The 55,739-nt window shown below is 68.8% G+C and carries 48 protein-coding genes, 1 pseudogene and 1 riboswitch (1 of these 50 running past the window's edge); of the genes and pseudogenes, 23 read left to right on the forward strand and 26 right to left on the reverse strand.

Annotation, left to right across the window (positions count from 1 at the left end; genetic code table 11):
- A protein-coding gene (locus PFX98_RS05165) for an LPS-assembly protein LptD (RefSeq protein WP_285234102.1) crosses the window boundary here: on the reverse strand, positions 1–1,936 show its 5' portion. 401 nt of this gene lie to the left of the window's left edge; only the first 1,936 of its 2,337 coding nucleotides appear in the window; it begins with the start codon at positions 1,934–1,936; its stop codon lies off the left edge, out of view.
- Positions 1,937–2,122: 186 nt separating this feature from the next.
- Here PFX98_RS05165 and PFX98_RS05170 point away from each other — a divergent pair, with 186 nt between their 5' ends.
- Positions 2,123–3,163 (forward strand): aminoglycoside phosphotransferase family protein, encoded by a 1,041-nt coding sequence (locus PFX98_RS05170; RefSeq protein ID WP_285234103.1) that lies wholly within the window; start codon positions 2,123–2,125, stop codon positions 3,161–3,163.
- Here PFX98_RS05170 and PFX98_RS05175 read toward each other — a convergent pair.
- From PFX98_RS05175 to PFX98_RS05185, 3 genes are all read right to left on the reverse strand, one after another.
- The gene (locus PFX98_RS05175; protein WP_285234104.1) at positions 3,160–4,113 is read right to left on the reverse strand and encodes a LysR family transcriptional regulator; all 954 of its coding nucleotides are present in this window, start codon (positions 4,111–4,113) and stop codon (positions 3,160–3,162) included. The genes PFX98_RS05170 and PFX98_RS05175 overlap by 4 nt on opposite strands.
- Before the next feature lie 68 nt (positions 4,114–4,181).
- Positions 4,182–5,657, reverse strand: a complete 1,476-nt coding sequence (locus tag PFX98_RS05180; protein ID WP_285234105.1) for a M20 family metallopeptidase — start codon at positions 5,655–5,657, stop codon at positions 4,182–4,184.
- A gap of 43 nt (positions 5,658–5,700) precedes the next feature.
- On the reverse strand, positions 5,701–6,564 hold the full coding sequence (locus tag PFX98_RS05185; protein ID WP_285234106.1) for an alpha/beta hydrolase: 864 nt from the start codon (positions 6,562–6,564) through the stop codon (positions 5,701–5,703).
- A 131-nt stretch (positions 6,565–6,695) separates the two neighbouring features.
- On the opposite strand from PFX98_RS05185, the gene PFX98_RS05190 reads away from it, so the two are divergent.
- Positions 6,696–7,532 carry an enoyl-CoA hydratase-related protein gene (locus PFX98_RS05190; RefSeq protein WP_285234107.1) on the forward strand — a complete coding sequence of 279 codons (837 nt, stop codon included), beginning with the start codon at positions 6,696–6,698 and terminating at the stop codon, positions 7,530–7,532.
- Here the strand turns inward: PFX98_RS05190 and PFX98_RS05195 are convergent.
- The 3 genes from PFX98_RS05195 to PFX98_RS05205 are packed head-to-tail and all read right to left on the reverse strand — an operon-like array spanning position 7,529 to position 9,983.
- Complete coding sequence (locus PFX98_RS05195) at positions 7,529–8,740, reverse strand: HAMP domain-containing sensor histidine kinase (protein ID WP_285234108.1); 1,212 nt, start codon at positions 8,738–8,740, stop codon at positions 7,529–7,531. The two genes, PFX98_RS05190 and PFX98_RS05195, sit on opposite strands and share 4 nt — an antisense overlap.
- The gene (locus tag PFX98_RS05200; protein ID WP_285234109.1) at positions 8,740–9,456 is read right to left on the reverse strand and encodes a response regulator transcription factor; all 717 of its coding nucleotides are present in this window, start codon (positions 9,454–9,456) and stop codon (positions 8,740–8,742) included. Before PFX98_RS05200 ends, PFX98_RS05195 begins: the two co-directional genes overlap by 1 nt.
- Positions 9,457–9,461: 5 nt before the next feature.
- Positions 9,462–9,983: a Spy/CpxP family protein refolding chaperone gene (locus PFX98_RS05205; protein ID WP_285234110.1), complete on the reverse strand. Its 522-nt coding sequence runs from the start codon at positions 9,981–9,983 to the stop codon at positions 9,462–9,464.
- A 179-nt stretch (positions 9,984–10,162) separates the two neighbouring features.
- On the opposite strand from PFX98_RS05205, the gene PFX98_RS05210 reads away from it, so the two are divergent.
- Positions 10,163–11,125 (forward strand): M14 family metallopeptidase, encoded by a 963-nt coding sequence (locus PFX98_RS05210; protein ID WP_285234111.1) that lies wholly within the window; start codon positions 10,163–10,165, stop codon positions 11,123–11,125.
- On the opposite strand, the gene PFX98_RS05215 is transcribed toward PFX98_RS05210, so the two are convergent.
- The 4 genes from PFX98_RS05215 to PFX98_RS05230 form a co-directional block, all read right to left on the reverse strand.
- On the reverse strand, positions 11,126–11,494 hold the full coding sequence (locus tag PFX98_RS05215; protein ID WP_285234112.1) for a VOC family protein: 369 nt from the start codon (positions 11,492–11,494) through the stop codon (positions 11,126–11,128). It lies immediately after the preceding gene.
- Between the two features lie 21 nt (positions 11,495–11,515).
- Positions 11,516–12,100, reverse strand: coding sequence for a methionine biosynthesis protein MetW (metW, locus tag PFX98_RS05220; protein WP_285234113.1), 585 nt, complete (start codon positions 12,098–12,100; stop codon positions 11,516–11,518).
- Positions 12,097–13,230, reverse strand: coding sequence for a homoserine O-succinyltransferase MetX (gene metX / locus PFX98_RS05225; RefSeq protein ID WP_285234114.1), 1,134 nt, complete (start codon positions 13,228–13,230; stop codon positions 12,097–12,099). Before metX ends, metW begins: the two co-directional genes overlap by 4 nt.
- 60 nt (positions 13,231–13,290) lie before the next feature.
- Positions 13,291–13,365, reverse strand: a riboswitch (SAM riboswitch).
- Between the two features lie 17 nt (positions 13,366–13,382).
- Positions 13,383–14,951, reverse strand: a complete 1,569-nt coding sequence (locus PFX98_RS05230) for a methyl-accepting chemotaxis protein (RefSeq protein WP_285234115.1) — start codon at positions 14,949–14,951, stop codon at positions 13,383–13,385.
- A gap of 122 nt (positions 14,952–15,073) precedes the next feature.
- Between PFX98_RS05230 and PFX98_RS05235 the strand changes: the two genes are divergently transcribed.
- The 4 genes and pseudogenes from PFX98_RS05235 (at position 15,074) to PFX98_RS05250 (ending at position 18,557) form a co-directional block, all read left to right on the forward strand.
- Positions 15,074–15,697: a TetR/AcrR family transcriptional regulator gene (locus PFX98_RS05235; RefSeq protein ID WP_285234116.1), complete on the forward strand. Its 624-nt coding sequence runs from the start codon at positions 15,074–15,076 to the stop codon at positions 15,695–15,697.
- A 3-nt stretch (positions 15,698–15,700) separates the two neighbouring features.
- Positions 15,701–16,666: an HlyD family secretion protein gene (locus PFX98_RS05240; RefSeq protein ID WP_285234117.1), complete on the forward strand. Its 966-nt coding sequence runs from the start codon at positions 15,701–15,703 to the stop codon at positions 16,664–16,666.
- Positions 16,663–17,385: pseudogene (locus tag PFX98_RS05245) on the forward strand (ABC transporter ATP-binding protein); the annotation flags it as partial. The gene PFX98_RS05240 and the pseudogene PFX98_RS05245, both read left to right, overlap by 4 nt.
- Positions 17,386–17,423: 38 nt before the next feature.
- Positions 17,424–18,557 carry an ABC transporter permease gene (locus PFX98_RS05250; RefSeq protein WP_285234118.1) on the forward strand — a complete coding sequence of 378 codons (1,134 nt, stop codon included), beginning with the start codon at positions 17,424–17,426 and terminating at the stop codon, positions 18,555–18,557.
- Here PFX98_RS05250 and sppA read toward each other — a convergent pair.
- Positions 18,554–20,416, reverse strand: coding sequence for a signal peptide peptidase SppA (sppA, locus tag PFX98_RS05255; protein WP_285234119.1), 1,863 nt, complete (start codon positions 20,414–20,416; stop codon positions 18,554–18,556). The genes PFX98_RS05250 and sppA overlap by 4 nt on opposite strands.
- Before the next feature lie 324 nt (positions 20,417–20,740).
- Between sppA and PFX98_RS05260 the strand changes: the two genes are divergently transcribed.
- The 4 genes from PFX98_RS05260 (at position 20,741) to PFX98_RS05275 (ending at position 26,623) form a co-directional block, all read left to right on the forward strand.
- A complete protein-coding gene (locus tag PFX98_RS05260; protein WP_285234120.1) occupies positions 20,741–22,894 on the forward strand; it encodes an MHFG family PEP-CTERM protein in 2,154 nt (717 codons plus the stop codon).
- A gap of 299 nt (positions 22,895–23,193) precedes the next feature.
- The gene (locus PFX98_RS05265) at positions 23,194–24,975 is read left to right on the forward strand and encodes a S8 family serine peptidase (RefSeq protein ID WP_285234121.1); all 1,782 of its coding nucleotides are present in this window, start codon (positions 23,194–23,196) and stop codon (positions 24,973–24,975) included.
- Positions 24,976–25,123: 148 nt separating this feature from the next.
- Positions 25,124–25,834, forward strand: coding sequence for a cistern family PEP-CTERM protein (locus tag PFX98_RS05270; protein ID WP_285234122.1), 711 nt, complete (start codon positions 25,124–25,126; stop codon positions 25,832–25,834).
- 141 nt (positions 25,835–25,975) lie between these two features.
- The gene (locus PFX98_RS05275; RefSeq protein WP_285234123.1) at positions 25,976–26,623 is read left to right on the forward strand and encodes a response regulator; all 648 of its coding nucleotides are present in this window, start codon (positions 25,976–25,978) and stop codon (positions 26,621–26,623) included.
- A 12-nt stretch (positions 26,624–26,635) separates the two neighbouring features.
- Here the strand turns inward: PFX98_RS05275 and PFX98_RS05280 are convergent, their stop codons facing one another.
- A complete protein-coding gene (locus PFX98_RS05280; RefSeq protein ID WP_285234124.1) occupies positions 26,636–27,277 on the reverse strand; it encodes a glutathione S-transferase C-terminal domain-containing protein in 642 nt (213 codons plus the stop codon).
- A gap of 190 nt (positions 27,278–27,467) precedes the next feature.
- On the opposite strand from PFX98_RS05280, the gene PFX98_RS05285 reads away from it, so the two are divergent.
- Positions 27,468–28,652: a YjgN family protein gene (locus PFX98_RS05285; RefSeq protein WP_285234125.1), complete on the forward strand. Its 1,185-nt coding sequence runs from the start codon at positions 27,468–27,470 to the stop codon at positions 28,650–28,652.
- Between the two features lie 2 nt (positions 28,653–28,654).
- Complete coding sequence (locus PFX98_RS05290) at positions 28,655–29,674, forward strand: M48 family metallopeptidase (protein WP_285234126.1); 1,020 nt, start codon at positions 28,655–28,657, stop codon at positions 29,672–29,674.
- Between the two features lie 58 nt (positions 29,675–29,732).
- Here the strand turns inward: PFX98_RS05290 and PFX98_RS05295 are convergent, their stop codons facing one another.
- Both PFX98_RS05295 and PFX98_RS05300 read right to left on the reverse strand, forming a co-directional pair.
- Positions 29,733–30,359, reverse strand: coding sequence for a CHRD domain-containing protein (locus tag PFX98_RS05295; RefSeq protein ID WP_285234127.1), 627 nt, complete (start codon positions 30,357–30,359; stop codon positions 29,733–29,735).
- A gap of 113 nt (positions 30,360–30,472) precedes the next feature.
- Positions 30,473–31,741: an amidohydrolase family protein gene (locus tag PFX98_RS05300; protein ID WP_425334665.1), complete on the reverse strand. Its 1,269-nt coding sequence runs from the start codon at positions 31,739–31,741 to the stop codon at positions 30,473–30,475.
- Between the two features lie 76 nt (positions 31,742–31,817).
- Here PFX98_RS05300 and PFX98_RS05305 point away from each other — a divergent pair, with 76 nt between their 5' ends.
- From PFX98_RS05305 to PFX98_RS05325, 4 genes are all read left to right on the forward strand, one after another.
- Positions 31,818–32,210 carry a BlaI/MecI/CopY family transcriptional regulator gene (locus PFX98_RS05305; RefSeq protein WP_285234128.1) on the forward strand — a complete coding sequence of 131 codons (393 nt, stop codon included), beginning with the start codon at positions 31,818–31,820 and terminating at the stop codon, positions 32,208–32,210.
- The gene (locus tag PFX98_RS24655; protein WP_342399173.1) at positions 32,207–33,988 is read left to right on the forward strand and encodes a M56 family metallopeptidase; all 1,782 of its coding nucleotides are present in this window, start codon (positions 32,207–32,209) and stop codon (positions 33,986–33,988) included. Before PFX98_RS05305 ends, PFX98_RS24655 begins: the two co-directional genes overlap by 4 nt.
- A 64-nt stretch (positions 33,989–34,052) precedes the next feature.
- On the forward strand, positions 34,053–34,928 hold the full coding sequence (locus tag PFX98_RS05320; protein ID WP_285234129.1) for an alpha/beta hydrolase: 876 nt from the start codon (positions 34,053–34,055) through the stop codon (positions 34,926–34,928).
- Positions 34,929–34,974: 46 nt separating this feature from the next.
- On the forward strand, positions 34,975–35,523 hold the full coding sequence (locus PFX98_RS05325) for a GNAT family N-acetyltransferase (RefSeq protein ID WP_285234130.1): 549 nt from the start codon (positions 34,975–34,977) through the stop codon (positions 35,521–35,523).
- Here the strand turns inward: PFX98_RS05325 and PFX98_RS05330 are convergent.
- Both PFX98_RS05330 and PFX98_RS05335 read right to left on the reverse strand, forming a co-directional pair.
- The gene (locus tag PFX98_RS05330; protein ID WP_285234131.1) at positions 35,498–36,241 is read right to left on the reverse strand and encodes a substrate-binding periplasmic protein; all 744 of its coding nucleotides are present in this window, start codon (positions 36,239–36,241) and stop codon (positions 35,498–35,500) included. The genes PFX98_RS05325 and PFX98_RS05330 overlap by 26 nt on opposite strands.
- Before the next feature lie 64 nt (positions 36,242–36,305).
- Positions 36,306–36,779 (reverse strand): GNAT family N-acetyltransferase, encoded by a 474-nt coding sequence (locus PFX98_RS05335; protein WP_285234132.1) that lies wholly within the window; start codon positions 36,777–36,779, stop codon positions 36,306–36,308.
- A 156-nt stretch (positions 36,780–36,935) separates the two neighbouring features.
- Between PFX98_RS05335 and purB the strand changes: the two genes are divergently transcribed.
- Positions 36,936–38,303, forward strand: a complete 1,368-nt coding sequence (gene purB, locus PFX98_RS05340) for an adenylosuccinate lyase (RefSeq protein WP_285234133.1) — start codon at positions 36,936–36,938, stop codon at positions 38,301–38,303.
- 19 nt (positions 38,304–38,322) lie between these two features.
- On the opposite strand, the gene PFX98_RS05345 is transcribed toward purB, so the two are convergent.
- Positions 38,323–38,985: a YciI family protein gene (locus tag PFX98_RS05345; protein ID WP_285234134.1), complete on the reverse strand. Its 663-nt coding sequence runs from the start codon at positions 38,983–38,985 to the stop codon at positions 38,323–38,325.
- A gap of 84 nt (positions 38,986–39,069) precedes the next feature.
- Between PFX98_RS05345 and PFX98_RS05350 the strand changes: the two genes are divergently transcribed.
- Both PFX98_RS05350 and PFX98_RS05355 read left to right on the forward strand, forming a co-directional pair.
- Positions 39,070–40,020: an AraC family transcriptional regulator gene (locus PFX98_RS05350; RefSeq protein WP_285234135.1), complete on the forward strand. Its 951-nt coding sequence runs from the start codon at positions 39,070–39,072 to the stop codon at positions 40,018–40,020.
- Between the two features lie 106 nt (positions 40,021–40,126).
- The gene (locus PFX98_RS05355) at positions 40,127–42,349 is read left to right on the forward strand and encodes a sensor domain-containing protein (RefSeq protein ID WP_285234136.1); all 2,223 of its coding nucleotides are present in this window, start codon (positions 40,127–40,129) and stop codon (positions 42,347–42,349) included.
- On the opposite strand, the gene PFX98_RS05360 is transcribed toward PFX98_RS05355, so the two are convergent.
- From PFX98_RS05360 to PFX98_RS05395, 8 genes are all read right to left on the reverse strand, one after another.
- Positions 42,322–43,710 (reverse strand): sigma-54-dependent transcriptional regulator, encoded by a 1,389-nt coding sequence (locus PFX98_RS05360; protein ID WP_285234137.1) that lies wholly within the window; start codon positions 43,708–43,710, stop codon positions 42,322–42,324. The two genes, PFX98_RS05355 and PFX98_RS05360, sit on opposite strands and share 28 nt — an antisense overlap.
- Positions 43,679–45,487 carry a sensor histidine kinase gene (locus PFX98_RS05365; RefSeq protein ID WP_285234138.1) on the reverse strand — a complete coding sequence of 603 codons (1,809 nt, stop codon included), beginning with the start codon at positions 45,485–45,487 and terminating at the stop codon, positions 43,679–43,681. Before PFX98_RS05365 ends, PFX98_RS05360 begins: the two co-directional genes overlap by 32 nt.
- Positions 45,488–45,503: 16 nt before the next feature.
- Positions 45,504–46,238, reverse strand: coding sequence for an amino acid ABC transporter ATP-binding protein (locus PFX98_RS05370; RefSeq protein WP_285234139.1), 735 nt, complete (start codon positions 46,236–46,238; stop codon positions 45,504–45,506).
- A gap of 11 nt (positions 46,239–46,249) precedes the next feature.
- Positions 46,250–46,915: an amino acid ABC transporter permease gene (locus PFX98_RS05375; protein ID WP_285234140.1), complete on the reverse strand. Its 666-nt coding sequence runs from the start codon at positions 46,913–46,915 to the stop codon at positions 46,250–46,252.
- Positions 46,912–47,655 (reverse strand): amino acid ABC transporter permease, encoded by a 744-nt coding sequence (locus tag PFX98_RS05380; protein WP_285234141.1) that lies wholly within the window; start codon positions 47,653–47,655, stop codon positions 46,912–46,914. The genes PFX98_RS05375 and PFX98_RS05380 overlap by 4 nt, the downstream gene beginning before the upstream one ends.
- A 42-nt stretch (positions 47,656–47,697) precedes the next feature.
- Complete coding sequence (locus PFX98_RS05385) at positions 47,698–48,588, reverse strand: amino acid ABC transporter substrate-binding protein (protein ID WP_285234142.1); 891 nt, start codon at positions 48,586–48,588, stop codon at positions 47,698–47,700.
- Positions 48,589–48,636: 48 nt separating this feature from the next.
- Positions 48,637–49,566: a transporter substrate-binding domain-containing protein gene (locus PFX98_RS05390; protein ID WP_285234143.1), complete on the reverse strand. Its 930-nt coding sequence runs from the start codon at positions 49,564–49,566 to the stop codon at positions 48,637–48,639.
- A 182-nt stretch (positions 49,567–49,748) separates the two neighbouring features.
- Positions 49,749–50,681: a GNAT family N-acetyltransferase gene (locus PFX98_RS05395; RefSeq protein ID WP_285234144.1), complete on the reverse strand. Its 933-nt coding sequence runs from the start codon at positions 50,679–50,681 to the stop codon at positions 49,749–49,751.
- A gap of 67 nt (positions 50,682–50,748) precedes the next feature.
- Here PFX98_RS05395 and pyrF point away from each other — a divergent pair, with 67 nt between their 5' ends.
- The 3 genes from pyrF (at position 50,749) to ypfH (ending at position 55,733) form a co-directional block, all read left to right on the forward strand.
- Positions 50,749–51,573, forward strand: a complete 825-nt coding sequence (gene pyrF / locus PFX98_RS05400; RefSeq protein WP_285234145.1) for an orotidine-5'-phosphate decarboxylase — start codon at positions 50,749–50,751, stop codon at positions 51,571–51,573.
- Between the two features lie 127 nt (positions 51,574–51,700).
- On the forward strand, positions 51,701–54,991 hold the full coding sequence (locus PFX98_RS05405) for a PAS domain-containing hybrid sensor histidine kinase/response regulator (RefSeq protein WP_285234146.1): 3,291 nt from the start codon (positions 51,701–51,703) through the stop codon (positions 54,989–54,991).
- Between the two features lie 22 nt (positions 54,992–55,013).
- On the forward strand, positions 55,014–55,733 hold the full coding sequence (gene ypfH, locus PFX98_RS05410) for an esterase (protein WP_285234147.1): 720 nt from the start codon (positions 55,014–55,016) through the stop codon (positions 55,731–55,733).
- Positions 55,734–55,739: the final 6 nt, after the last annotated feature.

Genomic DNA, 55,739 nt, shown 5'->3' on the forward strand with positions numbered 1-55,739 from the left:
TGAGGGTGCGGAACGGGCCGGGGGAGTAGCGCGTGCGCAGCACCGAGCGCACCGCCCGGCCGTTGTCGGCATTGAACTGCATGGCCGCATCCAGCCACCAGGCGCGGCTCAGATGGGCCGAGCCCAGCAGCAGCACGTCGGAGAAGCGCTGGCCGGCCGGCTCGCCGCCATCGGCGGTGATGCGCTGGTCGCGGAACAGGAAGCGCTGCACCAGGCCCAGGCGCAGCAACTCCTCGCCCTGGCCGGTGTCGACCCAGCGCGAGGTCGCGCCCAGGGTCAGCTGGCGCGCATCGGCAACCCGGTCCACACCCGAGAACGGGTTCTCGGCGTAGATCGAATCGAAATTGAAGTCCTTCGCCGCGGCGTCGAAATTGGGCACCGCCGTCTGGTCGCGGTAGGGCGTGTTGACGTAGAGCGCGCGCGGCTCCAGGGTCTGGGTCAGGCTGCGGCCGAACAGCTGGGTCGGGCGCTCGAACACCCAGCCATGGTCGATGCTGAAGGTCGGGATGCTGCGCCCGATCGAGCGCGCACCGTTGCTGAGCGGCTGGTCGACGCGGTAGCTGGCGGCGTTCAGCGACAGCCTGGGGATCAGCCACCAGGCCGCGGTGCCCAGCGGCAGGCTCAGGTGCGCCAGCAGATGGGCGCGCTCACCGGTCTGCTGCGACTGGCTGGCCAGGGCCTGGGCCGGCAGGTCGAAGCGGTTGTACTCGAGCTCCAGCCCGCCCTCCAGGCGCGCACGCCGGCCCCAGGGCAGATAGCCGGCCAGCACCAGATCGTCGGCCTGGCTGTTGAGGCGCACGCCGATCTGGGGCGAGCGCTGGTAGGGCGCCTCAAAGCGCGTGAGCGTGTCCAGGCCCTGCAGCGGCTGCCAGCGCTGCACCCTTGCATAGGCCTGGCCCTCGCCCCAGCCATAGGCAAAGTCGCGCTGCAGCTGCAGATCGGTGGCGAGCAAGCGCTTGGTGAGGCTGTTGACGCGCCGCGGCAGATCCTTCCAATACTCGTCGTCCGAGACCCGCTCGGAGCTCAGCCGGAACTGCAGCCCCGCGCCCAACTGGCCCTCGCCCGCCAGGCGCAGATCCCAGCGCTGGCGCCCGGCTTCGCGGTCGTGCGGCAGCCAGGCGAAGTTGATGCTGCCGCCATGGCTGGGCTCCAGATAGCGGAACTCGCTGTCCACCCCGGGGCCGCGCCGCGTCATCACAAAAGGCAGGAAGGTGGCATCGCGCTGCGGCGCGATATTCCAGTAGTAAGGCAGGCCCAGCTCGAGGCCGCTGCGGTTGTCGAGGTTGATGTCGGGCGGCAGCCAGCCCGACTTGCGCTGGTCGCCCACCGGGAAGCTCAAGGCCGGCGCGGCCAGGATGGGCACGCCGTAGAAGCGCAGCACCGCGCCCTTGGCCAGGCCCTCGTTGTTCTCGAAGTCCATGCTGAGGCTGTCCATGCGCAGCTCCCAGGCTCGCGCCTGGCCGCTCTCGTCGGCCGGGCAGCTGCTGTAGGTCGCCGCCTCGGCGCGCACGCGCTGGGCGTCGAGGAACTGGATGCGCTTGGCGTGGCCGCTGCCGCCGGTCTGCGAGAAGAAATAGCTGGGGTCCAGCATCTCGCCCTCGAAGCGCTGCACGAACAGCTGCAGGCTGGGGCCGCGCACCAGCGAACCCTGGTGGCGCAGCTCCACCTGCCCTTGCGCGCGGGCGAGATCCTGCACCTGGTCGTAGCTGATGCGGTCCGAACTCAGCAGCAGCTCGCCATAGCGCAGCTCGGCGGCGCCCTCGGCCACCGAGGTCTGCGAGATGTGGCTGCTCAGCTGGCGCGCGCTCAGCACCATGGCGGGCCGCGTGAGGCCGCGCGCCACCGGCAGCAGCTGGCGGATCGGCCGCAGGCTCAGGCCCTGTTCATCCAGGCCCTGTGCCTGCGTCAGCCCGGCCGCCAGCAGGCCGAGGCACATGAGGCTCAGGCGAGGCAGGGGCGAGGCAGATGGGCGGGCGGATTGGGGGCGCAGCACGGGTGTGGGACGTCTTCAGGGGGCATCCTCGCGCCGGTGGCGGACGGGACGGTTTGTAGAATTCATTATCCATGAGCCCCGGCGTGAGCCGTGCTCGGCCCTTCACTGCCTCTTCAGCCTCTTTTCTTCATGCACCCCAAGTTCTGGCCCGACCCCGCCCGCCACGAGCGCTTCTGCCGCTGGCTGCAGCCCCTGGTCGAGGCCCATGGCCTGTTGCCGGACACGCTGGCCGAGGCCGGCAGCGATGCCAGCACGCGGCGCTACTTCCGCATCCGGCGCGCCGCCGGTGGCGAGTTGCTGGTGATGGACGCGCCGCCGCCCGGCAACGATGTGCGCCCCTATCTGGCGCTGGCCGCGCACATGGCCGAATGCGGCCTGCGCGTGCCCGAGGTGCTGGCGGCCGACGCGGCCGAGGGCTTTGCCCTCATCACCGACTTGGGGCCCCAGACCTATCTGCAAGCCCTGCAGGGCGCCAGCGCGGCCGAGGCCGACCGCCTGATGCGCGCCGCCATCGGCAGCCTGGTGCAATGGCAGCAGCGCGGCGATGCCAGCCGGCTGCCCGTCTATGACGAGGCCTTTGTGCGCCGCGAGCTGCAGATCTTCGTCGACTGGTGCGTGCAGGCCGAGTTCGGCAAGCAATGGTCGGCCACCCAGCTCAAGTGGTGGGACCATGTCAGCCAGCAGCTGGTGAACAACGCCCTCGCCCAGCCGCAGCTGGCCATGCACCGCGACTACATGGTGCGCAACCTGATGGTGGCGGAGGGCGCGCCGGGCATCCTGGACTTCCAGGACGCGGTGCGCGGCCCGATCGCCTACGACATGGCCTCGCTGCTGCGTGATGCCTTCATCTCCTGGGACGAAGAGCGCGAGCTCGATTGGGCGATCCGCTACTGGGAGCAGGCACGCAAGGCCGGGCTGCCGATCGACGCCGACTTCGGCGAGTTCTGGAAGGCGCTGGAATGGAGCGGCCTGCAGCGCCACCTCAAGATGATGGGCATCTTCTGCCGCCTCAAGCACCGCGACGGCAAGCCCGCCTATGCCGAGGATCTGCCGCGCCTGTTCGCCTATGCCACCAAGGTGTCGACGCGCTATATCGAGTTCTCGCCGCTGACCCATTTGCTGGAGGACCTGCGCGGCGGGCTCACGCAGACCGGCTTCAGCCTGCGCTAGGGTGAGGGGCAGCCCGCGGCCGCCAGCCAGGGGTCGCGGTCCTCGCCGCCGAACACGCTGAGCAGGAAGTCGAGGAAGGCGCGCGTGCGCGCCGGCACGAACTTGCGCGTGGGCATGGCCGCCCAGATCGTGAAGCTGAACAGCCGCCATTCGGGCAGCACGCGCTCCAGCGCCCCTTCCAGCAGGGCGTCGGCAATCACGAAGGACGGCAGGCCGGCAATGCCCAGCCCATGCAGGGTGGCCGAATAGTTGGTGTCGATCGAGGCGGTGCTCAGCACCGGCCGGTTCGGCACCCCGGTGAAGGAGTCCTGCACCGTGTCGTCGTCGTGGCCACCGCGCAGGAACACGATGCCGCGCTGCAGCTCCGACATCGGCGGCAGCATCGCGTCATGCCCTTTCAGATCGCGCGGATGCTGGGGCCGGCCATGGCTTTCCAGGTACTCGGGTGCGGCGCACATGATGACCTCGGTGCGCGCCAGGCGGCGCGCCACATAGTCGCCCTCGAGCGGATGGCGCGAACTCAGGATGGTGATGTCGAAGGCCTCGTCCAGCGTGTCCACCGGGCCGGGCGAATGCAGCTCCAGCGTGATGTGCGGGTACTGCTGGTGAAAGCGCGCCAGGTGCTTGGCGAGCTGATGCACGGCGATCGCCGGCGGCACCAGCACGCGCAGATGGCCACGCGGCTCGTTGGTGGAGGCCGAGGCCAGGGCTTCGGCCTCTTCCACTTCGGCCAGGATGCGGCGGGCGCGCTCCAGATAGGCCTCGCCCACCTCGGTCAGCGCCAGCCGGCGGGTGGTGCGGTTGATCAGGCGTGCGCCCAGGTGCTCCTCCAGCTCGGCCACCAGGCGCGTCACCACCGCGGGCGCCAGATCGAGCGAACGTGCGGCGCCGGCAAAGCTGCCGTCGTCGATGACGCGCACGAACACGCGCAAGGCCTTGAGCTGATCCATGCTGGCTCCCCCGCCAAAAACAAAGCCCGGACAGAGCCGGGCTTGGAACGTCTGTGCCGTGCAGCTTATCAGGGGTGGGCAGCCATCACCTGGGCCACCGCGGCGGTCAGGCGCTTGCCATAGGGCACGTGCAGGAACTCGTTGGGGCCATGGGCATTGCTCTTGGGGCCCAGCACGCCGCAAACCATCATCTGCGCGCTCGGGAAGCCCTTCTGCAGCATGCTCATCAGCGGGATCGTGCCGCCCTGGCCGATATAGCCCACCGGCGCGCCGAAATGCGTCACGCTGGCAGCGTTGACCGCCTGCGACAGCCAGGGGCTCAGCTCGGGCGTGTTCCAGCCGGTGGCACCATAGGCACCCGCGCGGCCATCGGGCACGAAGGTGACCTTGGCGTTGTAGGGCGCGTTGTCCTCCAGCAGGGCCTTCAGGCGCAGCGCCGCCTCGTTGCCATCCACCAGCGGCGGCAGGCGCAGCGAGAGCTTGAAGGCGGTGTAGGGGCGCAGCACATTGCCGGCGTTCTTGAGCTCGGGGAAGCCGTCCACACCCACCACCGACAGGGTCGGCTTCCAGGTGCGGTTGAGCAGCACCTGCACCGGATCGGTGGTGACCGGCAGCACCGAGCCACCATCGGCACCGCAGGCCCAGGGCAGGCGCTTGTAGACCTCTTCACCCAGGATGGCGGCGGTGGCCTTGGCCTGCTCCAGGCGCACGCCCGGGATCTCGCAATGGAAGCTCTCGGGCAGCAGATTGCCGGTCTTGGAGTCTTCCAGGCGGTCCAGCACCTGGCGCAGGATGCGGAAGCTGGAAGGCACCACGCCCGAGCCGTCGCCGCTGTGGATGCCTTCGGTCAGCACCTCCACCTTCAGCACGCCCGACACCATGCCGCGCAGCGAGGTGGTGAGCCAGAGCTGCTCGTAATTGCCGGCGCCCGAATCCAGGCACACCACCAGCGAGACCTTGCCCAGGCGCTCCTTCAGCAGCTCGATATAGGCGGGCAGATCGTAGGAGCCGCTCTCCTCGCAGGTCTCGATGATGCCGACGCAGCGCGGGCGCGGGATGCCCTGCTTGTCCAGCGCCATGATGGCGGTAAGCGAGGCGTAGACCGCGTAGCCGTCGTCGGCGCCGCCGCGGCCATAAAGCTTGCCGTCCTCGTACTTGGGCGTCCAGGGCCCCAGGTCGGCGCGCCAGCCATTGAACTCGGGCTGCTTGTCGAGGTGGCCGTAGAGCACGATGGTCTCGTCCGAGCCGGCCTTGGTGGCGGGCACCTCGAAGAAGATCACCGGCGTGCGACCGGGCAGGCGGATCACCTCGAGCGTGAGGCCGGCGACCTTCTTGCTCTCCACCCAGCTGGCGGCGTCGCGCAACACCTTCTCGATGTGGCCGTTGGCGGCCCAGTCGGCGTCGAACATCGGGCTCTTGGCCGGGATGGCGATGTACTGGGTCAGTGCCGGGACGATCTCCTCGTCCCACATGCGGGCGGCGTAGTCACCCAGGGCGCTGGCCTCATCGGCCTGCAGCGGCAGCAACGGATCACGTGCGTTCATCTCATGTCTCCTCGCGAGGGGTAACTCGCCTGAAGCAGAGATTCTAGAACTTGGACTCCAGCCAGGTCTGCAGGCGCTCGAACACCTGCTCCTTCTCGGGCTCATTGAAGATCTCGTGGTAGAGGGCCGGGAAGACATGGCCCTGCACCACCGCCGGCGGTGCGGCGGCCACGAAATCGGCGCTGCCCTCGGGCGAGACGCAGCGATCGCTGCCGGCCCACAGCACCAGAGTCGGCAGGGTCCAGGCCTCGGCCTGGTCGCGCACCAGCTCGCCGCCATCGACGATGCTGCGCGCCAGCGTCGGCGTGATGTGCTTGTGCACCAGCGGGTCCTGCACATAGGCCTGCACCACCGCGGCATCGCGCGAGATCCAGCTGGGCTTGAGCCCGTTGCCGGCGGCCAGGTGCGGCAGCAGCGGCAGGGCCACCGTCAGCAGCAGCTTCTGGAACGCGGACATGCCGGGGTCCAGCGCCGGCGAGCTCAGCACCAGGGCGTCGAGCGGGCGGAACCAGGTCGGCAGGCTGCCGGCCGCGGTGCCCAGCAGGCCACCGGCGGCAAAGCGCGCCGCCACCATGCCGCCCATGCTGTGGCCCAGCATCACCAGCGGGCCACGGCCCAGCACCTCGTCGCCACGAGTCTGGTCGATCACCAGGGCCAGATCGTGCATCAGGCTGAGTTCGTCGGGCACGTCGCCGCGCGCGCCGCCCGAGGCGCCATGGCCACGCTGGTCGTAGCCCACCACATGCCAGCCCCATTGATTCAGGCGCGCCGCCACCTGCTCGTAGCGGCCGATATGCTCACCCAGGCCATGCACGATCAGCACCGTGCCGCGCGCGGGATCGATGCCGGGTTTGGTCCATTGGCGCCAATGCAGGGGCAGGCCGTCGTGGGTCGTCAGGGGTCGCATGGCTGGCAGTGTAGGGACGCCACCCCGGCCGCCACCCCGGGGCTTCCCCCAGGCGCGGGAAACCCTGTCCCGGATTGGATAGACAGCTCTAGACCGCAGGGCCTAGGCTGCGCTCCGGACAAGGAGACCCCATGAGCAACAACGAATTCTTCACCCTGAGCCAGCCGGAGCCGGGCCTGGCGCATCTGCAGTTCAACCAGCCCGAGCGCATGAACACCATGAGCCCGCGCTTCTTCCCGGCGCTGCGCGACGCGGTGCGCGCGCTCGACGACGCGGGCGAGACGCGCGTGCTGGTGATCTCATCCACCGGCAAGCATTTCAGCGCCGGCATGGCGCTGGACACCTTCGCCGGCCAGGGCGCGATGCTGGACACCGGCAGCGCGCGCACGCGCCTGAGCTTCCAGGCCTCGCTGCGCCGCCTGATGGCTTGCTTCAGCGTCCTCGACGAGGTGCGCTTCCCGGTGCTGTGCGCCGTGCAGGGCGGCTGCATCGGCGGCGCGCTGGACCTGGCCGCCGCCTGCGACATGCGTTATTGCACGGCCGACGCCTTCTTCACCATCCAGGAGACGGTGATCGGCATGGCGGCCGACCTGGGCGTGCTGCAGCGCCTGCAAAAACTCATGCCCCAGGGCGCGGCGCGCGAGATGGCCTATACCGGCGAGCGCCTGCCGGCCGAGCGCGCGCTGGCCCTGGGCCTGGTGAACGCGGTGCTGCCCGACCAGGCCGCGCTGCTGGAGCATGTGCTGGGCCTGGCGCGCAATATCGCCGCCAAGTCGCCGCTGGCGGTGGCCGGCAGCAAGGCGGCGCTGAACCATGCGCGCGACCATGGCGTGGACGCCTCGCTGGCGCATATGGCGGTGCTGCAGAGCGCCATCTTCGACACCGAGGAAATGGGCCGCGCAATCATGGCCTGGAAGATGAAGCAGCCGGCCGGCTTTGCGCCGCTGGCCGAGATCGCCCAGGTCTAGGGCCGGTGCAGCGGCAGGCGGATCACGAAGGCCTGGCCCTCGCAGACCGCCGATCCACCATGGCGCTGCGCAATCTGGCGCACCAGCGCCAGCCCCAGGCCCGAGCCCGTGGCGCGCGTGTCGCCGCGGTAGAAGGGTTCGAACACCGCCTCGCGCTGCGCCTCGGGCACGCCCGGGCCGGCGTCGCTGACGCGGATGACGGCTTCGCCGCCACTCGCGCTGAGCTGCACCCGCGTGGGCGGCTGGCCATGCCGCTCGGCGTTCTCCAGCAGATTGCGCAAGAGGCGCCGCAGCAGGCGCGCATCCGCGCGCAGTGGCAGGCTTGCGCCTTCGAGCCGCACCTCGGTGCGCGCGGCGGCCAGCTCGGCCGCCAGCGCCAGCAGGTCGAGTTCCTCCAGCTGCAGCGGCTCGTTCACCGCGTCCAGCCGGCTGGCCAGCAGGATCTCGTCGATCAGGCGGTCCAGCTCGGCAATGTCCTGCTCCAGGCCGGCACGGCGGCGCGGCTCCACCGCGTCCTTCACCAGCTCCAGCGCCAGCTGGATGCGCGTGAGCGGCGTGCGCAGCTCGTGCGATGCATGCGCCAGCAAGGCCTTGTGCGCACCCACCAGCTGCTCGATGCGCGCGGCCGCGTCATTGAAACGTTGGGCCAGGCGCGCCACCTCGTCGCGCCCCTCCACCGCCACGCGCGCCGAGAGCTCGCCCGCCCCCAGCCGCTCCACCCCCTGCTGCAGGCGTTCGAGCCGGCGCGTCAGCTGGCGCACGATGGGAAAGGCCAGCAGGCCCACCAGCAGCGCAAGCAGCAGCATCACGCCATGCAGGCCCAGGCCCAGGGCGGGCGGGCCGAGGGCCCAACGCAGGCGCACCAGCAGCACGCGCCCATCGGGCAGCGGCAGGCGGTAGCGCCCCCAGCGCCGGCCCGGCGGCGCCTGGCCGACCTGGGCCAGGGTCTGGCCCTGCGCGTCATAGAGCGTGGCATGCTCGCTCACACCCTCGGCCAGGCGCTGCAGGCCGGCCTGCTGCTCGGCCGGCGGCGCCGCGGCCGCGGGCAGGGCGTTCTGCACCAGCCGGCCCATCAGCTGCAGGGCCACGTCCATGGGCCCGCCCTCGCGGTGCCACAGCGCCACGCTCACCAGGGCCAGCACGATCAGGCAGGCCAGCAGCGCCAGGTAGAAGCGCAGATAGAGCCGGGGCAACAGGCGATTCAGCATCAGTCTTGCTGCCTGGCGAACACATAGCCGCTGCCGCGCACGGTGATGATGCGGCGCGGCTGCTTGGGATCGGTCTCGATGGCGGCACGCAGGCGCGACATGTGCAGGTCGATGCTGCGGTCGCTGGCCTCCAGTTTTTCGCCCGTCATCAGGTCCAGCAGGCGTTCGCGCGAGAGCACGCGGCCGGCGTTCTGGGCCAGCGCCAGCAGCAGGCTGAACTGGCTGGCCGAGAGCTCGCACACCGCGCCGTCCAGGTAGGCGGCGCGCGCCGCCGGGTCGATCTCCAGGCGGCCGAAGCGCAGCGGCTGGTCGGCCGGCAGCAGGCCGCCGTGGCGGCGCCGCAGGATGGCGCGCAAGCGCGCCAGCAGCTCGCGCGGCACGAAGGGCTTGGCGAGGTAATCGTCGGCACCGATCTCCAGCCCGACCACGCGGTCGAAGGCATCGCCGCGTGCGGTGAGCATCAGCACCGGCACGTCGGAGCGCGCACGCAGCTGGCGGCACAGGTCCAGCCCGTCCATATCGGGCAGGCTGAGGTCCAGCAGCACCGCGTCGAAGGCCTGCCGGGCCAGCGCCTCCAGGGCCGCGCTGCCCAGCCCGGCCACGCTGACCCGGTAGCCGGCCGCACCGAGATACTCGCCGAGCATCTCGGCCAGCGCCGGATCGTCTTCCACGACCAGGAGCTGTTCAAAGCTGCGTGCGGGGCCGGCTTCCAGCATCGGCGTCAGCCCTGCTTGGGCGCGTGGTGCTTGCCCAGATGGTCGACCAGCTGCTGGCGCTGCGCCGGCGTGAGCTGGTCCCCCACATCGGCCACCAGCTGCACCAGGCGGCGCGAGGCCTGGTCGGCCAGCTGCAGATGGCGCTGGCGTGCCTGCTCCAGCGCGTTGCGGTCCAGCGGCGTCTGGGCCAGCAATTGCAGGGCCTGGGTATGGGCCTCGTGCAGCTGCCGGTGCATGGGCAGCAGGTCGGTGACGGCCTGCTTCACGAGCGGATCGATCTGGGTCTGCTGCGCCGCGTTGACGTTGAGCTCGCTGTAGAGCCTGGCCAGCATGCGGTCCACATGCTTGGCTGCCTGCTCCGGGCTGCCGATGGCATGGCGCCCGTGCAGATGCGGCGCGCCGCTGGCCACCGCGGCAACGCCAGCGGTGAGCGCGGCACCGGCCACGAAGGCGGCAATCACGCTGCCCTTGAAGAAGCGGCGCAGCGAGCGGCGCGCGGGGGTGGAGGAGGATGGGCTGTTGTCCATGATGGTGACTTTCATAGCGAGGGGAGGCAACAATCCAAGCGGTGCAGGCCGCCCATTGTGGCGCCCTCACCGATTGCAGCCAGGAGGCCGGGGCCGCCTGGTCATGTCGCCACTGTGGAGCGCCCAGCTCGCAGCCCCATGTGATCGCGGTAAAGATTTGTACGGCATGATGCTGGGCCATGAGCGAAGCCCCGATCGAACTGCTGCCACCCGACATCAGCCCCTATCGCCACAGCGCCAGCGGCGTCGATTACGTCCATGTGCTGGACTCCGGCCGGCCCGGCCCCACGGTGATGGTGCAGGCGCTCACCCATGGCAACGAGCTGTGCGGCGCGCTCGCGCTGGACTGGCTGTTCCAGCAGGGCATGGGTCGCAGCCTGCAACCCCTGCAGGGCCGGCTGATCCTCAGCTTTGCCAATGTGGCCGCCTTCGAGCGCTTCGACCCGGCCGACCCGAACGCCTCGCGCTGCGTGGACGAGGACCTCAACCGCGTCTGGGCCGACGCGGTGCTGTTCGGCCCGCGCGATTCGCTGGAGCTGCGCCGGGCGCGCCAGCTGCAGCCCTTTGTCGACGCGGCCGACTATCTGTTCGACATCCATTCCATGCAGGACGCCTGCCGGCCGCTGATGGTGTGCGGCCTGCTGGACAAGGGCGCCGACTTCGCCTGCCGGCTGGGCATGCCCGGCGATCTGCTGATCGACACCGGCCACCCCTCGGGCCTGCGCATGCGCGACCGCGGCGGCTTTGGCGACCCGGCCAGCGCCAGGAATGCGCTGCTGATCGAATGCGGCCAGCATTGGGAGCGCAGCGCGGTGGAGGTGGCGATCGACGGCTTGCTGCGCTTTCTGCGCCTCACCGGCATGGTGGATGCGGCCTGGGCCGAGGCGCGCCTGCGCCTGCCGCTGCCGGCGCTGCAGCACCGCATCCGCGTCAACCAGGCCGTGACGGCGCTGAGCAGCGACTTCCACTTCCTGTTCCCGGTGCGCGGCCTGGACGTGATCGCCCGGGCCGGCACGCCCTATGCGCAGGACGGCGAGACCATTTTCAGCACCGAGTTCGACAACACCGTGCTGGTGATGCCCTCGATGAAGCACGGCCTGCCGGGCAACACCATGGTGCGGCTGGGCCGCTTCGAGAGCTGATCAGCCGACCACGAAGGCGTTCAGCTTGTTGCCGTCGAGATCGCGGAAGTAGGCGGCGTAGAAGCCCTCGCCGCGCGGGCCCGGTGCGCCCTCGTCCTTGCCGCCCAGGGCCAGGGCCTTGGCATGCACGGCCTTGACCTTGTCCTGGCTGTCCACCACCAGGGCCACCATCACGCCATTGCCGACCGTGGCCGGCTGGCCGTCGAAGGGCAGCATCACGCCGAAGCCGGGCTTGTCCATGCCCGTGCCCCAGGCATAGCCGCGGCCGAAATCCATCATGCGCTTGACGCCGATGACGGCGAACAACTCGTCGTAGAAGGCCGCGGCGCGCGGCAGGTCGTTGGTGCCCAGGGTGGTGTAGCCGATCATGCAAAGCTCCCGTGAAGTGGTTCAGCCTCGATCAAATTTGAACACGGCCATGCTGGCGAGCAAGTTTGGCATGTTGCGCACCACCCTGCCCTCCTGGATGCCGAAACTGTCCAGGATATTGAGCCGGTTCTTGCGCGCCAGCACCTCGAAGTCGGCATAGGTGCCGACGCGGATATTGGGCGTGTCGTACCACTCGTAGGGCAGCACGCGCGTCACCGGCATGCGGCCCAGCAGCACCTGCAGGCGATTGGGCCAATGCGCGAAATTGGGGAAGCTGACGATGCCGATGCGGCCCACGCGCGCGGTCTCTCGCAGCATCAGCTCGGTATTGCGCAGATGCTGCAGGGTCTCCAGCTGCAGCACCACGTCGAAGCTCTGGTCCTCGAAGATCGACAGGCCCTCTTCGAGGTTCAGCTGGATCGCGTTCACGCCGCGCTGCACGCAGGCGAGCAGGTTGGCGTCGTCCAGCTCCACGCCATAGCCGCTGCAGCCGCGGTGCTGCTTCAGGTAGGCGAGCAGCTCGCCGGTGCCGCAACCCAGGTCCAGCACGCGCGCGCCCTCGGGCACCAGGGCGGCGATCGTCTCCATCACGGCCTGCGCGCTCATGCCACCACCTCGCCGGCAATGCGCTGGAAGTAGGCGCGCAGCACGCCGTGGTAACGCGGATCCTCCAGCAGGAAGGCATCGTGGCCATGCGGTGCGTCGATCTCCGCATAGGAGACATCGAGCTTGTTGTCGAGCAGAGCCTTGACGATCTCGCGCGAGCGCGCCGGCGAGAAGCGCCAGTCGGTCGTGAAGCTGGCGAGCAGGAATTTGCAGCGCGCGCTGGCAAAGGTGCGCGAGAGGTCGCCTCCCTGCTCGCGCGCCGGGTCGAAATAGTCGAGCGCGCGCGTGATCAGCAGATAGGTGTTGGCGTCGAAGTAGTCGCTGAACTTGTCGCCCTGGTAGCGCAGATAGCTCTCGATCTGGAACTCGATGTCCTGGGTCGAATAGCCCAGTTCAGCGGCGCGCATCTGGCGTCCGAACTTCTGCTCCATCACATCGTCGCTGAGGTAGGTGATGTGGCCGATCATGCGCGCCACGCGCAGGCCGCGCTTGGGCACCACGCCATGCTGGTAGAAATGGCCGCCGTGAAAATCGGGGTCGGTGATGATGGCGCGGCGCGCCACTTCGTTGAAGGCGATGTTCTGCGCCGACAGACAGGGCGCGGTGGCGATGGCGATGCAGTGGCGCAGCCGCGCCGGGTAGCGCAGCGCCCAGTCCAGCGCCTGCATGCCGCCCAGCGAGCCGCCCAGCACGGCGGCCAGCTGGGTGATGCCCAGCTGATCGAGCACGCGCGCCTGGGCGTCCACCCAGTCCTGCACCGTCACCACCGGGAAATCCGCACCGTAGACGCGGCCCGTGTCCGGGTTGCTATGCATGGGCCCGGTGGAGCCAAAGCAGGAGCCGAGGTTGTTGATGCCGATGACGAAGAACTTGTCGGTGTCCAGCGGCTTGCCCGGGCCCACCAGGTTGTCCCACCAGCCCTCGCTCTTGTCCTCGCCCGCGTAGACCCCGGCCACATGATGGCTGGCGTTCAGCGCATGGCACACCAGCACCGCATTGCTGCGCGCCGCGTTCAGCTGGCCATAGGTCTCGTAGACCAGTTCGTAGTCGCGTATCTGTGCGCCGCTGCGCAGCGGCAGCGGCTGCGCGAAGCTCATGCGCTGTGGCGTCACCGCCCCTAGCTGACCCATCTCATGCCCTCAGAAAAAACAAATCCGGCGCCGCCTCGATCATTGCGGACGCCGGAAGCTGCTGGCCTGCGGGCGCCCTTTTAGCGGCATTTTTAGAGCGCCCGCAATCCGGAACAAATCGGCGCTATGGGCCGGATTATAGAAGCGGCGGCTCAGCCCTGATCGAGGTGGAACTGCGAGACCGCCTCGGCCAGACGCCTCGACTGCTCGCGCAGGCTCTCGGCCGCCGCCGCCGACTGCTCCACCAGCGCCGCGTTCTGCTGCGTCATCTGGTCCAGCCGCGTCACCGCGCCATTCACCTGGCCGATGCGCTGGCTCTGGTCGGAGGTGCCGGTGGCGATCTCGCCGACGATGTCGCTGACACGCTGCACCGAGGCCACGATTTCGTCCATGGTGGCGCCGGCGTCCTGCACCAGCTTGGCCCCCACGTCCACGCGCTCGACGCTGGCACCGATCAGGGCCTTGATCTCGCGTGCCGCCTCGGCCGAACGCTGGGCCAGCGAGCGCACCTCGCCGGCCACCACCGCAAAGCCGCGCCCCTGTTCACCGGCGCGCGCCGCCTCCACCGCGGCATTCAAGGCCAGGATATTGGTCTGGAAGGCGATGCCGTCGATCACGCCAATGATGTCGCCGATGCGGCGTGAGCTGCTGTTGATCTCGTCCATGGTGCTGACCACCCGCGCCACCACCTCGCCGCCGCGCTGCGCCACCTGAGCGGCCGAACTGGCCAGCTGCTTGGCCGTCATGGCCGAGTCGGCGCTGTCGCGCACGCCGCCGGTGAGCTGCTCCATCGAGCTGGCGGTGCTCTGCAGATTCGAGGCCGCCTGCTCGGTACGCTGGCTCAAATCCTGGTTGCCGGCCGCCACCTCGGTGCTGGCGGTCTCGATGTGCGAGGACGACGCGCGCACCTCGCCCACCAGCTTGCGCAGCGATTCCTGCATGCTGTGCAGCGCGCCCAGCAGGTCGGCGGCCTCGTCGCGGCCCTCGACGCGGATCTGGCGGTTCAGGTCGCCCGCCGCGATCGCCTGCGCCACCGTGCGCGCATAGCTGATCGGGCTGGTGATGGAGGCCGAGTTCATCAGCGTCAGCGGCACCACCGCCAGCACCACCAGGGCCAGCACCGCCAGGAAGACGCTGGTGATGTTGCTCATGGTCTTGCCGAAGGCCTGCTGCGTGTTGCCGGACTCGGTCTCGATCAGCTGCGCGATCTTGTTGATGCGCTCTTCCACCTGGGTCATGAAACCCTTGGCACGGCCCAGCATGCGGTCGGCCACGCGGGCGGTATCGAAGCCGCCATCCTGGATCTGGATCAGCACCGGGCCCGAGGCCTTGGCATAGTCGTCCATCAGCTGGATGGCCTCGCGCGCGATCGGGTTGCCGGCGTCTTCCTCACCCTCCAGCATCTGCTCCAGGCCCTTGCGGGTGGCGACGATGGCGGCCTGCCAGCGCTCGCGCGCCTTCAGCACCGTCACGCCGTCCTCGTAGTTGATCACCATCTCCTTTTCCCAGAGGCGCACCTCGGCCAGCGAGGCGCGGATCTGCGCGAGCGTGGTGAGTTGCCTGATCGAGTGATCCATGAAGGCCGTGTTGAGGCTCTTCAGCTGCTGGCCACCGAACAGACCGGTCAGGCCGACCAGGGCAAACATGCCCAGCACCATCGCGATCGCACCCTGCATGCGCGTGCGTATCGTGAAGTGCCGCATCCACTTCATCAAGTCCATGGTAGCTCCCCGTTCCATGGTTCGAGCCTCATAGACGCCGGGCTCAAGGCGCGTTGATCCTATGTCCGAGCGCCGCCGATGGGTTGATTTGCATTTATTAAACGATCGACTAATAATTCCTCATGGCCCGCCCATCCCAAGCTCAAGACCTGACCCTGCTGGCCAGCGGCCGGGCGCTCTATGCCCAGCTCGGCTGCGCCGGCCTGTCGGTGCGGCGCCTGGCCGAGCATGCCGGCGTGAACCCGGCCATGGTGCACTACCACTTCAAGAGCAAGGACGGCTTTCTGCGCGCCCTGCTGCAGCAGATGTACGAGGACATGTTCGCCGGCCTGAGCCTGGAGGCGGCGCGCAGCGGCAACGCCCTGCAGCGGCTGGAAGCCAGCCTGCTGCGCCTGGCGCAGTTCGTGCGTGAGCATCGGCCCACCGTGGCGCGCGTCTGGGCCGACGCCCAGCAGGGCGAGCCGGTGGCGCTGGACTTCATGCGCGCGAACGCACCGCGCCATCTGGGCCTGCTGCTGGCCCTCATGCAGGAGGCCGAGGCTGCCGGCCTGCTGCGCCAGCAGCCGCCGATGCAGCGCTTTGTGTTCCTGATGGGCGCGGTGGTGGCGCCCCTGATGATTGCCGGCAGCGTGCAAGCCCTGGGCGTGCTGCCACCCGCCCTGTCCGCCCTGATGGAAGACCAGGCCCTCAGCGATACCGCGCTGCGCGAGCGCATCGGCTGGGCCCTGGACGCCTTGCGAAAGTAGCGCATGAGACGACAAACCAACCGCATCGCCGGCCTGCTGATCCTGTCGAGCCTGGCCGCCTGCGCCCCCCGGACCGAACCGAGCTGGTCGGGCTATGCCGAGGGAGAGACGCTCTACCTCGCCGCCCCGGTGGCCGGCCGCCTGGCGACGCTGCAGGTGCGCAGCGGCGACGCGGTGCAGGCCCAGCAGCCCCTCTTCACCCTGGACGACCAACTCGAGCGCGCCGCCGATGCCGAGGCCGAGGCGCGTGCCCAAAGCGCCCAGGCCCAGGCCGCCAACACCGACAAGGGGCGGCGCCGCGAGGAGCTGGCCATCACCGAGGCCCAGCTGCGCCAGGCGCGCAGCCAGGCCGAGCTGGCGCAGGGCGAGCTGGTGCGCCAGCAGCAATTGCTGGCGCAGGGCTTTGTGCAACGCGCGCGGGTCGACGATGCCGCCCTGCTGGCCCGGCAGGCGCAGGCGCGCGTGGCCGAGCTGGAGGCGGCGCTGCAGAGCGCCCGCCTGCCGGCGCGCGAAGACGAGCGCCAGGCGGCGCGCGCACTCGCCGCCGCCGCGCAAAGCGGCCGCGCCCAGACCGATTGGCGGCTGCAGGAAAAGCAGCAGCGCGCACCGCAGGCGGGCCGCATCACCGACACTTTTTTCCGCCCCGGCGAATGGGTCGCGGCCGGCCAGCCGGTGCTGGCCCTGCTGCCGGCCGGGCAGCGCAAGGCGCGCTTCTTCGTGCCCGAGGCGGCGCTGGGAGCCTTGCGCCTGCAGCAGGCGGTGCAGCTGCGCTGCGATGGCTGCGGCGCGCCGATCGCGGCACGCATCAGCTATATCGCACCGCAGGCCGAGTACACGCCGCCGGTGATCTACTCGAACGCCCAGCGCGCCAAGCTGGTGTTCATGATCGAGGCCCGGCCCGAGCGCCTCGAGGATGCCGAACGCCTGCACCCCGGCCAACCGCTGGACGTCGTGGCGTCAAAGACATGAGCGGCGAGCTGGCCATCGATGTGCGCGGCCTCGCCAAGCAATTCGGCGGCCGCAAGGTGGTGGACGGCATCGACCTGCAGGTCGGGCGCGGGCGCATCGTCGGCTTCCTGGGGCCGAATGGCAGCGGCAAGACCACCAGCATGCGCATGCTGTGCGGCCTGCTCACGCCGGATGCCGGCGAGGGCAGCTGCCTGGGGCTGGACTTCCGCCGCGAGGCCGCGGCCTTGAAGCGTCAGGTGGGCTATATGACGCAGAAGTTCGGCCTCTACGACGACCTCTCGATCCGCCAGAACCTCGACTTCGTGGCGCGCCTGTTCGAGCTGCCGCAGCGCCGCGCCGTGGTGGACCAGGCGCTCGCCAGGCTGGGGCTGACATCGCGCCAGCACCAGCTGGCCGGCGCGCTCTCGGGCGGCTGGAAGCAGCGGCTCTCGCTGGCCGCCTGCCTGCTGCACGAGCCGCGCCTGCTGCTGCTGGACGAGCCCACCGCCGGCGTCGACCCGAAGGCGCGGCGCGAGTTCTGGGACGAGATCCACGCCCTCGCCCAGCAGGGCATCACCGTGCTGGTGGCCACCCATTACATGGACGAGGCCGAGCGTTGCAACGAGCTGGTCTTCATTGCCTATGGCGAGGTGCTGGCCCATGGCACGCAGGCCGAGGTGCTGGCCGCCGCCGGCCTCGCGGCGGGCCAGGGCAACCTGGAGGACGCCTTCATCCGCCTGATCGCCAAGGCGCGCGACAACTTCGCCGAGGCCGCGGCATGAACATGTTCCGCTGGGCCCGCATGTGGGCCGTGTTCGTCAAGGAGTTCCAGCAGATGCTGCGCGACCGCCTGACCTTTGCGATGGCGGTGGGCGTGCCCATCATGCAGCTGGTGCTGTTCGGCTACGCGATCAATATGGACCCGAAGGGCCTGCCCACCGCGGTGGTGGCGCAGGACCAGGGCGTCATGGGCCGCAGCCTGCTGGCGGCGATGCAGAACAGCGGCTATTTCCGCATCGTCCACAGCGGCATGGCGGAGGCCGAGGCCGACGCGCTGATGGCGCGCGGCGAGGTGCAGTTCATCGTCGTCATCCCGGGCGACTTCGGCGCGCGCCTGGTGCGCGGCGAGCACCCGGCCCTGCTGATGGCGGCCGACGCCACCGACCCCTCGGCCTCGGGCAATGCCCTGGCCGCCCTGCAGCAGCTGGGCACACAGGCACTGGCGCGCGAGCTGCGCGGCCCGCTGGCCGCCCTGCAGCCGCGCCCCCTGCCCTTCGAGATGCGTCTGCAGCGGCGCTACAACCCCGAAGGGCTCTCGCGCTACAACATCGTGCCCGGTCTGATCGGCACCATCCTCACCATGACCATGGTGATGCTGACCTCGCTGGCGATGACGCGCGAGCGTGAGCGCGGCACCATGGAGAACCTGCTCGCCACGCCGGTGCGGCCGCTGGAGGTGATGCTGGGCAAGATCCTGCCCTATGTGCTGATCGGCTATCTGCAGCTGCTGCTGATCTTGCTGGCGGCCTGGCTGCTGTTCGAGGTGCCCATGGTGGGGAGCTTCGGCCTGCTGATGGCGATGATCGGCGTCTTCATGCTGGCCAATCTGGGTGTGGGCTTCACCTTCTCGACGCTGGCGCGCAACCAGCTGCAGGCCCTGCAGATGACGTTCTTCTTCTTCCTGCCCTCGATGCTGCTGTCGGGCTTCATGTTCCCCTTCCGCGGCATGCCGGGCTGGGCTCAGAACCTGGGCGAGGTGCTGCCGCTGACGCATTTCCTGCGCATCGTGCGCGGCATCATGCTCAAGGGCAGCGGCGCGGCCGAGCTGCTGCCGGAGCTCTGGCCCATGCTGGCCTTTCTGCTCGTGGCCGCCCTGGTCGCGCTGAAGCGCTATCGGCTGACGCTGGACTAAGGCTGCCGGCAGAGGCAGTGCACCACCGCGGCGAAGGGCTTGCGGCCCTCGCTGAGTTCGGCCGCCCAGGCCAGCTCCGCCTGCGCCTCCTGCAGCACCGCCGGCAGCTGCGGCAGGCCCAGCTGGGCGCGCAGGGTCTCGACCAGCGCGGGGCTCAGCACCTCGCCGAACGAGCTCAGCAAGCGCTCGAACCGGCCCATCTCACGCTCCACATAACTCACGCGTGGCTCGCCCTCCAGCTTGGCGCGCTGCGCCGCCGCGTTGATGGCATCCTGTAAGCTGCCCAGCTTGTCGACAAGGCCACGCTCCAGCGCCTGTGCGCCGGTCCAGACGCGCCCCTGCGCGACCGCGTCGATCTCGGCCACCGGCTTCTTGCGCGCCGCCGCGGCCTTGCCGGTGAACTCGTCGTAGGTGTGCTGGATGGCGGTCTGCACCAGCGCGGCAAAGCGCGGATCGAGCGCGCGGCGCGGATCGTAGGCGCCAGCCAGCCAGGCGGTGGTGGTGCCACCGGTGTGGATGGAGAGCTTGTCCAGCAGCTTCTCGCCGGTGGGCAGCATGCCGAACACGCCGATCGAGCCGGTGACGGTGCTGGCGTCGGCGATCACCTCGTCGGCCGACATGGAGATCCAGTAGCCGCCCGAGGCGGCCACATCGCCCATCGAGACCACCACCGGTTTGCCGGCCTGCTGGGTCAGCTCCAGCTCGCGGCGCACGATCTCGGAGGCAAAGGCGCTGCCGCCGGGCGAGTTGACGCGCAGCACCAGGGCCTTGATGTTCTCGTCCTCGCGCGCCTGACGCACCAGCTTGGCGGTGGAGTCGCCGCCGACGCGGCCGGCACCGGCCTCTCCGTCGACGATCTCGCCTTCGGCCACCACCACGCCCACCGCCGGTCCGCGCTCGACCTTTAGCTTCAGATAGGCCTGGTAGTCGGCGTAGGACACGGCGCGGAAGCTCCGGCCCTTGTCGTCCTTGGCGCCGCGCTCCATCAGCATGGCGCGGAACTCGTCGCGCGTCTTCAGCCCGTCCACCAGGCGCATCTCCAGGGCCATGCGCGCGGCGTCGCCCTTGGCCGCGGCCAGGCGCTGCGGCAGCTCGTCAATGCCCTTGGCGATGGCGCCCTTGTCGAGCTTGCGTGCCTGCTCGATGGTGGCGGTGAAACGGCTCCACAGATCGCCATAGAGATAGGCCTCGGACTCCAGCGAGGCCGGCGATGGCCCGTTAGCGAAATAGGGCTCGCCGAAGTTCTTGTACTTGCCGACGCGAATCACGTTCGCCGCAATGCCCAGCCGGTCCAGCGCGTCCTTGTAGTAGTTACGGTAGCGGCCAAAGCCCTCCAGCATCACCAGCCCCATCGGGTGGAGATAGATCTCGTCGGCCTGGGCGGCGAGGAAGTAATCGCGCTGGTCGAATTGCTCGCCATAGGCCAGCACCGGCTTGCCGCTGGCCTTCTTGAAGCGCGCCAGCCCGGCCGCCAACTCGCGCAGGCCAGCCTGGCCAGCGCCGCCGAATTCATGCAGATCCAGCGCCAGCACGCCGATGTTGTCGTCCTTGGCGGCGGCCTCCAGCGTGGCCAGCACATCGCGCAAGCGCGTCTGGCGCTGCGCCTGGCCCTTCAGCTGCGCCATCGCCTGCTCGCGTGCCGAGCCCGAGAACTGCTCCACGAGTTGGCCGCGCAGATTCAGCACCAGGGTGGTCTTGGGCTGCAAGGGCTTGGGGCCGCGGGTCAGCAGCCCCACCACGATGGCGATCAACAGGGCCAGCAGCAGCAGATTGAGGAGCGCGCGGCGGCTGGCATCCAGCAGCCACCAGCACTTGCCCAGCAAGCGCCACAGCGGCGCGAACATCGTCTTCAGTCCCATGCAAGCTCCCTTGATCAGCTGCGGCGATTGTGCAGCAGGGTCAGAGACGTGCAGGTTTGGCGTCAGAACAGCGCCGAATTAGCTGGGAAGCGGGTGCCATGACAGCGCTTCGGGGGCGCTAATTGTGCGCAGGAATTCACGCAAGTCGTCGCCAAAACTCCAATAGCAACAATGGCTTACATGCCTCACACAAGTCCTGATTAAGCTACACACACCAGGCAACGACTGCACCCTGGTTCAGGGAGCTGTTTCATGGCAAGCGCCCCACCGTGCACACGGTACCCCGCAGTCACGCATGCCCTGAATCTGAATCGGAATTGAATCATGACACTGACCGCAATCGCTCTGGCAGCCAGCCTGGCATCCTCCGCACCGGCCCAATGCGACTGGAATCCGTCGATGCAGGCGAGCGCCGAGGGCTCGCCTTCCGAACTCATTGATCGGTTCCAGGACATCGCACCCGAGACCCGCGCGCGACTCAAGAAGCGCGTCGAGAATCATCGCTTCGATGAAGTGGTGAGCATCGGCCGCGATGAGATCAGCGGCAAGCAACGCTATGCCAGCGAGATCCGCGGCCTGCAGACGGGACCGCGCACGGTCTGCGCCGAGACCAGCCGCAGCAATTGGCCTGCCTCCACCAAGGAGCTGGCCCTCAGCTATTGCGAAGGCAGCCAATGCGTGGTGGTGACCATCAACGGGCATCACCTGGGCCGCATCACCCGCCTGGCCCCGACGCGCAGCGATGGCACGCTGGCTCAGGTCGATCCGCAGCAAGAACTCGACACTGCGCCGCCGGCCGCCGGGCCGTTGGCGCCGAGCTATGTACCCGGGCGCCTCATCATCGGCGCGCGCGCCGGGCTGAGCGATGCGGAGCTGGCCAAGATCGTGTCGGTACATGGCGGCAAGGGGCGCCGCATCGGCAAGAGCGATCTGCACATCGTCGACCTGCCCGGCAATGGCTCGGAAAAGGCGATCGCCGCCCTGCTGGCCAAGCACCCGCAGCTGAAGTTCGCCGAGCAGGATCAGCGTGTACCGGCCGCGATGGCCGTGAACGACCCCTATGTGGGCAGCGAATGGCATATCAGCAAGATCGGCGCACCCGCGGCCTGGGACAGCACGCAGGGCAGCGGCGTCACCATCGCCATCCTGGACTCGGGCGTTGACGGCACCCACCCGGACCTCAGCGCACGCATGGTGCCGGGCTGGAATTTCTACGACAACAACTCCAACACCTCGGACGTCCATGGTCATGGCACGGCCGTGGCCGGCGGCGCTGCTGCCAGCATGAACAACGGCGCCGGCGTGGCGGCGGTGGCTGGCCAGGCGCGCATCATGCCGGTACGCATCTCGGATCCCAATGCCTACGCCTACTGGAGCACTGTCGCGCAGGGCCTGACCTGGGCCGCCGACAACGGCGCCAAGATCGCCAACATCAGCTATGTCGGCGTGGCCGGCAGCAGTGCGGTGCAGAGCGCGGCGCAATACATGCGCAGCAAGGGCGGCCTGGTGGTGGTTTGCGCCGGCAACAACGGCATCGACGAAGGCATCACCCCGACCAACACGATGATCGTGGTGTCGGCCACCGATAGCACCGATACCAAGACCAGCTGGTCCAGCTATGGCAGCTTCGTGACCATCTCCGCACCGGGCCAGGACATCTGGACCACCACGCGCGGCGGCGGTTATCAAGCCTGGTGGGGCACCTCGCTAGCCAGCCCCGTGGTGGCCGGTGTGGCGGGCCTGATGATGTCGGCCAAGCCCACACTCAGCAATAGCCAGGTCGAAAGCCTGCTGTACTCCAGCAGCGTCGATCTCGGCGCGGCGGGCCGCGACAACTACTACGGCTACGGGCGTGTGAATGCCGCTGCCGCCGTATCGGCCGCATTGGCCGCGACCCCGGCCGACACCCAGGCGCCCAGCGTCGCGATCGCTGACCCGCTGGGCGGCAGCAGCGTCAGTGGCTTGGTCGGTGTGACTGTCAACGCCACCGACAACGTCGGCGTGAGCCGCGTGGAGCTGCGCGTGAACGGCAGCACGGTGGCCACCGACACGGCCTCGCCCTATGGCTACAGCTGGGACTCCACCAAGGTCGCCAACGGCAACTACACCTTGACGGCCTACGCGGTTGACGCCGCCGGCAACGCCGCTACCTCGGCCAATGTGGTGGTGAGCGTATCCAACACCGTTGCCAAGGTGATCGACACCACGGCGCCGACGGTTGCCATCTCCAATCCTGGCAATGGCTCGACGGTTTCCGGCACCGTCGGGATCAGCGTGACGGCCAACGACAACGCCGGCGTGGCCGGCATCAGCCAGCAGCTGTACATCGATGGCAAGCTGGTGGCCAGCGGCACTGGCGGCTCGCTGAGCTTCAGCTGGAACACCCGCAAGGTGAGCAGCGGCAGCCACAGCATCCAGGCCATCGCCAAGGATGCCTCCGGCAACAGCACGACCACCAGCATCCAGGTCAACCGCTGATCGCGGCAAGCTTGCCCCAGCAAACCGGCCGCCTCGCGGCCGGTTTTTCTTTGCCCCCTGATTTGCGGGGCCTCCCGGATTTACCCTGAGACGGCAAGGTCTTGCTAGCCGGCACATTGCTGCCGTATTGCGTCTTGTCACATCTCCGCAGCATCGATCCGCGGCAAATGTGGCCAGGGAGCGGACACAATGCAGCGGTTTTTTGCGCCCCCCATGGGGTGGGCGCAAAAAACCGCGAGGCGTGCGCTTGTGCAGCGCCGCCGGCCCGTCGATTCACCTATGCAGCCCTGGTATCACGTATGCAGCACCGCTCCGCCTCGTCGCCCCTGATGCGCCTCGCCCCCATCGTCTTGGCATGGACGGCTTGCATGCCGGCATTGGCCGCGTCCACCGCCGCCGGGAATGCGGCAATGCCAGCCGCCTTTGCACCGGGACGAGTGCTGATCGGCACCCGGGCTGGCTTGTCGGACGAAGCCTTGGCGGCCCTGCTCGCGCCGCATGGCGCCAAGGCCCGCAGGCTGGGTCGTGGCGCCCTGCACTTGGTCGAGCTGCCGGCAGGAGCGTCGGCCAGCGCTGTCAGAGACCAACTCGCGCGTCACCCTCTGCTGAAGTTCGCGGAACTGGACCGGATGGTGCCGGCAGCACTCACGACCAACGACCCGTACCTTGGCAGTGAATGGCATTTGACCAAGGTGGGAGCCAGCACCGCCTGGGATAGCAGCCAGGGCTCGGGCGTCACCATTGCCGTGCTGGACACGGGCGTCGACGCGACGCATCCTGACTTGGCGACACGCATCGTCCCTGGCTGGAACTTCGTCGACAACAGCGCCAACACAGCCGACGTGAACGGTCATGGCACCGCCGTTGCCGGCGCCGCGACAGCCTCGCTCAACAACTCCTTGGGCGTCGCCGGACTGGCTGGCCAAGCGCGCCTGATGCCAGTGCGCATTGCCGACGCCAACGCATATACCTATTGGAGTACCTTGGCTCAAGGCCTCACCTGGGCCGCCGACCAGGGTGCACGCGTCGCAAATATCTCCTTCGTCGGGGTTGCCACCAGCCAAGCTGTGCAGGACGCAGCCAACTACATGCGCAGCAAGGGCGGCTTGGTCGTGGTGGCGGCCGGCAACAATGGGGTCGATGAAGGGATCGCGCCAACCAGCTCGATGCTGGTGGTTTCCGCGACGGACAGCACCGACACCAAGACCAGTTGGTCCAGCTATGGCAGCTTCGTCACCATTTCCGCCCCCGGCCAGGACATCTGGACCACCACGCGCGGCGGCGGCTACCAGGCTTGGTGGGGCACCTCGATGGCCACGCCCGTCGTGGCTGGGGTGATCGGGCTCATGATGTCGGCACAGCCAAGCCTCAGCAACAGCAAAGTCGAGAGCCTGCTGTATTCGACCAGCACGGACCTCGGCGCGGCAGGGCGCGACAGCTATTACGGCTATGGCCGTGTGAATGCCGCCGCTGCCGTACGCGCTGCGGTCTCGGCCACCGCGGCCGACACTCTGGCGCCCAGCGTGAGCATTGGCTCGCCGGCGAGCGGCACTACCGTGTCCGGACAGGTCAACGTGAGTGTCAACGCCACCGACAACGTCGGCGTCAGCCGCGTCGAGTTGCGCGTCAACGGCAATACTCTCGCCACGGATACCAGCGCCCCATACGCATTCACATGGGATTCCACCAAGCTTGCCAATGGCAGCCACACCTTGAGCGCATACGCGGTCGATGCTGCCGGCAACGCCAGCCTGTCGGCCGATGTATCGGTGAACGTGAGCAACGCCAGCAGCGTGGCCGCCGATACCACACCGCCCGTCATCGCCCTGTTGAGCCCAGCCAACGGCGCCGTGGTGTCAGGCAGCGTCAACGTTTCGGCCTCGGCAAGCGACAACAGCGGTGCTGCCGGTATTTCCCAGCGGCTTTACATCGACGGCAAGCTTGCCGCCAGCGCCACCGGCGCCTCATTGAGCTACAGCTGGAATACTCGCAAGGCCGGCGCTGGCACACACACGCTTCAAGTCGTGGCCAAGGATGCGGCGGGCAATAGCAGTACGACCAGCATCAAGGTCAGCCGGTGAGCCGTCGGGAAACTTTACAAATACGCTTCCCCCACCCAGCAGGCCCGATATCAAGTTGTTGAAAATCAAGGACTTACCCATCCTGGCCCAACAGTTGCTTATTCAGCGATACCAAGTGTGTCGTATGTAAGTCCAGGAAGGTTATGCCATGAGAATGCTCAAGAACTTGATCGCCGGCTCGCTGCTCGCGGCCGGCATGGCCGGCACTGCCGCTGCTGACACGATTCACTTCGGCGCCACTGGCGCGACGGGTTCCATCCTGTTCGCCCAAGTGATCGCTGGAGCCAATCTGCAAGCCAAGGTCGATTTCACTTTGACCGGCTTGACTGCTAGTCAGGCGACTTTCTCCGTGACGGTGTCCAACCTGACCGGTGTTGCCGAAATTGGCCAAAATGCCTTCATGGCGTTCGGCATTGACGTGGTCAGCCCCACGCTGAACGGCGTCAGCGACAACAGCGGTGTGTTTGATTCCTCCATCAATGACAACATGGCCGGCGGCTTCCAGACCGTCGACCTGTGCGTGTTCGGCGCGAATGGCTGCACCGGCGGCAATGTGAACAACGGCTTACAGGAAGCCAGCTCCAACAGCTTCAGTCTGGTGCTGAACACGCTGGGCAGCTTCACGGCCAACGGCATCGACTTCACCAGCCCCTATGGCTCAAAGTGGCAAGCGGTCGGCACCACCGGCGGCTCGTATGAGTTTGGCGGTTGCATCGTCGGCACGCCGGGCTGCGGTGGCGGTGGCGGTGGCGGTGGCGGTGGCGGCGGCGGTAACACGCCGGAACCCGCGTCCATCGCTCTGGTGGGCCTGGGTCTGCTGGCAGCCGGTGCAGCGCGCCGCGCCACTCGCAAGGCCTAAGTCGGATCAACCCCGACAACCGAGAAAACCCGCTTCGGCGGGTTTTTTTACGCCCCGGCCCCCTGTTCCAGGGGCGCGCGCTCGCGGGGTTGTCGGCGCCACGCCGAACGGGACAATCGCCTCAGCTCTTCTCGTCCGCTCATGCGCTCCGTCTTCCTGCTACGCCGTTGCACACAATCGATCCACCGTTCACGTGCGGCGCTCTTGCAGAGCGACTGGGAACTGGCCGGCAGCAGCGAGCGCCTGAGCGAATGCGCGGACTGGCTGGGCCGCCTGCGCCCGGACGTGCTGGCCTGCGATCTGCGCCTGTTCGACGGCCATGTCAGCCGTCTGCTGCGCGGTTTGCGCCACGAGGCCTGGGCACCCAAGGTATTGCTGTTCAGCAGTAGCGCCGACGAGGTGCTGCTCTACGACACGCTGGCCAGCGGCGCGCATGGCTACTGGATGGAGCGACAGACCAGCATCAGCCTGGCCATGGCGCTGGACGCGCTCTATGAAGGCCGCGCCCTGATGTCACCCATGATCGCCCGGCAGGCGCTGGCAGCACTGGCACTGCCGCGCCTGAGCCTGGAAGAGGCGCATCAATTGCGCCTGCGCAGCCTAGAGCCGGGGCAGGAACCCACCTTCGTACAGCCGCTGTTGAGCCTTCTTTCACTGGGCCTGCTGCCGCGCGAAATCGCCCAGCTCTGGGAGCTGGCACTGGAGCAGGTGGAGCAGGCGTTGGCGCAGATCTACCGCCGCCTGCACCGCGTGCGCATCTTTCACGAACCCGATCTGCCGGTGGCTTGAGGCCACCCGGATTCAGGCCTGGGGAGGCAGGGTGTCGACGAAGCTCGGCCGCTGGCTCAGCTTGTCGTAGAGCTTGGCCAGATTGGCATGCTCGGCGCGCCAATCGATGGCGGGGAAACGGAAGTCGAGATAGCCCAGCGCACAGCCGACCGAGATATCGGCCAGCGAGAAATGATTGCCCGAACACCAGGCCCTGTCGGCCTGACCATGTCCCAGGCCGGCACTCATGGCCTTGAGCGCCGCCATCACCTTGTCCATCTGGCGCTGCACCCAGGCCTCGCTGCGCTGCTCGGCGCTGCGCCCGCCCCAGGTCTGCTCCAGGCGCGCCAGGATGGCGGCGTCCAGCAGGCCATCGGCCAGCGCTTCCCATGTACGCACCTCGGTGCGCTCGCGGCCGCGCTCGGGGATCAGTTTGCCCACCGGCGACAGGGTGTCCACGTACTCGACGATGACGCGCGAATCAAACACCGCGCCGGTGATCGAGTCCTGCCCCTCCATCACCAGGCAAGGCACCTTGCCCAGCGGGTTGACCTTCATGATGGCGTCGCTCGCCCACACATCCTCCAGCACGAGTTGATAGTCGAGCTTCTTCTCCGCCATCACGATGCGGACCTTGCGGACGTAGGGGCTGGTGAGTGATCCGATGAGCTTCATGACGGCGAGGTGTGCGTTGCGGCGCGATTCTAGCGAACGGTCCGTTGCACGATAGGCTGTACACCGGGGCTGAACTAGTGCAGGCAAACTCGCCTTGTCAGCCTCCCCACGCTTGGGCCACACTCTTGCCCGCACCCATCAGAGGTGCCGACAAATCGTCGTCCAAGCGATATTCAACGAGGGAGGCTCGATGAGCAACAACAACGACCGCAACGCGGCCGATTCGACCCTGGGCAATCTGTCCGGCTGGCCACATTCGCAGTACCGCAAACGCAAGCTCGACGTGGCCTTCACCGGCTCGGGCAGCGAGTACTTCCGCATCTGGATCGTCAACCTGCTGCTCAGCCTGGTGACCCTGGGGCTCTATCTGCCCTTCGCCAAGGCGCGGCGGCTGAGCTATTTCTACAGCAACACGCTGATCGATGGCCAGGCCCTGGGCTTCCACGGCGACCCCTGGAAGATGTTGCGCGGCTTCTTGCTGCTGGCGGTGCTGACGCTGGCCTATGGCTTCGCCGCGCGTTTCTCGCCGCTGAGTGCCATGGCCGCCTTTGCGCTGCTGTGCGGATTGTGGCCGGCGCTCTGGCGCGCCGGCCTTCAGTTCCGCCTCGCCAACACCAGTTGGCGTGGCCTGCGACTGGGCTTCACCGGCAGCAGCGCCGGCGCCTATGCGGCCCTGCTGCCGCTTTATGTGCCGGCCCTGCTGATGGTGGCCGGGCAATTCCTGTTCGCGCCGGAGCGCCCCGATCCCCGCGCGCCCATGCCGCTCCTGTTGGGGCTCAGCATGGCGGCCAGCTTCCTGCTGATGCTGCTCATGCTGCCCTGGGGCGTGGCACGCATCAAGCGCTACCAGCATGGCGGCTATGTCTACGCCGACCAGCAGACCGAACTCACGGTGCCAACGCGACGTTTCTACGGCCTCGGCCTCAAGGCGCTGTTGCTGACCCTGCTGCCGCTGGCGCTGCTGGGTGCGCTGGCCGCCATCGCCGTGGCCGTCTACAAGCCTCTGCTGTTCTGGATGATGCTGGCGCTGCCGCTCGCCTATCTGCTGTACTTTGCGCTCATAACCCCCTATGTGAGCGCGCGCCTGCAGAACCTGGTCTGGAACGGCACCGCCTCGGAGTTGCTGCAGTTGCAAAGCGATCTGCCGGCGCGCCCGCTGGCCTGGCTGACGCTGAAGAACTGGCTGCTCACCGCCCTCACCCTGGGCCTGTACCGTCCCTTCGCGGCCGTGCACACCGCGCGCATGCGTTTGCAGGCCATGAGCTTGATGGTGGAAGGCGATCTCGACGGCTGGGTGGCGCGCCAGAGCGTTGCGCAGGACGATGCCGCCGGCGACGCCGCGGGCGACTTCTTCGGCATCGACATGGGCTTGTGAGCATGGCGCCGCGCCTGCAGCTCGAGTACTTCGATGGCCGCAGCGCGCGCCCGCAGCGGGCCGAGATCCAGCTGCAGGATGGCCAGCTGCAACTGGCCTGCGGCCTGCAACACCACCAATACCCGCTAGGCAGCGTGCGCTGGCCCGAGCGCCAGCGCCATGGCCAGCGCCAGGCCCTGCTGCCCGATGGCGGCGTGCTCAGCTGTGCCGATGCCGCACGCTGGGACGACTGGGCGCGCGCCTCCGGCCTGCGCGACAGCCTGACGGTGCGCTGGATGCAGAACTGGCGCCTGGTCGGCACCGCCCTGGCCATGCTGCTGGCCGTGCTGCTGCTGGCCTGGCGCTGGGGCCTGCCGCTGGCCACCGAAGCGGCGCTGCGCTGGCTGCCGCCGGCGCTCGAGCAGCAGATCGGCGGCCAGGCCCTAGCGCAGCTGGAGTCGCATTGGTTGCGCCCCAGCGAATTGCCGCCCGCCGAGCAGGACGCGCTGCGCCAGCGCTTTGCCACGCTGGTGAAGCAAGCCCATCCGCCAGGCCAGGCGCCGGCCTACCAATTGCACTTCCGCGCCGCATCCACCGCACTGGGACCGAACGCCTTTGCCTTGCCGGGCGGCGCCATCGTGCTCACCGACGCCCTGGTGCAGCTGATGCGCGACCGTCCGGAAGCCGTGCTGGGCGTGCTGGCGCATGAGCTGGGCCATGTGCGGCAGCGCCACGGCCTGCGTCTGGCGGTGCAGGCCAGCCTGGTGAGCGCCGCGGCCGGCCTGGTGGTGGGTGATTTCTCCGCCCTGCTGGCGGGCGTGCCCGCCTTGCTGACCCAGCAGGCCTATTCACGCGACTTCGAGCGCGAGGCCGATGCCGAGGCGCGCCGCTGCCTGCTGGCGGCCGGTATCTCGCCGCGCGTGATGCTGGATTTCTTCGAGCGCCTTGCGCAACAGCGCCAACATGCCGCCAGCCTGCCGATCGCCTTCTCCAGCCATCCGGCGGATACCGAACGCAAGCGCTTCTTCAGCGAGCCTCCATGACGCGACAAGGGCCCGCCAAGCGGGCCCTTGATACATCATGGGGCAGCAGCGCCGGCCCTCAGCGGCGGCGGCGCCGTACGGTCAAGCCCAGCACGCCCAGGCCGCCGAGCATCAGCGCCATGCTGGCCGGTTCCGGCACCACCGCGGCCACCTGGATCAGCTGGCCGCGCACCGCCCCGGCGGGATTCAGGCTGGTGTGGACATTGGCATAGGCCAACCCGCCCTGCAGCATGTCCAGGAAGGACATGGCCGGATGGCCGGCATTCGTGCCCGACGCCGAGGTGGCCGGAATGCTGGGCGCGGCAATGCCGCTGCCGCCCACCAGCAGGGTGCTGCCGGCGTTCAGCGAACTGAAGGGAGCCGTATCCAGGAACACGCGCACCGGGCCGGACTCCGTGACGCTGGCCGCGCCATGGATATGGAAGCCCGTCGCCGCCGTGCCGCCAGGGCCACCACTGAGCCCGAACACCGCCATCGAGAAGTCGTAGGTATCGTCCAGTAGCGACACCGTGCCATGGTCGTCGTAGAAAAGCGTGGCGATACCGGTGGCGGTGGCCGTGGACACCGTGCCCACCTCGTTGGCGCTGTTGAGGCTGGCATTGAACTGGTAGACCGTGGCCTGTGCCGCCAGTGGCAGGGCGCCAAGGGCACTGAACAAGGCGAGAGCGGCGATTCGGATACGCATGCGAGGCTCCTGGGGAAACAGCGCGGCGCCGGCGGCTGCCGGTGGACCTGAGCCACGGGTTATACCTAGACGCGCCACGATCACCAGCCCTAGTTCAAGGGAAGGCCAGGGGCCTATCCCAGGCTCCAGTCGACCGAGGCCGGCCGCCCCGGCAGGCTGAGCCGGGCTTCGGCCGGCGCCATCCTGCTCAGCACCTGCCCACGGCGCACCACTAGCAGGCGCTGGGCGCGCAGGCGTATTGCCTCCACCGGGTCACGCGCCTGCAGCAGCACGAAATCGGCATGGCAGCCCGGTGCCAGGCCATAGCCGTCCAGGCCCAGCACGCGCGCATTGTTCGTCGTCACCGCATCGAAGCAGGCGCGCATGCCCGCCTGCGAGGTCAGCTGGGCCACATGCAGGCCCATGCTGGCCACCTCCAGCATGTCGGCGCAGCCCAGGCTGTACCAGGGGTCGAGCACGCAATCATGGCCAAAGCCGACATTGATGCCGGCCGCCATCAGCTCGGGCACGCGCGTCATGCCGCGACGCTTCGGGTAGCTGTCGTGGCGGCCCTGCAGCGTGATGTTGATGAGCGGATTCGCCACCGCGTGCAGCTGCGCCTCGGCCATCAGCGGGATCAGCTTGGAGACGTAGTAGTTGTCCATCGAGTGCATGGAGGTGAGATGCGAGCCCGTCACCCGCCCCTGCAGGCCCAGGCGCTGGGTCTCGCTGGCCAGGGTCTCGACATGGCGCGAGAGCGGGTCGTCGCTCTCATCGCAATGCATGTCCACGCGCAGGCCGCGCTCGGCCGCGAGTTCGCACAGCAGCCTCACGCTGGCAGCGCCATCGCTCATGGTGCGCTCGAAATGCGGGATGCCGCCCACCACGTCCACGCCCATGTCGAGCGCGCGCCGCAGATTCGCCAGCGCAGCGGGGGCACGCAGCACGCCGTCCTGCGGGAAGGCCACCAGCTGCAGGTCCAGATAAGGCTGCACGCGCTCGCGCACATGCAAGAGCGCCTCCACCGCCAGCAGGCGTTCGTCGCACACGTCGACATGGCTGCGTATCGCCAGCAGGCCCTTCGCCACCGCCCAGTCGCAGTAGCGCAGCGCCCGCTCCACCAGCGCCTCCTGGGTCAGGCGGGGCTTCAGCTCGCCCCACAAGGCGATGCCCTCCAGCAGGGTGCCGCTCTGGTTCACGCGTGGCAGGCCGTAGCTGAGCGTGGCATCCATATGGAAGTGCGCGTCCACAAAGGGCGGGCTGAGCAGCCAGCCGCCACCGTCCAGCAGCTCCACGCCCTCGGGCACGGGCAATTGCGGGCCGATGGCGGCGATGCGGCCGGCTTGCACCAGCAGGTCCTGGCCGACGCGGCCATCGGGAAGGCAGATATTGCGTATCAGCATGGGTGCCAGCCTAGCACCGGATGAAGTAGACAAATAGTTCTAGACAACATGTTCTAGAACATTTATTCTGCACGCCATGCAAGACCTGACCCCACCGCGCAAACCCACCGCCGCCGAGCTGGACCTGCTGCGCACGCTCTGGCGCATCGGCCCGGCCACGGCCAAGCAGGCGCACGAGGCCTTGCAGAGCGAGCGCCCCGACGCGACCTATGCCACCGTGCTGCGCCAGCTGCAGATCATGCATGGCAAGGGTCTGCTGACGCGCGACGAGAGCCAGCGCTCGCACGTCTATGCCAGCGCCCAGGCGCAGGACCAGCTGCAGACCCATCTGCTCAAGGACCTCATTGCCAAGGCCTTCTCGGGCTCGGGCAAGGCCCTGGTGATGGCGGCGCTGAAGGGCCATGTGAGCAAGAAGGAGCGCGACGAGATCCAGCAGTTCCTGCATGGCGACGAGGCCCCGAAGCGATGAGCGCGCTGCTGGACACGCTGGCCGCCCTGTGGATACCGGCCCTGGGCCTGACCCTGCTGCACTTCGTCTGGCAGGGCCTGCTGCTGGGCCTGGCCGTCGCCCTGCTGCTGGCCCTGCTGCGCCAGGCCAGCCCGCGCCATCGCTATGCCCTGTGCGGTGTGGCCCTGCTGCTGTGCCTGCTGCTGCCGCTGGCGCAGCTGGGCTGGCTGCTGCAGCGGGCGGCCGAGCCGGGCGCCCTGCGGGCCGCGGCCGAACTCGAAGCCCCCGACTGGTGGCAGAGCCTGCAGGCCCGCCTGCCCGAGCTGGTGCTGGCCTGGAGCCTGGGCGTGGCCCTGATGGCCTCGCGCCTGGGTCTGGGCCTGGCCTGGGTGGCGCGGCTGCGCCGGCAGGCCCGTCAGGTCGACCTCGCCTGGCAGGCGCGCCTGGACGAGCTGGCCGCGCGCCTGGGCCTGCGCCGGCCGGTGGCCCTGCGCGTGCTGGCCCAGTTGGAAAGCCCGCTCACCGTGGGCTGGTGGCGCCCCATGGTGCTGGTGCCCGCCAGCCTCATCAGCGGCATGCCCGCGCCCCTGCTCGAGGCCCTCTTGGCCCATGAGCTGGCCCATGTGCGCAGGCTCGACTACCTCGTCAATCTGCTGCAGGGCGGGGTCGAGTCCCTGCTGTTCTTCCACCCGGTGGTGTGGTGGCTGTCGAACCGCATGCGCGCCGAACGCGAGCAGGTGGCCGACGAGATCGCCGCCCAGGCCCTGGGCGAACCACGCCGTCTGGCCCTGGCCCTGCACGCACTCAGCCAGCTGCAGGCCGAGGCCCTCCGTCATCCCCAACTCTCCCTGTCCGCCCGAGGAGGCGATTTGCTCAAACGCATACACCGACTGGCCGCCCCCGGCCACCAGACCCCCAGCTGGAAGCTGGCCCTGCCCGCCCTGGCCCTGGCCTTCACCAGCCTGCTGGTGCAGGCCAATGCCAGCAAGCCTGCGGCGGACAACGCCGGCAGGCGCGCGGCCGGCAGCGTCACCGTCCAGCCCGCCGAGTACGCCTTCCAGCTGCCGGTGAACGCCAAGCATGCCCTGGTGCTGGAAGACGGCACCGGCAAGGTGCTGATGGAAAAGAACGCCGACGCGGTGGTGCCGATCGCCTCGCTCACCAAGCTGATGACGGCCATGGTGGTGCTGGACGCCAAGCCCGACATGAACGAGAAGATCCGCATCGCGCAGGAGGATGTGGATACGCTCAAGCACAGCGCCTCGCGGGTGCGCGTGGGCGCCGAGATGACGCGCCTGGCCGCCCTCAAGCTGGCCCTGATGTCCTCGGAGAACCGCGCCGCCGCCGCGCTGGCGCGCACCTACCCGGGCGGGCTGGCCGGTTTCACGCAAGCCGTGCAGGCCAAGATCCGCAGCCTCGGCCTGAGCCATACGGCGATCGCCGAACCCACCGGCCTCTCGCCCGCCAACACCTCGACGGCGATGGAAGTGGCCAAGATCGCCAATGCCGCGGCGCGCTACCCCGAGATCAGCCAGATCACCAGCGACAAGAAGGACGTGGTGCCGGTCAACGGCCGCCCGCGCGAGGTGCACAACACCAACCGCCTGGTGGGCGCCAAGGGCTGGGACATCCAGCTCTCCAAGACCGGCTACACCGAGGAAGCCGGCCGCTGCCTGACCATGCGCATGACCAGCGCCGGCAAGCCCGTCACCGTGGTGCTGCTGGACGCCGACGGCTCCGCCCAACGCCTGCGTGACGCGGCCAAGATCCGCCAGTCGCTCGCCAAGCTGCACTCCTGACTCCCGATCCAAGCAGCCACGCCGGCCGCGACAGCGGCCAGGCGTGGCCGCTGCATTGCCCATCATGCTCAAGAGACTATTCCCCACCCTGATCTGCCTGACGCTGGCGGCCTGCTGCGGCGGGGCGCCGGCCGCCGAGCCCCCAAGCTACCAACTGGAACGCACGGAGGTGCATGCGCTGCGCGCCATCGCCCTGCAGCGCGACTACCAGCTCTTCGTCAGCCTGCCGGCGGGCTACGGCCTCGACCCAGCGCGGCGCTATCCGGTGCTGTTCACCGCCGACGCCGACTACGGCTTCCCGCTGCTGCGCAGCATCGCCAAGCGCGTCGGCGACCATGGCAGGGGCTTGCAGGAGTTCATCCTGGTGGGCCTTTCCTATGCGCAGGGCGACAGCCCCACGATCAGCCGCAACCGCGACTACACGCCCGCGCCGCGCCCCGGCCAGGCAATGGTCTACGGCGGCGCCGAGCCCTACCGCCGCTATCTGGCCGAGCAGGTGCTGCCCTATGTGGCCGAGCATTTCCGCGCCGACATGGGCCAGCTCAGCTTTCTCGGCCACTCATACGGCGCGCTGCTGGGTTGCCACATCCTGCTCAGCAGCCCCAGCCTGTTCCAGCGCTACATCCTCAGCAGCCCATCGCTCTGGTACGAGGACCACCTGATGTTCAAGCGTGCGCGCGCGCGGCTGGCGGCCCAGGGCGAACTGCCGGCCGAGGTGCTGCTGCTGGCCGGCGCGCTGGAGCGGCCGCAAGGTTCGCGCACGGAGGGCGACGACATCGCGGGCGACATCCGGCGTTTCGAAACGCTGCTGAAAGCGGCACGCCCGCCAGGCCTGCGGGTCCAGTCGCAAGTGATCGCGGACGAAGACCACCTCAGCGTGGCGCCCAGCGCCTACACGCGCGGCCTGCGCTGGGCCTTGGCGCCGGGCCGCCAGCGCTGAGCGGCGCCGCGCCAGCTGCTATGGTGCGGGCAGAGGAGAACCCGCCATGAAACGCGTCAGCCTGCGCCACGTGCGCGAATCCGATCTGGCCCTGCTGATCCAGCAAGCCGCCCACACCGAGTGGCGCGGCGAGTTCGAGTCCGCCCGCATGAACGGCGAGCAGTCGATCCGCAAGCGCTTTGCCGAGGACGGCTTTTCCAGCGATGCCGCCGAGCGCCTGCTGGTGTGCGACGAAGGCGGCGCGGTGATCGGCAGCGTCTCGCATTTCAACGCGCATCGCTATTCGACCGCACGCGAGATCGGCTGGGCCATCCACGACCCGGCGCTGCGTGGCCAGGGCTATGGCACGGCCGCCGCGCGCGCCCTGGTCGACTACCTGTTCCTGAACTTCGAGAACCTGCACCGCCTCTGCTGCAACACCGCGCCCGGCAACCTGGGCTCGCGCCGCATCGCCGAGAAGGCCGGGCTGCGCTACGAGGGCCTGCTGCGCGGCGTGATCTTCATCCGCGGCGCCTACCAGGACGGCGCGGTGTACGGCATGCTGCGGCCCGATTGGGAGCAGCTGCGCGCTACTGAAAGCCGTAGCGGCGCTTGAGCTCGTCGACCAGGGCCTTGTTGTTCTTCATGAAGTCGCGGAACCGCGCAATCACCTCGGGGTGCTTGAACGAGGCCAGGTAGTGGAAGTCGCTGGCATGCGGCAGGTCGGGGTCGTAGACCGCCGGCGCGCGCGCATCGCGCGCCACGTCGCGCCAGTAATGTTCGGCCACACGCGTGTTCATGTAGGCGGCATCGACATGGCCACGCGCCAGCTTTTCATACAGCTTGTCGTAGCGGGCCGATTCCTCCAGCCGCATCGCGCCCGAGTTCACCAGCTGCTGATAGGGATAGGGCGTAAAGCCCAAGGGGATGCCCAGGGTCCTGATGCGCGCCAGCGGCTTGCCCTTGTCGCTCTGGCGCACCAGCACCCCGTCGGTGAACTCCAGCACCGGCGCGTAGCTGATGTGGCGCCCCTGCTTCAGCACCGTCACCCAGTTCGGGTTGTCGGGGAAGGACAGGTCCAGCTCGCCGCGCACAAACATGGCGTCGCGGCGCTTTAAGGGCAGCACCTGATAGACGAACTCGTAGCCCTGGGACTTGGCGAAGGCATCCAGCACATCGCGGCCCAGGCCGCGGTACTCGCCCTGCTTGTACTCGGAATAGGGCAGGTAGTTCTCATAGTCCTGCACCCCCACGGTGTAGCTGAGCGCCTGCGCGGCGGCGTTCACGGCCCAGCCGCAGCACAGGCTTAGGGCAAGCATTCCGAGGCGGGACATGGCGGCTCTCCTGGCAGCGTGGCATCCAACGACGCCACCAGTGTTCCACGCGCCTCCGCCGACTTCAAGCCATGTGGCCGGGCAGCAATCTCACATGCGTATAGGCCGGGCTCTCAGCCACCGGCGCAAAGCCGCAGCGCGCCCAGAAGGCGGCCGAGCCGGCGCTCTGCGTGTTGACATGCAGGCGCTCGAACTGGCCCTGCGCGGCCGCCAGCACGGCCGCGAATAGCCGCCGTGCGCAGCCCAGCCCGCGGTAATCGGGATGCACATAAAAGCGCCGCATGCGCGCCGCGCCGCGCCGGCCCGGTGCCGGCTCCAGGTTCAGGCCGCCCACCGCCACCCACTGGCCGTGGGCGTTCTGCAAGCCCCACAGCGATTCGCCGGGGCGATCGAAGCGGTTCGCGCCGCTGCGCCAGTCGTCCAGCAGCCGGCCCAGCATCTGCTGGCCCTCGGCCTTGCTGGCGGCCAGCAACGGCGCCCAGGCCAACCTGTCCATCTCATGCACGCGCATCAGGCGCAGCGAGCCATCCAAAGCCATGATCCGTTCGAACTTCTCTGGTGCGAAAAGCTGCGAATTAAGCAGTTGTGCCGCGGCACTGTCATTGGGGTAAGGCCCGACTTTGTGCGCTAGCCCTAAAATCCCCGGGTTTTTCCCGATCGATCCACCAGCTGCGGCCAGCCGCCGTCCCCTGCCATGAACCTTTCCGCACTCTCCGCCCTCTCGCCCCTGGACGGCCGCTACGCCTCGCGCGTGGCCGCCCTGCGTCCGCTGCTGTCGGAGTTTGGCCTGATGCACCGCCGCGTGCAGGTCGAGGTGGAATGGTTCATCGCCCTGTCGGACGCCGGCTTCGACGAATTCAAGCCGCTCTCGGAGGCCGCGCGCGGTCTGCTGCGCGGCCTGGTGGCGCGCTTCTCCGAGGCCGATGCCCAGGCCATCAAGGACATCGAGAAGACCACCAACCACGATGTCAAGGCGGTGGAGTACTGGATCAAGTCGCGCTTCGACGCGAATGCGGAGCTGAAGGCGGCCGGCGAGTTCGTGCACTTCGCCTGCACCAGCGAGGACATCAACAACACCAGCCACGGCCTGATGCTGAAGGCCGCGCGCGCCGAGGTGCTGCTGCCCACGGTGGACCGCATCATCGACAAGCTCGCCGCCATGGCCCATGCCCTGGCCGCCACGCCGATGCTGAGCCGCACCCATGGCCAGACCGCTAGCCCCACCACGGTGGGCAAGGAGATCGCCAATGTGGTGGCGCGCCTGCGCGGTGCCCGTGCGCGCATCGCCGACGTCAAGCTGTTGGCCAAGATGAACGGCGCGGTGGGCAACTACAACGCCCACCTGAGCGCCTGGCCCGAGCATGACTGGGAGGCCTTCAGCCAGCGCGTCATCGAGGGCCCGCTGGGCCTGACGTTCAACCCCTACACCATCCAGATCGAGCCGCACGACTATATGGCCGAGCTGTTCGACGCGGTGACGCGCACCAACACCATCCTGATCGACTGGTCGCGCGATGTCTGGGGCTATGTGTCGCTGGGCTATTTCAAGCAGCGCACCAAGGCCGGCGAGATCGGCAGCTCGACCATGCCGCACAAGGTCAACCCCATCGACTTCGAGAATGCCGAGGGCAATTTCGGCCTCGCCAATGCGGTGCTGACGCACCTGAGCCAGAAGCTGCCGATCAGCCGCTGGCAGCGCGACCTCACCGACTCCACGGTGCTGCGCAATATGGGCGTGGCGCTGGGCTATGCGGTGCTGGGCTACGACTCGCTGCTGAAGGGTCTGGACAAGCTCGAGATCAACGAGGCCGCGCTGGCCGACGACCTCGACAGCGCCTGGGAAGTGCTGGCCGAGCCGATCCAGACCGTGATGCGCCGCTACGCCCTGCCCAACCCCTACGAGCGCCTGAAGGAACTGACGCGCGGCAAGGCCATCACGGCCGAGTCGATCCGCGCCTTCATCGCCACGCTGGAACTGCCCGAGGCCGAGAAGGCGCGCCTGCTGGCCATGACCCCGGGCAGCTACACCGGCCGCGCCGAGGCCCTGGCCAAGCGCATCTGAGCGCGCGGGCGGCTGCGCCTCAGCGCAGCACGCCCTTGCCCAGCCACTGCCCCCACACCGCCAGGCTGACGCGCTGCTCGGCCACGCCGGGATAGCCGGCCAGGGCGGCCTCCAGCGCCGCGCTGTCGGTGCTGCGCGCGAACAGGATTTCGCCCACCGGCCCCTGCTGCGGGCTGTACCAGGCGCCAATGCGGCCGCCGTCCAGCAGCCCCTGCAGATGCGCGCGCCGCGCCTCGGCCTCGCCCTGGGCGGGGGCCGCGGCCCCCCGGCCCAGCAGCACGATGCGCACCTCCTCGATGCCGTTCGGATCGATGCCCTCGTGGTGCAAGGCCCGGTTGATCGTGACCGGCTGGGCATTCACCGTCATATAGCCCTCGCGCACATATTCATCAGGCTGGAAGTAGCTCAGCAGCTCGTCCAGCGAGGTGGCTTTCACCACCACGATGCCGCGCTTGACGCGCGCCGGGTCGCGCAGCGGGCCGGCGGCGAACAGCTTGCCCTCGGCGAACAGGCGCTTGAAGTTCTCGATATGGCCGCGCTGCATCGCCTCCACCGCGGCCTTGTCGGGCGGCGTGGGCTTGCCGGTCTCGAAGAAGATGAACCAGTCCTGCCGGGTCGCTTGTGCCTGCGCGGCAGGCCATGAAAGAAACGCCGGGGCAAGCAGCAGGGAGCGACGTTGCATGATGATGAGTCCGAGGCGGTGGAGGTCGAGCCATTGTGGGGCGCCGTGCCGCCTTGCAGCAAGCCTCGCCTACACTGCCGCGCGATGCCGCCCACCCCGTCAGCCAGCCCGCCTGCGCAAGCCCATGCCCAGCGCATGAACCGCGTGCTGGACCATATCGACCGCCACCTCGACCAGCCCCTGGACCTGGCCGCGCTGGCCGCGGTGGCGCATTTCTCGCCCTATCACTTCCACCGCCTGTTCGCCGCCTGGATGGGCGAGACGCTGGGCGACTACCTGCGCCGCCGGCGCCTCGAGGTGGCCGCGCTGATGCTGGCGGGCAAGCGCCAGACACCGGTGCTGACGGTGGCGCTGGAGGTGGGCTTCGGCTCGGGCGAGGCGCTGGCGCGTGCCTTCAAGCTGCATTTCGGCCAGAGCCCGAGCGCCTGGCGGCGCGCCACGCCGCAGCGCTGGGCCGCGGAGTTGCAGGCGCGATTCCGCAATCCCGGTCAGGCGGAGCGCAAGCCCGATCAGGCGCCGGACGCGGCCTGGCCCGAGCATGGGCGCTCCCATCCACAGGAGGAGCGTCCGATGCAAGTCAGCATCCAGCAACTGCCCGCGACCCGCGTCGCCTATATGCGCCATATCGGCCCCTACGGGCCTGACGTCGCCCGCTTCTGGAGCGAGACCTTTCTGCCCTGGCGCGCCGCCCAGGGGCTGGAGCAGGCGGCCTGCTTCGGCATCGGCCACGACGACCCCAGCGTGGCCAGGCCCGACAAATGCCGCTACGACGCCTGCGTCGCGGTGCCCGCCGATTTCAAGGCCGCCGCGGCGGTGAGCCTGGCCGAGCTGCCCGGCGGCCGCTATGCGGTGGCGCGCTTCGAGGGCCGCGGCAGCGACATCAGCCGCGCCTGGACCGAGCTGCTGCGCGACTGGCTGCCCGCCAGCGGCCTGCAGATCGACGGCCGCCCCTGCTTCGAGCATTACCCGCCGGGCGCACGCCACGACCCCGCCACCGGCGTGTTCGAGTGCGAGATCTGCATTCCCGTGCGGTAGTCGGCTGAGGGCGGCCCTGCGGGGGCTTTTACGGGGATGGGGCGCGCGGCCTTTGCCGCAGAATCGCCCCGTCGCCAAACGCGCCCCCGGCGCCAGCCCTGCCCCCATGCCCGTCCAGGATCCCGGCTCCCCGCCCATCACCAGCGATGTCAACGCGCAGCTGGTGCAGGCCTTGCGCGAGCGCGAGCTGCTGCTGGAGAACGCCGGCGTCGGCATCGTGTTCGTGAAGCAGCGCACCATCCTGCAGTGCAACCAGCGCTACGCCGAGATCTTCGGCTTCGACAGCCCGCAGGCGATCGCCGGCACCAGCGTCAAGTCCATCTATCCGGACGAGTCCGACTACCGGCAGCTCGGCGCCGAGGCCTATCCGGTGATGGCCACCGGCCAGCGCTTCAAGACCGAGCGCCTGATGAAGCGCGTCTCGGGTCCGCTGTTCTGGTGCAGCCTGACCGGCCGCCTGATCAACCCTGACGATCCCGCCGAGGGCTCGATCTGGATCGTCGACGACATCGACGAGCAAAAGCGCGCCGAGGCCGCGCTGCAGGCCATCACCGCCGAGCAGCAGCTGATCTTCGACCATGCCATGGTGGGCATCGTGTTCCTGCGCGAGCGCCGCGTGACGCGCTGCAACCGCGCCTTCGAGGAGCTGTTCGGCTACGCACCGGGCGAGCTGGACGGCAGCTCCTCGCGCCAGTGGTATCTCAGCGATGCCGCCTGGGAAGAGGCCGGCCAGCGCTGCTACGAGCCCTTCAGCCAGGGCCGCGCCTTCCAGGGCGAGATGGAGCTGCGCAAGAAGGACGGCTCGCCGCTGCTGTGCGAGGTGCGCAGCAAGGCGATCGACGCCGGCGACCTGTCGCAGGGCTCGATCTGGATCACCATGGACATCTCGGCGCGCAAGCTGGCCGAGGCCGCGCTGGTGCGTGCCAAGGGCGAGCTGGAGCATCTGGTGGACAAGCGCACGCGCCAGCTCAGCCAGACGGTGCAGGCGCTGGAGCAGAAGATCCATGAGCAGCAGGCGGCCGAGGCGCATATCCAGCGCCTCGCGCATTTCGATGCCCTCACCGGCCTGCCCAACCGCGTGCTGTTGAACGACCGCGCCGGCCAGGCGATCGAGATCGCGCGCCGCCATGGCGAGACGCTGGCAGTGTTGTTCCTCGACCTCGACCATTTCAAGAAGGTCAACGACTCGCTGGGCCACCGCGTCGGCGACGAGCTGCTGCGCCAGCTGGCGGCGCGACTCAAGGGCGCCGTGCGCGAGCAGGACACGGTCTCGCGCCTGGGCGGCGACGAGTTCATCCTGGTGCTGCCCGGCACCGACATGCAGGGCGCCACCCATGTCGCGGTGAAGGTGATGGAGCTGGCGGCCCTGCCCTTCCAGATCGAGCAGAACGAGCTGGCGGTGACGCCCTCGATCGGCATCGCGCTGTTCCCCGGCGACGGCGAGGATTTCGACACCTTGTGCAAATGCGCGGACACCGCCATGTACCGCGCCAAGCGCGATGGCCGCAACGCGCTGCGCTTCTTCACCGGCGAGATGCAGGCCCAGTCGGTGCGCGCGCTGACGCTGGAAAACGCGCTGCGCCGCGCGCTCGAGCGCGAGCAGCTGGCGCTGCACTACCAGCCCCAGGTGGAGCTGCTGAGCGGCCGCGTGATCGGCGCCGAGGCCTTGCTGCGCTGGTGCCATCCCGAGCTGGGCGCGATCTCGCCGACCGAGTTCATCCCGGTGGCCGAGAGCTGCGGCCTGATCCTGCCGATCGGCGAATGGGTGCTGCGCAGCGCGGTGCAGCAGCTGCGCCGCTGGATGGACGCAGGCCTGGGCGAGCTGACCATGGCGGTGAACCTCTCCTCGGTGCAGTTCCGCCATGCCGATCTGCCGGCGCTGGTGAGCCGCATCCTGGACGAGGCTGGCGTACCCGCGCGGCTGCTGGAGCTGGAGCTCACCGAGGGCGTGGCGATGGTGGACCCGCTGGGCGCGATCGCGGTGATGAACGATCTGCACGCGCGCGGCATCCGCCTGTCCATCGACGATTTCGGCACCGGCTATTCCTCGCTCAGCTATCTGAAGAAGTTCCGCGTCTACAAGCTCAAGATCGACCAGAGCTTCGTGCGCGACCTTACCGACGATCCGGAAGACCGCGCCATCGTCAGCGCCATCATCAGCATGGCCGGCAGCCTGGGCCTGCAGACGATTGCCGAGGGTGTGGAGACGGTCGGCCAGCTGGCCTATCTGCGCGAGCGCGGCTGTACCGAGGTGCAGGGCTATCACTTCAGCCGGCCGCTGGCGGCGGCAGACTTCGAGAGTTATGTACGCGGCGGATCTCGCGGCTGATCCCCAGCATCGGCGTCCAGCAGCCCGTACTTGCGGATCTTGTCGCTGAGCGTGGTCTTGGGCGTGCGCAGGGCCTGGGCGCTGCGCGCGATATTGCCGCCCTGGCGGCGCAGCTCCTCGCGTATCAGGCTGCGCTCGAAGTCCTCCACCGTTTCGGCCAGCGAGAGCGCGCCGGCGGGCGTCTCGGGCGCGGCCGCATCGTCCAGCACAGCGCCCAGCACATCGCTGCGCACGCCCAGCACCAGGCAATCGGCCACGTTGCGCAGCTCGCGCACATTGCCGGGCCAGGGGTGGGCCATCAGGCGGTGCAGCTGGACGGCGCTGACGCTGGGCACGGCCAGGCCGTAGCGGCTCGCCGCCAGCAGCATGAAATGCTCCAGCAGCAGCGGGATGTCCTCGCGCCGCTCGCGCAGCGGCGGCAGGTCGATGCTCACCACCTTGAGGCGGTAATAGAGGTCGCTGCGGAAGCTGCCCTGCTGGGCGCGCTGCAGCAGATCGTCCTTGCTGGCCGCCACCACGCGGCAGTCCACCGGGATGCGCTGGTTGGAGCCCAGGCGCTCGATCTGGCGCTCCTGCAGCACGCGCAGGAGCTTGATCTGCACCGCCATCGGCATGCTCTCGACCTCGTCGAGGAAGAGCGTGCCGCCGTTGGCATGCTCGATCTTGCCGATGCGGCGCTTCTGCGCGCCGGTGAAGGCGCCGGGCTCATGGCCGAACAGCTCGCTGTCGAGCAGGCTCTCGGGCAGGCCGCCGCAGTTCAGCGCCACCAGGGGCGCCTGGCGCCGGCTCGAGAGCTCGTGCAGGGCCTGGGCCACCAGCTCCTTGCCGCTGCCGGTCTCGCCGCGTATCAGCACGTCCACCGCCGATGGGGCCACGCGCGAGACCAGCTGGCGCACCGCCTCGATCTGCGGCGAGCGCCCCACCAGCTTGCCGGCCACGCCCTCGCGCAGCGCCAGCGCCTGGCGCAGGCTGAGCACTTCCAGCGTCAGGCGGCGTTTCTCCATGGCGCGCCGCACCACCTCCACCAGATGCTCGGGTGAGAAGGGTTTGGGGATGAAGTCGTAGGCGCCGCTGCGCATCGCCTCCACCGCCAGGCTGACGTCGCCATGGCCGGTGATCATGATGACGGGCAGGTCGGCATCCAGCTCGCGGCAATGCCGCACCAGCGTGAGGCCGTCGGCGCCGGGCAGGCGCATATCGGTCACCACCACGCCGGCAAAGCCGGCGGCGAGCAGGGGCCGCGCGGCCTCCACCGAGCCCAGCGCCTGCACGCGCAGGCCGGCCAGCTGCAGCGCCTGCACGCAGCCCAGCTGCATATGCAGATCGTCTTCAATCAGCAGGACGGAGAGTTCGAGGCTCATGAGGAAGTGTCAAGCGGAAGATGGCGCCGCCATCGGGGTGGTTCAGGGCCTCCAGCTCGCCACCGCCCTCGCGGGCGATGTCGCGCGAGATCGCCAGCCCCAGGCCCAGGCCCACGCCCGCCGCCTTGGTGGTGAAGAAGGGCTCGAACAGGCGACCCAGCGTGGCCTCGTCGAGGCCGGGCCCATTGTCACGCACCGCGATCCACACGCCCTCGGTGCTGCGGCCGGCGTCCAGCCAGAGGCGGCGACCCTCGCGGCCCTGCATCGCGTCGAGCGCATTGCCGATCAGGTTGACCAGCACCTGCTCGAGGCGGTTGGCATCGAACCAGGCCTGCAGCTGGCCGGGCTCGAGCTCGCGCTGCAGCGTCACCTGCTCCTGGCGCAGCCGCTGGTCGTAGAGGAACAGCGCATTGCTGAGGGCCTGGCCGACATCGCAGCGCACCGGCTGCGCGCGGCTCTTGCGCGCAAAGCCCTTGAGCGGCTGGATGATCTGGCCCATCTGGTCGGCCAGCCGGGTGAGGATCTGCAGATTGCCCTGCACCGAGGCGAGGTCGTCGCGCCGCATGAATTCCAGCGCATTGCCGGCCAGGGTGCGGATCGCCCCCAGCGGTTGGGCCAGTTCATGGGTGATGCCGGTGGCGAGCTGGCCCAGCGCCGCCATCTTGCCGGCGTGCACCAGCTCGTCCTGGGCCTGGCGCAGGGTGGCCTCGGCCTGCTGGCGTTCGGCCACCTCGCGCTGCAGGCGCCGGTTCGCCTCCGCCAAGGCCTGCTGGCGCTGCAGGCGGCGGCGCTGCTGCACGATCAGGCCCAGCAGCAGCACGATGCCCACCCCCAGGCCGCCCAGCAGGCCCATGCCGAGAGCATCCTGGCGCACGGGCGCGAGATCGCTGAACATCAGCAGGCGCCAGTCCATGCCGTTGAGGGTGCGCCCCAGCACCAGCATGGGCCGGCCGGCGGCGGCCGGCGCGGCACCATCGCCCTGGCGCAGGCCATGCGGCAGCACGCCCTCCAGCACCTGGCTGTCCTCGTCGATGCGCAGGTCCACGCGCAAGGGGAAGCGCGGCAGGCTCTGGCCCGCATACAGGCGCGCGAGCTGCAGGTCGATGCGCTGCTCCAGGCTGGGCTCGGCCAGGCGGGTGTAGCGCCAGGCCGGCTCGGAGGAGAGGATCACCACCTGGTTGGAATCCGCCAGCAGGGCCGGCGAGCCCAGCGTGTCCCAGGCCGCGTTGATGGGCTCCAGGCTGATCTTGATGGCGGCCACGCCGGCCACGCGCGCGCCGTCGTGAATGGGGTGCGAGACAAAGTAGCCGGGGCGGCCGTCGCGCGCATCGATGGCGAAATGCCGGCCCACGCGGCCCGACAGGGCTTCCAGGAAGAAGGGGCGGAAGGAGAGGTCCTCGCCCTGCATGCCGGCATCGCTGCTGGCAAGCACCAGACCGCGCTCGTTGAGCACGAACACGCTGAGGCTGCCCAGGTGCGCATTGAGGCGGCGCACATAGAGATCGGCGGCGGCCTGGCGCGCCGCCGACTGCGGCTCGCGCAGCAGGGCCAGCACCTCGGGGCTCAACTGGACGGTGGCGGGCGCGGCCTCGTGGCGCTGGATCACGCCCTCGACCGCGGCCGCGAACAGCTCCAGCTGGTGATTCGCCTCGCGCCTGAGCGCCTCGGTCCCCTGGCGCTCGCTGGCGTCGAAGGACAGCCAGCCCGCGCCCAGCACCGCGGCCAACGCGAGCAAGGCCAGGGTCAGGCCTTGCCAGGACGGGCGGCGCAGCTTCATTCAGGCATTCAATCAATCAATGGTTCAGGATCTTGGAGAGGAAATCCTTGGCGCGCGGCGAGCGCGCATCGGGGTTGCCGAAGAACTCGTCGCGCGTGCAGTCCTCGACGATTCTGCCAGCGTCCATGAAGATCACCCGGTGGCTGACCTTCTTGGCAAACCCCATCTCGTGCGTCACGCACATCATGGTCATGCCCTCGTGCGCCAGCTGCACCATCACGTCCAGCACCTCGCCCACCATCTCCGGGTCCAGCGCCGAGGTCGGCTCGTCGAACAGCATCACGATCGGGTCCATCGAGAGCGCGCGCGCAATCGCCACGCGCTGCTGCTGCCCGCCCGAGAGCTGGCCGGGGAATTTGTCCTTGTGCGCCATCAGCCCCACGCGGTCCAGCATCTTGAGGCCGCGCGCCTTGGCGTCATCCAGGCTGCGCCCCAGCACCTTGACCTGCGCGATGGTGAGGTTCTCGGTCACCGAGAGGTGGGGAAAAAGCTCGAAGTGCTGGAACACCATGCCCACGCGCGAGCGCAGCTTGGGCAGGTTGGTCTTGGGGTCGGCGATCGAGATGCCGTCCACCACGATGTCGCCCTTCTGGAAGGGCTCCAGCGCGTTGACGGTCTTGATCAGCGTGGACTTGCCCGAGCCGGAAGGCCCGCACACCACCACCACCTCGCCCTTGGCAATGGTGGTGGAGCAATCGGTCAGCACCTGGAAGGGGCCGTACCACTTGGAGACGTTCTGGATATCGATCATGGCCATCTGCCTTAGCGAATGATTTGGATCTTCTGCTGCAGGCGGCGCACCGTCATCGACAGGCTGAAGCAGATCACGAAGTAGACGACGGTGGCCACCAGATAGGTCTCCACCGGGCGGTTGAAGTTCTTGCCCGCGACCTCGAAGCCCTTGAGCAGGTCGTAGGCGCCGATCGCATAGACCAGCGAGGTGTCCTGGAACAGGATGATGGTCTGGGTCAGCAGCACCGGCAGCATGTTGCGGAAGGCCTGCGGCAGCACCACCAGCTGCATGGTCTGGCCATAGCTCATGCCCACCGCGTAGCCGGCGTAGACCTGGCCCTTGGGCACGCTCTGGATGCCCGCACGCATGATCTCGGAGTAGTAGGCCGCCTCGAACACCGTGAAGGTGATGATGGCCGAGAGCTCGGCGCCCATGGGCCGGCCGATCAGGAGCGGGATCAAGAGGAAGAACCACAGGATCACCATCACCAGCGGGATGGAGCGCAGGGTGTTGACGTAGAAGGCTGCCGGCAGCACCAGCCAGCGCTTGCCCGAGAGCCGCATCAGCGCCAGCACCGTGCCCAGCGCGATGCCGCCCAGCATCGCGATGAGGGTGAGCTGGATCGAGAAGATCAGGCCCTTGGCGATGAAGCTGGACGCCACCGCCCAGCTGAAGAAGGAGAAGTCGAGATTCACTTGCTGCCTCCGATCATGCCGGGCACCTGCACGCGATGTTCAATCGCCAAGGCGATGCGGTTGATGCTGAAGGCGGAGACGAAGTACAGGCCCGAGACCGCCAGGTAGATCTCGATGCCGCGCGAGGTCTCCTCCTGCGCCTGCATCGCGAACATGGTCAGCTCGGCGATGCTCACCGCAAACGCCACCGAGGAGTTCTTGATGATGTTCATGCTCTCGCTGGTGAGCGGCGGGATGACGATGCGAAACGCCATCGGCAGGATCACATAGCGGTAGGTCTGCGGCAGCGTGAAGCCCATCGCCAGGCCGGCGTAGCGCTGGCCCTTGGGCAGGCTCTGGATGCCGGCCTTGACCTGCTCGGCAATGCGCGCCGAGGTGAAGAAGCCCAGGGCGAACACCACCAGCACAAAGCTGGGCACGCCCTTGAGCACGGGCACAAGCGCCGGCAGCACGTGGTACCAGAGGAACACCTGCACCAGCAGCGGGATGTTGCGGAACAGCTCCGTCCAGGCATTGCCCAGGAACACCAAGCCCTTGTGCGGCACGGTGCGCAGAATGCCCATCAGCGAGCCCAGCAGCAGCGCCACGACGAGGGCCAGCAGCGCCACGCTCAGCGTCCAGCCCCAGGCCGAGAGCATCCAGTCCAGGTAGGTGATGTCACCGCCGCTGCCCAGGCAGCGCGGTATCACCTCGCCATCGATGGTGTTCTTGCAGAACACCTGCCAGTCCCATGTGGCCATGCCACCTCCAATGCTTGTGTTTCCGTGCGCTCGCCTAGCCGCTTACTTCTTGGCGTACTCTTCCATCGGACGGTCGTTGGGGCTGGCGATGGCGGCCTTGAGGTTGTCGCTCATGGCCAGGCCGACGCGCGCATTGGCCGGCGGGATCGGCTGCATCAGCCACTTGTCGTACAGCTTGGCGATCTCGCCCGACTTCATCATCGCCTTGATGCTGTCGTCCACCGCCTTCTTGAAGGCCGGATCGTCCTTGCGCATCATGATGGCGATCGGCTCCACCGACAGCACCTCGCCGACGATCTTGAAGTCGGCCGGGTTCTTGCTCTTGGCGATATTGCCGGCCAGCAGCGAGCCGTCCATCACGAAGGCATCGGCGCGGCCCGATTCCAGCAGCAGGAAGCTGTCGGCATGGTCCTTGCCGAACACCTCCTTGAAGTCCACGCCGGTGGCGCGCTCATGCTTGCGCAGGGTCTGCACCGAGGTCGTGCCGGTGGTGGTGGCGACGTTCTTGCCGTTGAGCTGGCCGATCGAGGTGATGCCCGAGTTGGCCTTCACCGCGATGCGCACTTCCTCGACGAAGGTGGTGACCGCAAAGGCCACGTCCTTCTGGCGCGTCAGGTTGTTGGTGGTGGAGCCGCACTCGATGTCCACGGTGCCGTTCTGCACCAGCGGGATGCGGTTCTGCGAGGTCACCGGCTGGTACTTGATCTCCAGCTTGGCCAGGCCCAGCTGCTTCTGCACATCGGCCAGCACATGCTGGCAGATCTCGACGTGGTAGCCCACGTACTTGCCGTCGCCCAGGGTGTAGGAAAGCGCACCCGAGGACTCGCGCACGCCCATGGTGGCCGTGGCGCTGTCCTTGATCTTCTTCAGCGTGTCTTCGGCATGGGCGGTGGCGGCCAGTGCAAGGCTCAGGGCAAACGCGATCGTCTTCATGGGGTCTCCTGGAAGGGGCGGGTTGAAAGAAGGAAAGCAAAGCATCGATCAGGGCAGGGCCTGATCGGTGGGCAATTGGTAGAGCCGCAGTAGCGCCTCGGAGGGCGGTTGGTTGAGGTTCAGGCCCTTGGGCGGGATGGGGCGCTGGAACCAGCGCGTGTAGATCTTCAGCGCCTCGCCGCTCAGCAGCAGGCGGGTCAGCTCGCGGTCCACCAGGGCCTTGAAGCCGGGGTCGCCGCGCCGCATCATGCAGCCATAGACCTCGGCCGACATGGGCGTGCCGGTGACCACCCAGTCCTCGGGCCGCGCCGCCTTGGCACGCTCGCCGTGCAGCAGCGCATCGTCCAGCATCAGCGCATCGACCTTGCCGGTCTCGAGCGACTGGAAGGCGTCGCCATGGTCGCGCGCGCTGAGCAGCTGGATGCGGCCGCCATGGGTTTCGTTCCAGCTGCGCAGCAGGCGCTCGGAGGTGGTGCCGGCCGTCACCACGGCGCGCTTGCCGGCCAGATCGGCAAAGTCCTTCAGCCCCGAATCCTGGCGCACCAGCATGCGCGTGCTGACCACGAAGATGGAGGTCGAGAACGCCACCTGGCGTTGCCGCGCCAGGGTGTTGGAGCTGGAGCCGCATTCCAGGTCCACGGTGCCGTTCTGCACCAGGGCCATGCGGTTCTGCGAGGTCACGGGCACCAGGCGCTGGGTCAGCGCCGGCAGCTGCAACTCGCTGCGCACGGCCTCCACCACCCTCAGCATCAGCTCATGCGAATAGCCCACCACCTGGCGGCGCTCGTCGTAGTAGGAGAAGGGCACCGAAGATTCGCGGTGGCCCAGGCTGATGGTGCCGGTGACGGCGATGCGGCGCAGCGTGTCGCTCTGCGCCAGCAGGGGCGAGGCCGCCATGGCCGCGCCGGCCAGCAGGGTGGCGGCAAGGCAGCAGAACGGGCGGATGAGCGTGGCGCGGCGCATGATGGCGCAAGGCATGCACTTGCTGTGCCATTGCGGGATTTCCCGGAGCCGGCGCGCGGCAGCAGCCGCTAAGTGCTTGATTCCTCGTGCACGGCAGGCCCGCCGCGGCAAGAGCGAAGACGGATTTCCGTGCGCCGCGGCGCCCGCAGGGACGGAAATCCGTTCACGCCGACGTTCGCGCCGACGTTCTCCACGACTCAGGCGGCCTCGTCCTCCCACAGCACGGCGGCGATCCTCCAGCCGCGCGCCGTCTTCAGCAGCTGCAGGCTCTTCTGGCCGCGGCCGGCATAGGGGGCGTCATCCAGGCGCCCGGCCTTCTCGTAGCGCAGCCAGCGCTGCGCGATCCGGCCCTGGATACGCGTCTCCTGCGCCAGCTCCCGTTCGGCAAAGTCCTGCAGCCGGCCGCCCTCGCGCAAGAGCTCGGCGCGCGGCAACACAAAACCGGGCACGTCCATCAGCTGCGCGCCCTGCTGGCCATCGTGGTGGCGGATCTGCGCATCCGGCAGCAGCCAGTAGGGCAAGGCCGCCAGCGTCGGGCAGCGCCCGCCACGGTTGTCGAAGGCGCCCAGAAAACGCGCCGCCAGGGCATCGATCTGTGCCGCGTCGTCGGGTTCCGCGCCGGCGGCGCGCCATTCGAACAGCACCGAGCCGCCGTCGTAGCCCGCCACCTGGCGCAGGCCCTGTTCCTGCATGCCGATGGCCAGCAGCACGCGCGCCGAGGCCTCGTTGTGGGGCGCGATGATGGCCTGCACGCAGCGCAGGCCCAGCACCTCGCGCGCATAGCGCAGGCTGGCTGCGGCGGCCTCGCGCGCATAGCCCCGGCCATGGTGGCGCTCCAGCAGCGCATAGCCGACATCGGGATGCTCCAGCGCATCGCGCTTGAACACGCCGCACAGGCCCAGGAACTCGCCATCGGCCAGGCGCTCCACCGCCCAGAAGCCATGGCCCAGCTTCCAGTAATGGTCCAGCAGGCGGCCCTGCATCCAGTCGCGCGCCTGCGCCAGATCGCGCACGCCCGGATCGGAGATGTTGCTGATCCAGCCCGGCTCGTTGAGCAGCGCCAGCACCTGGGCGGCGTCGTCCAGCGTGAACCAGCGCAGCCTCAGTCTCTCGGTCCGCAGCACCTCCATGCTCGCTCCTCATGCAAAAAGCAAAAGCGCGACAATACGCCACCTGCCACCAGCCCCCAAAAGCCACATGAATTTCATCCAGCAACTCCACGCCGCCGAACAACTCAACGACTCGCTGCTGTGCGTGGGGCTGGACCCCGAACCCGCCAAGTTCCCGGGCGCCTGGAAGAACGATGCGGCGCGCATCTACGATTTCTGCGCCGCCATCGTGGACGCCACCAAGGATCTGGTGATCGCCTTCAAGCCGCAGATCGCCTACTTCGCCGCGCATGGCGCCGAAAGCCAGCTGGAGCGCCTGATGGCGCACATCAAGCGCGTCGCGCCCCATGTGCCGGTGATCCTGGACGCCAAGCGCGGCGACATCGGCTCCACCGCCGAGCAGTACGCCCGCGAGGCCTTCATGCGCTACCAGGCCGATGCGGTGACGCTCTCGCCCTTCATGGGCTTCGACAGCATCGAGCCCTATCTGCGCTATCCCGACAAGGGCGCCATCCTGCTGTGCCGCACCTCCAACCCCGGCGGCAGCGACTGGCAGAACCAGCGCCTGGCCGACGTGGCAGGCCAGCCGCGCCTCTACGAGCACCTGGCCCGCCTGGCCCAGACCGACTGGAACAAGAACGGCCAGCTGGGCCTGGTGGTGGGCGCCACCTTCCCGGGCGAGATTGCGCGCGTGCGCGAGCTGGCCCCCACCCTGCCCCTGCTGATCCCGGGCGTGGGCGCCCAGGGCGGCGATGCCGACGCCACCGTGAAGGCTGGCTGGCGGCCGGGCAGCCCCATCATCGTGAGCTCCTCGCGCGCCGTGCTCTACGCCAGCCAAGGCGAGGACTTTGCCGCCGCGGCCCGCCGCGTGGCCCTGCAGACGCGCGCGCAGCTCAAGCAAGCCAAGGCCTGAAGCGCCAAAAACTGCGCAGATCCCCTCACTCCGGGTGATCTGTCTGTGGTTTCCGGGTCTGTCCTGCTGTTCACCACCCCCGCTTGTGGCTGAGACTCCCCAGCTGGCCCGAGAGTGGACACCCGCAGTGAGCAGCAGCAAGGACAGCCTGGATGATTTGAGCAGCCTGGTGGGGCATGACCTGCCCCCGGGCGAAGGCCGCACGGCGCTGGAGCAAAGCCTGCTGTGGCGCTCGGTGCGCCTGTTCCTGTGGGCTTGCGTGGGCCTGTGCACGGTGGTGACCGCGATGCTGGTGCTGAGCATCGGCCCGGGCGAGCCGCTGGGCGGCTGGCTGCCGCCGGGCCTGGCCCTGGGCACCGCCGCCACCGGCCTGGCCCTGCTGTGGCGCCAGCCGCGCCAGCATGGCCGCGCCGTGGTGCTGCTGATGCAGGCGCTGGTGATCGCGCTGGCGCTGGCTATCGCGGTGTCGCGCCAGCTCGGCCTGTACTCGATCAGCCTGGGCGTGATGGGCCTGATGGTGGCCCTGACCACCGCCATCGTCGGCCTGCGCACCGGCCTGGCCGTGTTCTGCATGGGCCTGGCCTGCCTGGCCGGCCTGGGTTGGGCCGAGCTGGCCGGCTGGATCACGGTCGCCCAGCGCAGCGTCAGCCTGCCCGCCCGCCTGCTGGCCCACAGCCTGCTGCTGAGTGCCGGCCTGATCGTGGGCCTGGGCACCGCCCGCATGGTGCGGCGCTCGGTGCAGGAGGCCAGCGATCGCAGCGCGCGCTTCCGCCATCTGCTCAGCATGGCGGCCGACTGGTACTGGGAGATGGACCGCGAGTTCCGCTTCACCCATCTGGCCGAAGACCGCCCCGGCGCCTCCGGCCTGGACCTGCAGGCGCGCCAGGGCAAGACGCCCTGGGAGCTGGAGCAGCTGGGCCTGTCTGACGAGGACATGGACGCGCACCGCGCCGACCTCGAATCGCACCGCAGCTTCCGCGGCGTGGTGGCAAGGCGCCGCAACGACGACGGCACGGTGCGCTTCGTGTCGGTGAGCGGCGAGCCGCGCTTCGACGCGCAGGGCAATTTCCGCGGCTATTGGGGTGTCGGCCGCGACGTCACCGGCGAGGTGCAGGCCGAGCAGGCCATCGTCGCCACCGAGACGCGCTACCGCGAGCTGTTCCGCCGCTCGCCCTCGCCGCTGGTGCTGCACCGCTGGGGCCGCGTGCTGGATGCCAACCCGGCCGCGATGGCGATGTTCGGCTACACCCAGCGCTCCAGCATGATCGGCCAGGACCTGTTCTCGCATTACGAGCCGGGCGACGACGAGCGCGCGCGCCAGCGCGCCGCCAAGATCGAGGCGATGCCGGTGGGTGCGATGCTGCCGATGGCCGAGTTCAGGCTGCGCACCCTGTCGCGCCGGCGCCGCCTGGTGCAGGCCACCAGCGTGCGCGTGGACGCCGCCAGCGGCCCGGCCACGCTCTCCTTCTTCATCGACCAGACCGAGGCCTCGCGCGCGCAGGACGCGCTGCGCCGCTCCGAGGGCCTGCTCTCGCACCTGGTGGCCACCAGCCCGGATGTGATCACCCTCACCGAGATCAACTCCGGCCGCTACGCGATGGTCAACAAGACCTTCGAGGAGCTCACCGGCTACAGCACCGATGAGGTGCTGGGCCACACCGCCGACGAACTGGGCATCTGGCACAAGCATGAGGATCGCGAGCGCCTGGTCGAGGCGATCCGCCTGCATGGCCGCGTCAGCGAGATGCCGGCCACCTTCATCAACAAGCATGGCGATCCGATCGCGATGGTGATCTCGGCGGCCCCCTTCGTGATGGAGGGCCTGTCCTACCTGGTCATCAACGCGCGCGACGTGTCGGAGAGCGAACGGACCCGGCTGGTGCACGCGGCGATTCTCGAGAACGCCTCGATCGGCATCACGCTGACGCGCGACCAGCAGTTCGTGCAGGTCAACAAGCTGGTGGAAGACATGTTCGGCTGGCCCGACGGCAGCCTGATCGGCCAGCATGGCAGCGTGGTCTGGCCCAGCATGGCCGACTATGCGGCGGTGGGCGCCGAGCTGGGGCCGCGCCTGGCGGCGGGCGAGCAGGTCGAGGCCGAGCGCATGATGCGGCGCCGCGACGGCTCGACCTTCCTCTGCCGCCTGCTGGCGCGCGCGGTGGACCCCAACCACCCCAGCCGCGGCGGCACCATCTGGATTCTGGAAGACGTCACCGAGAAGCGCCGCGTCGAGGCCGCGCTGGCCCAGGCCAAGGACGAGGCCCAGGCCGCCAGCCGCGCCAAGACCGCCTTCCTGGCCAACACCAGCCACGAGATCCGCACGCCGCTGAACGGCGTGGTGGGCCTGGCGCGCATGCTGCAGCAGCCCGACCTGGACGACGAGACGCGCCGCCATTACCTGGACCAGATGCTGGACAGCGCCGAGAGCCTCTCGGGCCTGATCTCCGACATCCTGGACCTGAGCAAGATCGAGGCCGGCCGCCTGACGCTGGAGTCCGTGCCCTTTGCGCTGCGCGACATGCTGGGCACCATGCGCATGGCCTATCTGACGCTGGCGCAGGCGCGCGGCCTGACCTTCAAGATCGACGTCGACGAGGCCGTGCCCGCCTGGGTGGTGGGCGACCCGGTGCGCCTGCGTCAGATCCTCAGCAACTACCTCACCAACGCGCTCAAGTTCACCGAGTCGGGTTCGGTGGCCGTGCAGGTGCGCCGCCTCGACGAGGAGCGCATCCGCATCGAGGTCAGCGACACCGGCCCCGGCATCAGCGCCGAGATGCAGGGCCGGCTGTTCCAGCCCTTCACGCAGGCGGATGAATCGACCACGCGCCGCTTCGGCGGCACCGGCCTGGGCCTCTCGATCTGCCGCGAACTGGCCAGCCTGATGGGCGGCCAGGTGGGTTGTGAAAGCACGCCCGGCCAGGGCTCGACCTTCTGGGCCGAGCTGCCGCTCTCCGCCGCCCCCACCCCCATCAGCACCCAGCTGCGCGAGGCGCGCGACAACGAGGACCTGAAGGGCCTGCGCGTGCTGATGGTGGAGGACAACCCGGTCAATATGATGATCGCCGTGGCCCTGCTGGAGCAATGGGGGCTGGAGGTGGCGCAGGCCAGCGACGGCAGCCAGGCGGTGGAGGCCATCAACGCCGCCGCCAGCATGGGCAAGCCCTACGACGCCGTGCTGATGGACGTGCAGATGCCGGTGATGAGCGGCCACGAGGCCACCCGCCATGTGCGCCGCCGCTTCAGCGCCGAGGAGCTGCCGATCGTCGCGCTCACCGCCGCGGCCCTGGTGTCCGAACGCGACGAGGCGCTGGCCGCCGGCATGAACGAGTTCCTCACCAAGCCCATCGACGCGCCGCGCCTGCGCCAGGCCCTGGTGCGGCTGATCGGACACAAGGATCCGGACAATCTGCGGACCTGAGCGACGGAGGGACAATCGGGGCATGAACACCCCCGCCCGCTCCCAAGCCCTTGCCCTGCTGCCCGACAAGGGCCTGCCCGATCTGCTGTTCCTGCTGCTGCACGGTGCCGGCGCGGATGCCTCGCAGATGCGGCCGCTGGCCCAGGCCCTGCGTGCCCAGTACCCGCAGGCCGCGGTGGTGTCGATCAATGCGCCCGAGCCCTATGACCAGATCCCCGGTGGCGGGGCGGGTCACCAGTGGTATTCGCTCAAGGACGCCAACGACGACAACCATGGCCAGCGCGTGGCGGCCGCCCTGCCCGGCTTCATCGCCACCGTGCGGGCCTGGGCCGAACAGTTCGACCTGCCCTGGGAACGCGTGGCGCTGGCCGGCTTCTCGCAAGGGGCGGTGATGGCGCTGGAAGCGGTGCAGGCCGAGGTGGCGCTGGCCGGCCGCGTGCTGGCCTTCAGCGGCGCCTATGCCAATATGCCCGGGCACGCGCCGCTGAACGTGAGCCTGCACCTGATGCATGGCCTGCAGGACGGCACCCTGCCCTACCAGGACCAGGTGGACGCCGCCAAGCGCCTGGTGCGCCTGGGCGCCGACATCACCGCCGACATCCTGCCCGACATCGGCCACGAGCTGCATCCCGAACTGATCGAGAAGGCGCTGGGCCAGCTGCGTACCTTCGTGCCGGCGCGCGTCTGGCGCGAGGCCATGCAGGCGGCGCAGGCGCAAGGCCTGGCACCCAAAAAGGACTGATCAGCC

Source organism: Paucibacter sediminis (assembly GCF_030254645.1).
Lineage (GTDB): Bacteria > Pseudomonadota > Gammaproteobacteria > Burkholderiales > Burkholderiaceae_C > Paucibacter_B > Paucibacter_B sediminis.

What these genes read in the sequence shown, in the direction of transcription:
- PFX98_RS05275 (WP_285234123.1), top strand. Translation starts at nt 25,976, where the DNA reads ATGCGCTCCGTCTTCCTGCTACGCCGTTGCACACAATCGATCCACCGT.
- PFX98_RS05250 (WP_285234118.1), top strand. Translation starts at nt 17,424, where the DNA reads ATGAACATGTTCCGCTGGGCCCGCATGTGGGCCGTGTTCGTCAAGGAG.
- metW (WP_285234113.1), bottom strand. Translation starts at nt 12,100, where the DNA reads ATGAGCGCGCAGGCCGTGATGGAGACGATCGCCGCCCTGGTGCCCGAG.
- PFX98_RS05305 (WP_285234128.1), top strand. Translation starts at nt 31,818, where the DNA reads ATGCAAGACCTGACCCCACCGCGCAAACCCACCGCCGCCGAGCTGGAC.
- PFX98_RS05345 (WP_285234134.1), bottom strand. Translation starts at nt 38,985, where the DNA reads ATGCAACGTCGCTCCCTGCTGCTTGCCCCGGCGTTTCTTTCATGGCCT.
- PFX98_RS05210 (WP_285234111.1), top strand. Translation starts at nt 10,163, where the DNA reads ATGAGCGAAGCCCCGATCGAACTGCTGCCACCCGACATCAGCCCCTAT.
- ypfH (WP_285234147.1), top strand. Translation starts at nt 55,014, where the DNA reads ATGAACACCCCCGCCCGCTCCCAAGCCCTTGCCCTGCTGCCCGACAAG.
- PFX98_RS05300 (WP_425334665.1), bottom strand. Translation starts at nt 31,741, where the DNA reads ATGCTGATACGCAATATCTGCCTTCCCGATGGCCGCGTCGGCCAGGAC.
- PFX98_RS05350 (WP_285234135.1), top strand. Translation starts at nt 39,070, where the DNA reads ATGCCGCCCACCCCGTCAGCCAGCCCGCCTGCGCAAGCCCATGCCCAG.
- metX (WP_285234114.1), bottom strand. Translation starts at nt 13,230, where the DNA reads ATGGGTCAGCTAGGGGCGGTGACGCCACAGCGCATGAGCTTCGCGCAG.
- PFX98_RS05230 (WP_285234115.1), bottom strand. Translation starts at nt 14,951, where the DNA reads ATGGACTTGATGAAGTGGATGCGGCACTTCACGATACGCACGCGCATG.
- PFX98_RS05195 (WP_285234108.1), bottom strand. Translation starts at nt 8,740, where the DNA reads ATGCTGAATCGCCTGTTGCCCCGGCTCTATCTGCGCTTCTACCTGGCG.
- purB (WP_285234133.1), top strand. Translation starts at nt 36,936, where the DNA reads ATGAACCTTTCCGCACTCTCCGCCCTCTCGCCCCTGGACGGCCGCTAC.
- PFX98_RS05170 (WP_285234103.1), top strand. Translation starts at nt 2,123, where the DNA reads ATGCACCCCAAGTTCTGGCCCGACCCCGCCCGCCACGAGCGCTTCTGC.
- PFX98_RS05185 (WP_285234106.1), bottom strand. Translation starts at nt 6,564, where the DNA reads ATGCGACCCCTGACGACCCACGACGGCCTGCCCCTGCATTGGCGCCAA.
- PFX98_RS05370 (WP_285234139.1), bottom strand. Translation starts at nt 46,238, where the DNA reads ATGATCGATATCCAGAACGTCTCCAAGTGGTACGGCCCCTTCCAGGTG.
- PFX98_RS05320 (WP_285234129.1), top strand. Translation starts at nt 34,053, where the DNA reads ATGCTCAAGAGACTATTCCCCACCCTGATCTGCCTGACGCTGGCGGCC.
- PFX98_RS05335 (WP_285234132.1), bottom strand. Translation starts at nt 36,779, where the DNA reads ATGGCTTTGGATGGCTCGCTGCGCCTGATGCGCGTGCATGAGATGGAC.
- PFX98_RS05385 (WP_285234142.1), bottom strand. Translation starts at nt 48,588, where the DNA reads ATGAAGACGATCGCGTTTGCCCTGAGCCTTGCACTGGCCGCCACCGCC.
- PFX98_RS24655 (WP_342399173.1), top strand. Translation starts at nt 32,207, where the DNA reads ATGAGCGCGCTGCTGGACACGCTGGCCGCCCTGTGGATACCGGCCCTG.
- PFX98_RS05215 (WP_285234112.1), bottom strand. Translation starts at nt 11,494, where the DNA reads ATGATCGGCTACACCACCCTGGGCACCAACGACCTGCCGCGCGCCGCG.
- PFX98_RS05280 (WP_285234124.1), bottom strand. Translation starts at nt 27,277, where the DNA reads ATGAAGCTCATCGGATCACTCACCAGCCCCTACGTCCGCAAGGTCCGC.
- PFX98_RS05265 (WP_285234121.1), top strand. Translation starts at nt 23,194, where the DNA reads ATGCAGCACCGCTCCGCCTCGTCGCCCCTGATGCGCCTCGCCCCCATC.
- PFX98_RS05235 (WP_285234116.1), top strand. Translation starts at nt 15,074, where the DNA reads ATGGCCCGCCCATCCCAAGCTCAAGACCTGACCCTGCTGGCCAGCGGC.
- PFX98_RS05175 (WP_285234104.1), bottom strand. Translation starts at nt 4,113, where the DNA reads ATGGATCAGCTCAAGGCCTTGCGCGTGTTCGTGCGCGTCATCGACGAC.
- PFX98_RS05190 (WP_285234107.1), top strand. Translation starts at nt 6,696, where the DNA reads ATGAGCAACAACGAATTCTTCACCCTGAGCCAGCCGGAGCCGGGCCTG.
- PFX98_RS05395 (WP_285234144.1), bottom strand. Translation starts at nt 50,681, where the DNA reads ATGGAGGTGCTGCGGACCGAGAGACTGAGGCTGCGCTGGTTCACGCTG.
- PFX98_RS05365 (WP_285234138.1), bottom strand. Translation starts at nt 45,487, where the DNA reads ATGAAGCTGCGCCGCCCGTCCTGGCAAGGCCTGACCCTGGCCTTGCTC.
- PFX98_RS05180 (WP_285234105.1), bottom strand. Translation starts at nt 5,657, where the DNA reads ATGAACGCACGTGATCCGTTGCTGCCGCTGCAGGCCGATGAGGCCAGC.
- PFX98_RS05295 (WP_285234127.1), bottom strand. Translation starts at nt 30,359, where the DNA reads ATGCGTATCCGAATCGCCGCTCTCGCCTTGTTCAGTGCCCTTGGCGCC.
- sppA (WP_285234119.1), bottom strand. Translation starts at nt 20,416, where the DNA reads ATGGGACTGAAGACGATGTTCGCGCCGCTGTGGCGCTTGCTGGGCAAG.
- PFX98_RS05380 (WP_285234141.1), bottom strand. Translation starts at nt 47,655, where the DNA reads ATGGCCACATGGGACTGGCAGGTGTTCTGCAAGAACACCATCGATGGC.
- PFX98_RS05205 (WP_285234110.1), bottom strand. Translation starts at nt 9,983, where the DNA reads ATGGACAACAGCCCATCCTCCTCCACCCCCGCGCGCCGCTCGCTGCGC.
- PFX98_RS05240 (WP_285234117.1), top strand. Translation starts at nt 15,701, where the DNA reads ATGAGACGACAAACCAACCGCATCGCCGGCCTGCTGATCCTGTCGAGC.
- PFX98_RS05355 (WP_285234136.1), top strand. Translation starts at nt 40,127, where the DNA reads ATGCCCGTCCAGGATCCCGGCTCCCCGCCCATCACCAGCGATGTCAAC.
- PFX98_RS05260 (WP_285234120.1), top strand. Translation starts at nt 20,741, where the DNA reads ATGACACTGACCGCAATCGCTCTGGCAGCCAGCCTGGCATCCTCCGCA.
- PFX98_RS05285 (WP_285234125.1), top strand. Translation starts at nt 27,468, where the DNA reads ATGAGCAACAACAACGACCGCAACGCGGCCGATTCGACCCTGGGCAAT.
- PFX98_RS05325 (WP_285234130.1), top strand. Translation starts at nt 34,975, where the DNA reads ATGAAACGCGTCAGCCTGCGCCACGTGCGCGAATCCGATCTGGCCCTG.
- PFX98_RS05270 (WP_285234122.1), top strand. Translation starts at nt 25,124, where the DNA reads ATGAGAATGCTCAAGAACTTGATCGCCGGCTCGCTGCTCGCGGCCGGC.
- PFX98_RS05390 (WP_285234143.1), bottom strand. Translation starts at nt 49,566, where the DNA reads ATGCCTTGCGCCATCATGCGCCGCGCCACGCTCATCCGCCCGTTCTGC.
- PFX98_RS05330 (WP_285234131.1), bottom strand. Translation starts at nt 36,241, where the DNA reads ATGTCCCGCCTCGGAATGCTTGCCCTAAGCCTGTGCTGCGGCTGGGCC.
- PFX98_RS05290 (WP_285234126.1), top strand. Translation starts at nt 28,655, where the DNA reads ATGGCGCCGCGCCTGCAGCTCGAGTACTTCGATGGCCGCAGCGCGCGC.
- PFX98_RS05200 (WP_285234109.1), bottom strand. Translation starts at nt 9,456, where the DNA reads ATGCTGGAAGCCGGCCCCGCACGCAGCTTTGAACAGCTCCTGGTCGTG.
- pyrF (WP_285234145.1), top strand. Translation starts at nt 50,749, where the DNA reads ATGAATTTCATCCAGCAACTCCACGCCGCCGAACAACTCAACGACTCG.
- PFX98_RS05360 (WP_285234137.1), bottom strand. Translation starts at nt 43,710, where the DNA reads ATGAGCCTCGAACTCTCCGTCCTGCTGATTGAAGACGATCTGCATATG.